The sequence below is a fragment of the Bacillus sp. RC242 genome (genome assembly GCF_044908245.1).
Taxonomy (GTDB): domain Bacteria; phylum Bacillota; class Bacilli; order Bacillales; family Bacillaceae_G; genus Bacillus_A; species Bacillus_A mycoides.
On the sequence record NZ_JBIYCZ010000012.1, the window covers coordinates 115,344 to 169,858 of the forward strand.

Annotated in this window: 67 protein-coding genes (2 of these 67 cut by a window edge); 39 read left to right on the forward strand and 28 right to left on the reverse strand. The window is 36.7% G+C overall.

Annotated features, from left to right (window positions below; all coding sequences use genetic code 11):
- The 3 genes from ABH957_RS20985 to yunB form a co-directional block, all read left to right on the forward strand.
- A protein-coding gene (locus ABH957_RS20985) for a bifunctional metallophosphatase/5'-nucleotidase (protein ID WP_137059533.1) crosses the window boundary here: on the forward strand, positions 1-678 show its final stretch. Its footprint begins 714 nt before the window's first position; only the last 678 of its 1,392 coding nucleotides appear in the window; the start codon falls outside the window, past its left edge; the stop codon is at positions 676-678.
- A 65-nt stretch (positions 679-743) separates the two neighbouring features.
- A complete protein-coding gene (locus tag ABH957_RS20990; protein ID WP_002015926.1) occupies positions 744-1,046 on the forward strand; it encodes a YunC family protein in 303 nt (100 codons plus the stop codon).
- 55 nt (positions 1,047-1,101) lie between these two features.
- The gene (gene yunB / locus ABH957_RS20995; protein WP_219301041.1) at positions 1,102-1,833 is read left to right on the forward strand and encodes a sporulation protein YunB; all 732 of its coding nucleotides are present in this window, start codon (positions 1,102-1,104) and stop codon (positions 1,831-1,833) included.
- A 56-nt stretch (positions 1,834-1,889) separates the two neighbouring features.
- Here yunB and ABH957_RS21000 read toward each other — a convergent pair whose 3' ends face one another.
- The gene (locus ABH957_RS21000) at positions 1,890-2,873 is read right to left on the reverse strand and encodes a M23 family metallopeptidase (RefSeq protein ID WP_002034579.1); all 984 of its coding nucleotides are present in this window, start codon (positions 2,871-2,873) and stop codon (positions 1,890-1,892) included.
- 189 nt (positions 2,874-3,062) lie between these two features.
- On the opposite strand from ABH957_RS21000, the gene lipA reads away from it, so the two are divergent.
- Positions 3,063-3,959: a lipoyl synthase gene (gene lipA, locus ABH957_RS21005; RefSeq protein WP_002015922.1), complete on the forward strand. Its 897-nt coding sequence runs from the start codon at positions 3,063-3,065 to the stop codon at positions 3,957-3,959.
- 20 nt (positions 3,960-3,979) lie between these two features.
- Here lipA and ABH957_RS21010 read toward each other — a convergent pair whose 3' ends face one another.
- Both ABH957_RS21010 and ABH957_RS21015 read right to left on the reverse strand, forming a co-directional pair.
- Positions 3,980-4,459 carry a YbaK/EbsC family protein gene (locus ABH957_RS21010; RefSeq protein ID WP_002034581.1) on the reverse strand — a complete coding sequence of 160 codons (480 nt, stop codon included), beginning with the start codon at positions 4,457-4,459 and terminating at the stop codon, positions 3,980-3,982.
- Between the two features lie 74 nt (positions 4,460-4,533).
- Positions 4,534-5,088 carry a histidine phosphatase family protein gene (locus tag ABH957_RS21015; RefSeq protein WP_404491681.1) on the reverse strand — a complete coding sequence of 185 codons (555 nt, stop codon included), beginning with the start codon at positions 5,086-5,088 and terminating at the stop codon, positions 4,534-4,536.
- A gap of 133 nt (positions 5,089-5,221) precedes the next feature.
- Between ABH957_RS21015 and ABH957_RS21020 the strand changes: the two genes are divergently transcribed.
- Positions 5,222-5,665 (forward strand): hypothetical protein, encoded by a 444-nt coding sequence (locus tag ABH957_RS21020; protein ID WP_061690077.1) that lies wholly within the window; start codon positions 5,222-5,224, stop codon positions 5,663-5,665.
- A gap of 23 nt (positions 5,666-5,688) precedes the next feature.
- Here ABH957_RS21020 and ABH957_RS21025 read toward each other — a convergent pair whose 3' ends face one another.
- Positions 5,689-6,504, reverse strand: a complete 816-nt coding sequence (locus tag ABH957_RS21025; protein ID WP_404491682.1) for a YhfC family intramembrane metalloprotease — start codon at positions 6,502-6,504, stop codon at positions 5,689-5,691.
- Between the two features lie 99 nt (positions 6,505-6,603).
- Here ABH957_RS21025 and ABH957_RS21030 point away from each other — a divergent pair, with 99 nt between their 5' ends.
- Complete coding sequence (locus ABH957_RS21030) at positions 6,604-7,335, forward strand: MerR family transcriptional regulator (protein WP_404441906.1); 732 nt, start codon at positions 6,604-6,606, stop codon at positions 7,333-7,335.
- A gap of 28 nt (positions 7,336-7,363) precedes the next feature.
- Here ABH957_RS21030 and ABH957_RS21035 read toward each other — a convergent pair whose 3' ends face one another.
- Positions 7,364-7,942, reverse strand: coding sequence for a YhcN/YlaJ family sporulation lipoprotein (locus tag ABH957_RS21035; protein ID WP_002015915.1), 579 nt, complete (start codon positions 7,940-7,942; stop codon positions 7,364-7,366).
- Between the two features lie 118 nt (positions 7,943-8,060).
- Between ABH957_RS21035 and ABH957_RS21040 the strand changes: the two genes are divergently transcribed.
- Positions 8,061-8,363 carry a YutD family protein gene (locus ABH957_RS21040; protein WP_002015914.1) on the forward strand — a complete coding sequence of 101 codons (303 nt, stop codon included), beginning with the start codon at positions 8,061-8,063 and terminating at the stop codon, positions 8,361-8,363.
- 10 nt (positions 8,364-8,373) lie between these two features.
- Here the strand turns inward: ABH957_RS21040 and ABH957_RS21045 are convergent, their stop codons facing one another.
- From ABH957_RS21045 to glpX, 4 genes are all read right to left on the reverse strand, one after another.
- Positions 8,374-8,895 carry a GNAT family N-acetyltransferase gene (locus tag ABH957_RS21045; protein WP_404441903.1) on the reverse strand — a complete coding sequence of 174 codons (522 nt, stop codon included), beginning with the start codon at positions 8,893-8,895 and terminating at the stop codon, positions 8,374-8,376.
- Positions 8,896-8,906: 11 nt separating this feature from the next.
- Positions 8,907-9,404 carry a S4 domain-containing protein gene (locus tag ABH957_RS21050; RefSeq protein ID WP_404454445.1) on the reverse strand — a complete coding sequence of 166 codons (498 nt, stop codon included), beginning with the start codon at positions 9,402-9,404 and terminating at the stop codon, positions 8,907-8,909.
- 373 nt (positions 9,405-9,777) lie between these two features.
- A complete protein-coding gene (locus ABH957_RS21055) occupies positions 9,778-10,044 on the reverse strand; it encodes a DUF3055 domain-containing protein (RefSeq protein ID WP_002034592.1) in 267 nt (88 codons plus the stop codon).
- A 16-nt stretch (positions 10,045-10,060) separates the two neighbouring features.
- Positions 10,061-11,032, reverse strand: a complete 972-nt coding sequence (gene glpX / locus ABH957_RS21060; RefSeq protein ID WP_002068074.1) for a class II fructose-bisphosphatase — start codon at positions 11,030-11,032, stop codon at positions 10,061-10,063.
- 147 nt (positions 11,033-11,179) lie between these two features.
- On the opposite strand from glpX, the gene ABH957_RS21065 reads away from it, so the two are divergent.
- From ABH957_RS21065 to ABH957_RS21080, 4 genes are all read left to right on the forward strand, one after another.
- Positions 11,180-11,620 carry a DUF86 domain-containing protein gene (locus ABH957_RS21065; RefSeq protein WP_002015910.1) on the forward strand — a complete coding sequence of 147 codons (441 nt, stop codon included), beginning with the start codon at positions 11,180-11,182 and terminating at the stop codon, positions 11,618-11,620.
- A 78-nt stretch (positions 11,621-11,698) separates the two neighbouring features.
- On the forward strand, positions 11,699-12,331 hold the full coding sequence (locus ABH957_RS21070) for a helix-turn-helix transcriptional regulator (protein WP_002139296.1): 633 nt from the start codon (positions 11,699-11,701) through the stop codon (positions 12,329-12,331).
- A 107-nt stretch (positions 12,332-12,438) separates the two neighbouring features.
- Positions 12,439-13,203 carry a TIGR01457 family HAD-type hydrolase gene (locus ABH957_RS21075; RefSeq protein ID WP_002034595.1) on the forward strand — a complete coding sequence of 255 codons (765 nt, stop codon included), beginning with the start codon at positions 12,439-12,441 and terminating at the stop codon, positions 13,201-13,203.
- A 114-nt stretch (positions 13,204-13,317) separates the two neighbouring features.
- Complete coding sequence (locus ABH957_RS21080) at positions 13,318-13,848, forward strand: hypothetical protein (protein ID WP_016102217.1); 531 nt, start codon at positions 13,318-13,320, stop codon at positions 13,846-13,848.
- A gap of 32 nt (positions 13,849-13,880) precedes the next feature.
- Here ABH957_RS21080 and ABH957_RS21085 read toward each other — a convergent pair whose 3' ends face one another.
- The gene (locus tag ABH957_RS21085; RefSeq protein ID WP_404454442.1) at positions 13,881-14,462 is read right to left on the reverse strand and encodes an NAD(P)H-dependent oxidoreductase; all 582 of its coding nucleotides are present in this window, start codon (positions 14,460-14,462) and stop codon (positions 13,881-13,883) included.
- 286 nt (positions 14,463-14,748) lie between these two features.
- Here ABH957_RS21085 and ABH957_RS21090 point away from each other — a divergent pair, with 286 nt between their 5' ends.
- The 3 genes from ABH957_RS21090 to ABH957_RS21100 all read left to right on the forward strand — a co-directional run bounded on the left by ABH957_RS21090 (position 14,749) and on the right by ABH957_RS21100 (position 19,095).
- Positions 14,749-15,537, forward strand: a complete 789-nt coding sequence (locus ABH957_RS21090; RefSeq protein WP_404454439.1) for an ABC transporter ATP-binding protein — start codon at positions 14,749-14,751, stop codon at positions 15,535-15,537.
- Positions 15,521-18,094 carry an FtsX-like permease family protein gene (locus tag ABH957_RS21095; RefSeq protein WP_404512151.1) on the forward strand — a complete coding sequence of 858 codons (2,574 nt, stop codon included), beginning with the start codon at positions 15,521-15,523 and terminating at the stop codon, positions 18,092-18,094. Before ABH957_RS21090 ends, ABH957_RS21095 begins: the two co-directional genes overlap by 17 nt.
- Before the next feature lie 521 nt (positions 18,095-18,615).
- Positions 18,616-19,095 carry a GNAT family N-acetyltransferase gene (locus tag ABH957_RS21100; RefSeq protein ID WP_002015903.1) on the forward strand — a complete coding sequence of 160 codons (480 nt, stop codon included), beginning with the start codon at positions 18,616-18,618 and terminating at the stop codon, positions 19,093-19,095.
- 19 nt (positions 19,096-19,114) lie between these two features.
- Here ABH957_RS21100 and ABH957_RS21105 read toward each other — a convergent pair whose 3' ends face one another.
- Positions 19,115-19,606 (reverse strand): phosphatidylglycerophosphatase A family protein, encoded by a 492-nt coding sequence (locus ABH957_RS21105; protein WP_002015902.1) that lies wholly within the window; start codon positions 19,604-19,606, stop codon positions 19,115-19,117.
- Between the two features lie 120 nt (positions 19,607-19,726).
- Here ABH957_RS21105 and yutH point away from each other — a divergent pair, with 120 nt between their 5' ends.
- Positions 19,727-20,728, forward strand: a complete 1,002-nt coding sequence (gene yutH, locus ABH957_RS21110; RefSeq protein WP_002089339.1) for a spore coat putative kinase YutH — start codon at positions 19,727-19,729, stop codon at positions 20,726-20,728.
- A 59-nt stretch (positions 20,729-20,787) separates the two neighbouring features.
- Here yutH and ABH957_RS21115 read toward each other — a convergent pair whose 3' ends face one another.
- On the reverse strand, positions 20,788-21,003 hold the full coding sequence (locus ABH957_RS21115) for a hypothetical protein (protein ID WP_001137788.1): 216 nt from the start codon (positions 21,001-21,003) through the stop codon (positions 20,788-20,790).
- 435 nt (positions 21,004-21,438) lie between these two features.
- Entirely contained in the window at positions 21,439-21,675 is a 237-nt protein-coding gene (locus tag ABH957_RS21120) for a NifU family protein (protein ID WP_000431159.1), read from the reverse strand.
- Between the two features lie 206 nt (positions 21,676-21,881).
- Here ABH957_RS21120 and ABH957_RS21125 point away from each other — a divergent pair, with 206 nt between their 5' ends.
- Both ABH957_RS21125 and ABH957_RS21130 read left to right on the forward strand, forming a co-directional pair.
- The gene (locus tag ABH957_RS21125) at positions 21,882-22,190 is read left to right on the forward strand and encodes a YuzD family protein (protein WP_000248590.1); all 309 of its coding nucleotides are present in this window, start codon (positions 21,882-21,884) and stop codon (positions 22,188-22,190) included.
- Between the two features lie 52 nt (positions 22,191-22,242).
- Entirely contained in the window at positions 22,243-23,037 is a 795-nt protein-coding gene (locus ABH957_RS21130; protein ID WP_002015900.1) for a nucleotidyltransferase domain-containing protein, read from the forward strand.
- 350 nt (positions 23,038-23,387) lie between these two features.
- Here ABH957_RS21130 and ABH957_RS21135 read toward each other — a convergent pair whose 3' ends face one another.
- The gene (locus tag ABH957_RS21135; protein WP_404454430.1) at positions 23,388-23,864 is read right to left on the reverse strand and encodes an SMI1/KNR4 family protein; all 477 of its coding nucleotides are present in this window, start codon (positions 23,862-23,864) and stop codon (positions 23,388-23,390) included.
- An 89-nt stretch (positions 23,865-23,953) separates the two neighbouring features.
- Between ABH957_RS21135 and ABH957_RS21140 the strand changes: the two genes are divergently transcribed.
- The 4 genes from ABH957_RS21140 to phnA all read left to right on the forward strand — a co-directional run bounded on the left by ABH957_RS21140 (position 23,954) and on the right by phnA (position 26,369).
- Positions 23,954-24,208 (forward strand): DUF7660 family protein, encoded by a 255-nt coding sequence (locus tag ABH957_RS21140; RefSeq protein ID WP_404454427.1) that lies wholly within the window; start codon positions 23,954-23,956, stop codon positions 24,206-24,208.
- Between the two features lie 36 nt (positions 24,209-24,244).
- A complete protein-coding gene (locus ABH957_RS21145; protein ID WP_404512153.1) occupies positions 24,245-24,619 on the forward strand; it encodes a hypothetical protein in 375 nt (124 codons plus the stop codon).
- 353 nt (positions 24,620-24,972) lie between these two features.
- Positions 24,973-25,746 carry a DUF2628 domain-containing protein gene (locus ABH957_RS21150; protein ID WP_404441881.1) on the forward strand — a complete coding sequence of 258 codons (774 nt, stop codon included), beginning with the start codon at positions 24,973-24,975 and terminating at the stop codon, positions 25,744-25,746.
- A 281-nt stretch (positions 25,747-26,027) separates the two neighbouring features.
- Positions 26,028-26,369, forward strand: a complete 342-nt coding sequence (gene phnA / locus ABH957_RS21155) for an alkylphosphonate utilization operon protein PhnA (RefSeq protein ID WP_002089332.1) — start codon at positions 26,028-26,030, stop codon at positions 26,367-26,369.
- A 50-nt stretch (positions 26,370-26,419) separates the two neighbouring features.
- Here phnA and ABH957_RS21160 read toward each other — a convergent pair whose 3' ends face one another.
- From ABH957_RS21160 to ABH957_RS21170, 3 genes are all read right to left on the reverse strand, one after another.
- Positions 26,420-27,214, reverse strand: a complete 795-nt coding sequence (locus tag ABH957_RS21160; RefSeq protein ID WP_404512155.1) for an ABC transporter permease — start codon at positions 27,212-27,214, stop codon at positions 26,420-26,422.
- The gene (locus ABH957_RS21165) at positions 27,198-27,857 is read right to left on the reverse strand and encodes an ABC transporter ATP-binding protein (RefSeq protein WP_404491685.1); all 660 of its coding nucleotides are present in this window, start codon (positions 27,855-27,857) and stop codon (positions 27,198-27,200) included. Before ABH957_RS21165 ends, ABH957_RS21160 begins: the two co-directional genes overlap by 17 nt.
- Positions 27,858-28,120: 263 nt before the next feature.
- Positions 28,121-29,191 carry an NAD(P)/FAD-dependent oxidoreductase gene (locus ABH957_RS21170; protein ID WP_002015890.1) on the reverse strand — a complete coding sequence of 357 codons (1,071 nt, stop codon included), beginning with the start codon at positions 29,189-29,191 and terminating at the stop codon, positions 28,121-28,123.
- Between the two features lie 428 nt (positions 29,192-29,619).
- On the opposite strand from ABH957_RS21170, the gene ABH957_RS21175 reads away from it, so the two are divergent.
- From ABH957_RS21175 to ABH957_RS21195, 5 genes are all read left to right on the forward strand, one after another.
- On the forward strand, positions 29,620-29,859 hold the full coding sequence (locus ABH957_RS21175; RefSeq protein WP_002015892.1) for a YuzB family protein: 240 nt from the start codon (positions 29,620-29,622) through the stop codon (positions 29,857-29,859).
- A 328-nt stretch (positions 29,860-30,187) separates the two neighbouring features.
- On the forward strand, positions 30,188-31,054 hold the full coding sequence (gene dapF, locus ABH957_RS21180; RefSeq protein WP_002015893.1) for a diaminopimelate epimerase: 867 nt from the start codon (positions 30,188-30,190) through the stop codon (positions 31,052-31,054).
- Positions 31,055-31,095: 41 nt separating this feature from the next.
- The gene (locus ABH957_RS21185) at positions 31,096-31,449 is read left to right on the forward strand and encodes a HesB/IscA family protein (protein WP_002034566.1); all 354 of its coding nucleotides are present in this window, start codon (positions 31,096-31,098) and stop codon (positions 31,447-31,449) included.
- 164 nt (positions 31,450-31,613) lie between these two features.
- Positions 31,614-31,799 (forward strand): hypothetical protein, encoded by a 186-nt coding sequence (locus tag ABH957_RS21190; RefSeq protein WP_404512165.1) that lies wholly within the window; start codon positions 31,614-31,616, stop codon positions 31,797-31,799.
- Between the two features lie 177 nt (positions 31,800-31,976).
- A complete protein-coding gene (locus ABH957_RS21195; RefSeq protein WP_078203758.1) occupies positions 31,977-32,330 on the forward strand; it encodes a YxeA family protein in 354 nt (117 codons plus the stop codon).
- A gap of 30 nt (positions 32,331-32,360) precedes the next feature.
- Here the strand turns inward: ABH957_RS21195 and ABH957_RS21200 are convergent, their stop codons facing one another.
- Positions 32,361-32,822 carry a 2-thiouracil desulfurase family protein gene (locus ABH957_RS21200; RefSeq protein WP_404441873.1) on the reverse strand — a complete coding sequence of 154 codons (462 nt, stop codon included), beginning with the start codon at positions 32,820-32,822 and terminating at the stop codon, positions 32,361-32,363.
- A 231-nt stretch (positions 32,823-33,053) separates the two neighbouring features.
- Between ABH957_RS21200 and ABH957_RS21205 the strand changes: the two genes are divergently transcribed.
- Positions 33,054-33,935, forward strand: coding sequence for a helix-turn-helix domain-containing protein (locus ABH957_RS21205; protein ID WP_404441871.1), 882 nt, complete (start codon positions 33,054-33,056; stop codon positions 33,933-33,935).
- 17 nt (positions 33,936-33,952) lie between these two features.
- Here ABH957_RS21205 and ABH957_RS21210 read toward each other — a convergent pair whose 3' ends face one another.
- From ABH957_RS21210 to ABH957_RS21220, 3 genes are all read right to left on the reverse strand, one after another.
- The gene (locus ABH957_RS21210) at positions 33,953-35,200 is read right to left on the reverse strand and encodes an MFS transporter (protein WP_098168722.1); all 1,248 of its coding nucleotides are present in this window, start codon (positions 35,198-35,200) and stop codon (positions 33,953-33,955) included.
- 174 nt (positions 35,201-35,374) lie between these two features.
- Positions 35,375-35,851, reverse strand: a complete 477-nt coding sequence (locus ABH957_RS21215; RefSeq protein WP_404454418.1) for a GyrI-like domain-containing protein — start codon at positions 35,849-35,851, stop codon at positions 35,375-35,377.
- 178 nt (positions 35,852-36,029) lie between these two features.
- On the reverse strand, positions 36,030-37,019 hold the full coding sequence (locus ABH957_RS21220; RefSeq protein ID WP_404512157.1) for an NAD(P)/FAD-dependent oxidoreductase: 990 nt from the start codon (positions 37,017-37,019) through the stop codon (positions 36,030-36,032).
- A 464-nt stretch (positions 37,020-37,483) separates the two neighbouring features.
- On the opposite strand from ABH957_RS21220, the gene ABH957_RS21225 reads away from it, so the two are divergent.
- The 5 genes from ABH957_RS21225 to pepA all read left to right on the forward strand — a co-directional run bounded on the left by ABH957_RS21225 (position 37,484) and on the right by pepA (position 42,106).
- Positions 37,484-38,692, forward strand: coding sequence for an NAD(P)/FAD-dependent oxidoreductase (locus tag ABH957_RS21225; RefSeq protein ID WP_002067919.1), 1,209 nt, complete (start codon positions 37,484-37,486; stop codon positions 38,690-38,692).
- A 119-nt stretch (positions 38,693-38,811) separates the two neighbouring features.
- Complete coding sequence (locus ABH957_RS21230) at positions 38,812-39,318, forward strand: NUDIX hydrolase (protein ID WP_002015875.1); 507 nt, start codon at positions 38,812-38,814, stop codon at positions 39,316-39,318.
- Positions 39,315-39,632, forward strand: coding sequence for a YuiB family protein (locus ABH957_RS21235; RefSeq protein ID WP_002089308.1), 318 nt, complete (start codon positions 39,315-39,317; stop codon positions 39,630-39,632). The genes ABH957_RS21230 and ABH957_RS21235 overlap by 4 nt, the downstream gene beginning before the upstream one ends.
- Positions 39,633-39,718: 86 nt before the next feature.
- Positions 39,719-40,345 (forward strand): 3D domain-containing protein, encoded by a 627-nt coding sequence (locus tag ABH957_RS21240; protein WP_219301091.1) that lies wholly within the window; start codon positions 39,719-39,721, stop codon positions 40,343-40,345.
- A 276-nt stretch (positions 40,346-40,621) separates the two neighbouring features.
- Positions 40,622-42,106 (forward strand): cytosol aminopeptidase, encoded by a 1,485-nt coding sequence (gene pepA / locus ABH957_RS21245; RefSeq protein ID WP_404491686.1) that lies wholly within the window; start codon positions 40,622-40,624, stop codon positions 42,104-42,106.
- A gap of 189 nt (positions 42,107-42,295) precedes the next feature.
- Here pepA and cdaS read toward each other — a convergent pair whose 3' ends face one another.
- Positions 42,296-42,901, reverse strand: a complete 606-nt coding sequence (gene cdaS, locus ABH957_RS21250) for a sporulation-specific diadenylate cyclase CdaS (protein WP_002067925.1) — start codon at positions 42,899-42,901, stop codon at positions 42,296-42,298.
- Positions 42,902-43,044: 143 nt separating this feature from the next.
- Here cdaS and ABH957_RS21255 point away from each other — a divergent pair, with 143 nt between their 5' ends.
- On the forward strand, positions 43,045-44,769 hold the full coding sequence (locus tag ABH957_RS21255; protein WP_404491687.1) for a phospho-sugar mutase: 1,725 nt from the start codon (positions 43,045-43,047) through the stop codon (positions 44,767-44,769).
- 152 nt (positions 44,770-44,921) lie between these two features.
- On the forward strand, positions 44,922-45,809 hold the full coding sequence (gene galU / locus ABH957_RS21260) for a UTP--glucose-1-phosphate uridylyltransferase GalU (protein WP_002015869.1): 888 nt from the start codon (positions 44,922-44,924) through the stop codon (positions 45,807-45,809).
- 45 nt (positions 45,810-45,854) lie between these two features.
- Here galU and ABH957_RS21265 read toward each other — a convergent pair whose 3' ends face one another.
- Together ABH957_RS21265 and ABH957_RS21270 are read right to left on the reverse strand one after the other, a co-directional pair.
- Positions 45,855-46,448 carry a biotin transporter BioY gene (locus ABH957_RS21265; RefSeq protein ID WP_404512159.1) on the reverse strand — a complete coding sequence of 198 codons (594 nt, stop codon included), beginning with the start codon at positions 46,446-46,448 and terminating at the stop codon, positions 45,855-45,857.
- 50 nt (positions 46,449-46,498) lie between these two features.
- Complete coding sequence (locus ABH957_RS21270; RefSeq protein WP_404512161.1) at positions 46,499-47,242, reverse strand: DUF3298 and DUF4163 domain-containing protein; 744 nt, start codon at positions 47,240-47,242, stop codon at positions 46,499-46,501.
- 96 nt (positions 47,243-47,338) lie between these two features.
- Here ABH957_RS21270 and ABH957_RS21275 point away from each other — a divergent pair, with 96 nt between their 5' ends.
- Positions 47,339-47,722, forward strand: a complete 384-nt coding sequence (locus ABH957_RS21275) for a hotdog fold thioesterase (RefSeq protein WP_404441858.1) — start codon at positions 47,339-47,341, stop codon at positions 47,720-47,722.
- A 193-nt stretch (positions 47,723-47,915) separates the two neighbouring features.
- On the opposite strand, the gene ABH957_RS21280 is transcribed toward ABH957_RS21275, so the two are convergent.
- Both ABH957_RS21280 and ABH957_RS21285 read right to left on the reverse strand, forming a co-directional pair.
- Positions 47,916-49,292: a glycine--tRNA ligase gene (locus tag ABH957_RS21280; RefSeq protein WP_113938358.1), complete on the reverse strand. Its 1,377-nt coding sequence runs from the start codon at positions 49,290-49,292 to the stop codon at positions 47,916-47,918.
- Positions 49,293-49,637: 345 nt separating this feature from the next.
- Positions 49,638-50,351: a DNA alkylation repair protein gene (locus ABH957_RS21285; RefSeq protein WP_404454398.1), complete on the reverse strand. Its 714-nt coding sequence runs from the start codon at positions 50,349-50,351 to the stop codon at positions 49,638-49,640.
- Between the two features lie 118 nt (positions 50,352-50,469).
- On the opposite strand from ABH957_RS21285, the gene ABH957_RS21290 reads away from it, so the two are divergent.
- Positions 50,470-50,937 carry a hypothetical protein gene (locus ABH957_RS21290; RefSeq protein WP_002034556.1) on the forward strand — a complete coding sequence of 156 codons (468 nt, stop codon included), beginning with the start codon at positions 50,470-50,472 and terminating at the stop codon, positions 50,935-50,937.
- Positions 50,938-51,040: 103 nt separating this feature from the next.
- On the opposite strand, the gene ABH957_RS21295 is transcribed toward ABH957_RS21290, so the two are convergent.
- Positions 51,041-52,366, reverse strand: a complete 1,326-nt coding sequence (locus ABH957_RS21295; RefSeq protein ID WP_002129696.1) for an ArsB/NhaD family transporter — start codon at positions 52,364-52,366, stop codon at positions 51,041-51,043.
- Between the two features lie 290 nt (positions 52,367-52,656).
- Here ABH957_RS21295 and kapD point away from each other — a divergent pair, with 290 nt between their 5' ends.
- Positions 52,657-53,280 (forward strand): 3'-5' exonuclease KapD, encoded by a 624-nt coding sequence (kapD, locus tag ABH957_RS21300; protein ID WP_219301097.1) that lies wholly within the window; start codon positions 52,657-52,659, stop codon positions 53,278-53,280.
- A 40-nt stretch (positions 53,281-53,320) separates the two neighbouring features.
- On the opposite strand, the gene kapB is transcribed toward kapD, so the two are convergent.
- On the reverse strand, positions 53,321-53,704 hold the full coding sequence (gene kapB / locus ABH957_RS21305; RefSeq protein WP_219301098.1) for a kinase-associated lipoprotein KapB: 384 nt from the start codon (positions 53,702-53,704) through the stop codon (positions 53,321-53,323).
- Positions 53,705-53,875: 171 nt separating this feature from the next.
- Between kapB and ABH957_RS21310 the strand changes: the two genes are divergently transcribed.
- Positions 53,876-54,052, forward strand: coding sequence for a hypothetical protein (locus ABH957_RS21310; RefSeq protein ID WP_000982764.1), 177 nt, complete (start codon positions 53,876-53,878; stop codon positions 54,050-54,052).
- A 68-nt stretch (positions 54,053-54,120) separates the two neighbouring features.
- Positions 54,121-54,515, forward strand: the 5' portion of a protein-coding gene (sodC, locus tag ABH957_RS21315; RefSeq protein WP_002143588.1) for a superoxide dismutase [Cu-Zn]. 145 nt of this gene lie beyond the right edge of the window; the window shows 395 of its 540 coding nt (coding positions 1-395); it begins with the start codon at positions 54,121-54,123; its stop codon lies off the right edge, out of view.

The following is a 54,515-nucleotide window of genomic DNA, read 5'->3' on the forward strand; positions in this document are numbered from 1 at the left end:
AAAAAAGACGGTAGAGCGATTAAGACAGAACGGTTAGGTGCTTATAGCGAGCCGTTATCCACAATTGAAATGCTAAAGGAAGAAAGTAAGCAGATAATGGCTGAGCCTGTCGTTCATTTAAAAGAATCATTGCCGGTTGATTGGTTTAAGGAGACGACGTTTTCTCATATGTTGGCAAGTGCACTTAAAGAGTGGTGTAATGCGGATGTTGGGATGGTGAATGCTGGTGTACTTCTTGAGGGATTAAATGAAGGTGTTGTGACGCGCGGAGATATTCATCGGATTTGTCCACATCCCATTAATCCATGTCTATTAAAAGTACCAGGGAAAACGTTAAGAGAAGTTATTTTGAAAGCGCGCCGCCCGAATATGGAGAATCTTGAGGTGAAAGGATTCGGATTTCGTGGAAAAGTAATGGGGAAAATGATTTACGATGGTTTGGAAGTGATTCCAGATACGATTCCAGGGAATAAAATTTTACTAGAAGATGTATTGATTAACGGCGAATCGCTGGAATTAGACCGGATATATACGGTAGGAACGATTGATATGTTTACATTCGGATACTTATACCCAGAGCTATCCACACTTTCTGACAAACAATATTATATGCCGGAATTGCTTAGAGATGTACTAACAGACATGTTGATAACTTATACATCTTCAGTCAAACTATAGGCTAGTTAACTTGTAACACTCATTTTTCTCTTGTCATAAAGATAAGAAAGAGAGGAGTGTGAACTATGGTTAATGTAGAGCCAATTATAATTGATAACTATACGTTCATTGCTGTTAGCGTAAAACTTCCAAAGACAAATTTGCTAGCTGTAATGAGCGATAAAGGATATATTATGTGCGGTGCTTTAGATGTAGGTCTTCTAAATGAGAAGTTAGGTGATCGAGGAATTATTGCTGGCCGTGCGGTTGGTGTAAGAACGATTGAACAACTTCTTGAAGCACCGCTGGAATCAGTAACGACTGGAGCAGAAGCTTTAGGTATTCCGGTAGGCACAATCGGAAAAGATGCACTATTAAAAATGAGATAAGCATATATCGTCCCTCTTTCTTGCATAGAAATAATATAAGAAGGAGGGTTTTCTTATGGGCATATTTCGTTCGAAAAATTCGCGGTTTCGAAGGGGACCGATTTCCTTTCGGTATATACTGCTTATTTCATTTATTATTTTTATCGTAATGGTAGTTCAAGGTTTATGGATTGTAAATAAAAGTATTCAGCCAACGTTAATTAAGTATGGGGAAACAGAGACTCATAAAATGGCAACAGCAGTTATGACGAAAGCGGTAAAAGACCGAATTAATGAAGGGTTTGATGTAGATTCATTAATGAAAGTGCAAACGGATAGGAACGGGAAAGTATCTACAATTGATTTAAATACAAAACAAGTAAATGAAATATTAACATCGACTACTGCATACATAGAAAAATATTTACAACAAGTAGAAAAAGGGGATACGAAAGCACTTGGTATTTTTGAAGAGAATGGGGTATCTATGTCAGTTCCTTTTGGGCGCATAACTGATAATGCGCTTCTTGGTAATATAGGACCAGATATTCCGATTAATTTTACGCCAATTGGTCATGTGAATACGGATATTAAACAATTAGTTGAGCCGCAAGGAATTAATAATACGGCGATCAAAATTATTATGGAAGTGGAAGTGACGTTACAAGTTATGATTCCGTTACGCACGAAAGAAATTAAGGTGAAGCAAAACATTCCGATTGCGACGCGCATCGTTCAAGGTGAAGTGCCTACTTATTACGGAAGTGGCGGAGTTACTGTACCAGATAAAAAGAAAACGGATAATTAGTCAGTAGTGTTCTATTGATTTATATTTATAAAAATAACCGTAGCAATTTGCTACGGTTATCGTTTTGTATTTGCTCGTTCTTTTCGTTCCCAAAGGCTTAAATGCATGTATGGATCGAAAGCCCATTCTGTATAGCCATTGTCTTTATACATGCCGAAATGTAAGTGGGGCGGGAATTTTCCAGCTGTACCAGGAGGACCGTAGCCGGTACTACCGACAAATCCGATTACTTTTCCTGGTTCGACAATTTGTCCGAGCTGTATTTCTTTAGAGAACCCGCCTAAATGAGCGTAATAGTGGTAATTATTATGAAGGTCACGAATACCAATGCGCCATCCACCAAGACGATTCCATCCTTTTGTTTCAATAACGCCATAGCAAGTTGATCGTACTGGTACGCCATATCCAGCAAAAATATCGGTTCCTTCATGAATCCTCCTGCCGCCAAAGCTTCTACCAGCACCGAAAGTACTACGATAGCTATGGTCACTGCGAATCGGGAGAGGGAAAGCATTACCTTCTAAATTAATGCGTCCATAATGTTTATAAATTCGGGCGTATTCTGTAATTAATTCAACTGTTTTTGCACGTCTATAATATTCCCAAAGCATAATGTTAATACGGTCTTCCGACGTTCCTTGTTTCTTTAAAATAGTTGCTGCTGTATGCAGAAGATCACGGTCGTTATTTGCATTTGCAAATCCATCTTTGTCACCATCTAAACCCATTCCGCCAAATAGAGAAATTGTATGGGGGAGAGTATCATTACTATTAACAGGTCCAGCCCATATTTCAGGTTTGAAATAAAGGGAAATGATGGCATCTGGTTTTTTCGGAATATCTTTTCTTACGCTCCGTATGTTTCTTTCGTATTGATCCATTGCGGCTAAGTAATACCACGGAATACCGGAAGATTGCTCAGTTTCTTTATATAGTGCCATGCGCTTTTCATATATGCTTTGCTGATTATCTTCACCGTAAGCGATGTTTTGGTGGAGAAGAAAGCAAATCGAAAGCAAAAGAGAAATTTTTCGAAGCATGAAATAGACTCCTTTCACAACATCACTCTTTTTAGTGTGGGATATACGGAGTATTTCATTATAGGGAACGATTGGAAAAAATCTTAGAATCTTCATTTGAGCAAATCGCTTTCATACGTTAGAATAGATATGTTACATTGAAAGAAGCGAACACGGTAAACTATTTCATATTGTGCGGAGTTGATAACCATGACAAAACAAACAGAGTATAAGCGCAAGCCCGAATGGTTGAAAATTAAGTTAAACACGAATGAAAACTATACAGGCTTAAAGAAAATGATGCGTTCTAAGAATCTTCATACAGTTTGTGAAGAGGCGAAATGTCCGAATATTCATGAATGCTGGGCTGTAAGGAAAACAGCAACATTTATGATCTTAGGTGCGGTTTGTACACGTGCTTGTCGTTTTTGTGCGGTTAAAACAGGCTTACCAACTGAGCTTGATTTACAAGAACCAGAACGCGTAGCAGATTCTGTAGTACAAATGGGCTTAAAGCACGTTGTTATAACAGCGGTTGCACGTGATGATTTAAAGGACGGCGGAGCAGCTGTTTTTGCTGAAACAGTACGCGCTGTACGTCGTGAGAATCCATTCACGTCTATCGAAGTATTACCATCTGATATGGGTGGGGTAGAAGAAAACTTAAAAATGTTAATGGATGCAAAACCAGATATTTTGAACCATAACATTGAAACAGTACGTCGATTATCTAACCGAGTTCGCGCTAGAGCAAAATATGACCGTTCATTAGAGTTTTTACGTCGAGCAAAAGAAATGCAGCCTGATATTCCAACTAAATCGAGCATTATGCTGGGCTTAGGTGAAACGAGAGAAGATTTAATTGAAGCAATGGATGACTTACGTGCAAACAATGTGGATATTTTAACTCTTGGACAATACCTACAACCATCTAAGAAGCATTTACCAGTTATTAAATATTACCCACCAGCAGAATTTGCAGAGCTTAAAGAAATTGCACTTAGCAAAGGATTTAGCCACTGTGAAGCTGGCCCACTTGTACGTTCTTCTTATCATGCGGACGAGCAAGTACGTTCTGCAAAAGAAAAAGTAGCAGAAGCGAAATAATGAAAAAAGAGAGCTAATCATTAGCTCTCTTTTTTCTTATACTCTAAAACTTTATTTTGACATGTGGATAAAATCTTTTTTAATTCCTCTGTGGATAATTCAATTGTAAATTCAGGTACACCAGGTGTAATTAAAATTTTATCGTAAGTATAAATTGAACTGTCCACAATAATCGTTACATCTTGTGAATAACCGAAAGGAGCTACACATCCTGGCGTGCAACCAGTCTCTTCTCTTAGCTCATTAGGAGAACAGAGAGATAAGCTCTCTCCTGTTATTTCCTTCATCTCTCCTCGGTTGAGGCGAGTGCCTTCTAACGTAAAGAATACGTAATGCTCCCCGGATTTTGATTTTAAAAATAAGCTTTTACTTGGAGTGCCTTGCAAACCAAGTCTTTCACGAACGATACGATCTGTTTCATAGTCAAGTACTGGTTCGTGTTCAAATTTTTCATAAGAAGCATTTGTTTTATGTAGTAAAGAAAGTACGTCTTCGTACATATTGAATGATACCCCTCTCTATTGTTAATACAGTCTCTTCTCGTGGCGTCAACTGAGTGTTTTGGAAAGGGATACTATTTGGACGATGCTTCCCATAATCGTTTTATGAAACTTTGTTCATCGATTGTAATTTCGTAAACATCAGGATTCGTTAAAGTTCTCCATTCACTAAAGCCGATCGTACGATCAAAGTGCTTTAAAATGAGCGTAAGTAAGTTTCCATGTGTAACGAGTAGTGTTATAGTATGGTTTAACTTTAAAACGTCTTGGATAAGCGATATAGCACGGTCCGTTGCTTGTTTTGTTGACTCTCCGCCTGAAAAGGCAATATCTATGTTTGTAAAAGTAGATTCTAGTTTTTGCATCCAATCATCCATCGGAACGTTGCTTAATATACGTTCAGCTAATCGTTCATCCTCTTCGATAGATAGGTTAGCTTTGAGCGCATAGGGCCGAATGGAATCGATAGCTCGGACAAATGGGCTCGAAATAATATGATCTATTTGTAGCTGATTTTCTAAGAGGAATGCAGCAAGGGTGTTAGCTTGATCTTTTCCGGCAAACGTTAATTCGGCATCACGTTTTTGTCCAGTTGCGGAACAATGTCGTATTACAATAATTTTCTTCATAATTCATCCCCATCTTTCAAGTTGACGCTATATACTTCGACAAATGTGGAAATAATTCCTTTTTATTGGAAACGGAATAGTGATCTAAGTATGTGGAAAAGTAATGTGGATAATGAAAATTTGAGGTGCAATTATGAAAAAAATGATATGCATTGTATTCAGTATTTGTTTTCTCGCGCAATTGTCCACAACATATGCACAATCAAATCAAAAATTAGACTATCCAAGCAATCGAAATAAATCGTTTGTGAATGAAAATCTATTTTATGAACAGTTAGATAAGAAGGTCTATAAGGAATACAAAAATGCTTCGTATAGTGTTCGAAAGAAAATTTTATGGAAAGAAGTACAAGATGCAGAATTTACCTTCCGACAAAAAACAGCTGTCGGCTGTCGTAGTAGAGTGGTGATTCAGGATTCGTTTGTTCATCCAGATCGCCAAGTTTATTTTTTTGGTTCCTTTTCTCAAGATGAAGTAGATGAGTTTCATAAGTACATCGTTATAGATGCAGAAACAAAGAGGGAGCTGCGAGGGGGGAAAAGTTATCATCACTACGAAAATCCATATAAAAAATAACCCACCAACTGGTGGGTTATTTTTTACTCTGGCACACTTACTAATTTCTCTTTCATTTTACGAATAAGAATGAAACCACCAATCGCGAAGAGAAGAGTAATTCCTTCTGCTACAAAGATGTTAATCATTTTTGTTTGGTAAAGTGCTGCGAAAAAGTCTACAAGTGCGTGGAATAGTATAGCGTATACGAGGAAGATGTATTTCTTTTGTTTTACCGCGTATACGACAAGCATTGTGAAGGCAATTTGCAGAACGAGTGCCATAATTCTTTCTAAGCTACCAAGTAAGTATAAGTAGGCAGGTTGCTGAATTAACATGTCCTGTAAACGACTGAGCTCAGGCATTTTTTCAACCATTTGAGCGAAACTTCCGTTGTTAATGGAATTAGCAAAGATTAATGCTTGTAGGGCAGAGAATCCGCCAACTAAAATGGATTCAATCCCGCCATGACCAATTCCATAAGCGAAGCCATCTTTATATTCTAGATATTTTTTTAGTAGGAAGAAGAAGGCAACGAAGCGTCCTAATTCTTCAAAAATACCAGCAGTTAGTCCGCCATAAATTGCAAAGACATACGGATTTTCTAAAAATGGAGCGATTGCTGGATTACCACGCATAAATAGGTGGAACGGTGTTTCGAGAATTTGGGTAAATCCAATAAAGATAAGAACACCAACGCCGACCAATTTCCAATTAATATTATATTTTTTACGGAAATAAACGAGTACAATAATTGGGACCAGAACCGAAACAACGAGTTGAAATATGATGCTGGCAATTACAGTATTTGAAACCATACTTTCACCGCTTTCTAATATATGTACATATCTATTATGCATGAAATATGGGAGAGATGAAACTTTTAGAGATAAATGAATTTACTTATTGACTCTAACGTTGCGTCATACTTTATCGTATGTATTAAGGGGGAGATACGCATGACAATGAGGGTAAAAGAAGTAGCTAATTTAGTTGGGATTAGTGTGCGCACACTGCATCATTACGATGAAATTGGGTTGTTAACCCCAGATGAGACGACAGAGTCTGGATATCGTCTGTATTCCAATGGAAATTTAGAAACGTTGCAGCAAATTTTGTTTTTTAAAGAGCTAGGCTTCCCTTTGAAGAAGATTAAAGAAATTATCAAGAGTCCGTCATTTGACCACAAAGAAGCACTACAGCTTCATAAGAAAATGCTTCTTGAAAAGCGAGCTAGGTTGGATAAAGTGATAGCGACGATTGATAAAACAATTAAGCATACAAAAGGAGACATTGAGATGACAAATAAAGAGAAATTTGAAGGATTTGATTTTAGTCATAACCCGTACGAAGAAGAAGCACGTGAACGATGGGGAGATGAGGCTGTAGATAAAGCGAATAAAACAGCGAAGGGTATGTCTACAGAGAAACAGGAGGAGTTTAATACTATTTACAGAAATCTAGCGACACTTCGAAATGGAGCACCGGATTCTAAAGAGGCACAAGAAGCAATCGGGGTATGGTACGATTACTTGCAAAACTTCGGTGAATATTCATTAGAGGCATTTAAGGGACTAGGTCAAATGTATGTTGCTGATGAGCGCTTTACGAAAAATATTGATAAGTTTGGCGTGGGATTAGCGCAGTTTATGTGTGATGCGATGGAGGTTTATGCAAACCGTAAGAAATAGTAAAAAGGTGGAGGTTTTCTCCACCTTTTTATTTTTTTATCATATCATTTAAAGTTTGATCCCCCGTATTGTTCAAATGAGGATTATCGCTCATTTCACGTTTTAACATATCAAGACTTTGTTCATATTCTTTATCGTTTAAGCTACCAGATTGAAGACCTTGAATTTGAGAAATCAACTTTTGGTTTGTTGATACATATGCTTTATAATAGCGAGGGACGATGGACAAAGCAGTTTTATATACTTGATCTGTTACGAGTTTCGGATCCGTTGTGTTTGCACGGTATACAACGAACACTTCGTCGTCGGTAACGAGTGTAGCGGCATTGGTGACGTCAGGAAGTTTGACTGTCATGCTCGTAATCATTTCGGCGACTTTCTCACGGTTAATGGCTCCTACTTGTTTGTTAGATACTTCATGTTTTTGTTTAGATGAATAGCCCACCCTTGTGAGCCGTGTATTTGTATTTTCCGTATGATACATGTCGTTTTTGTTGGAAACAAGAACACGACTTCCTTCTTCACGCTCCATTTCGGCTTTATTAGTTGATTGGCAGCCTGCAAATAAGGAAAGAGTGAGAAGAGAGAGTATAATTTGTTTTTTCACGATGTAGCACCTCCTTCTCCATAGCATGCACTAATTTTCAATTTTTTGTATTTGAAATTGTTGGTTGTTATGCTTTGTGATACGATAAAAAGAAGAATTCTTAGAGAGGAAGTTCATAATGGAGCAAAAGCAAGAGATTCATACTACGGTGAGCGTTAATAATGTTCAGTACGAAGTGATTAAAAACTTTCGTGACGGTTTTAGTGAAGAAGCACTTAAAGAGCGCTATGCAGAAATTTTAAATAAATATGATTATATCGTTGGAGACTGGGGTTATGAGCAACTTAGATTGCGCGGATTCTTTGATGATAGTAATCAACGTTCGACATATGATACGAAAATTAGTACTTTATCAGAGTATTTATACGAGTACTGTAACTTCGGTTGTGCACACTTTGTATTACGAAAAGTGAAGAAATGAAAAAATCCTCTTACGATTGTAAGAGGATTTTTTCATAGCAATTATACCAATTATGAGGAGGCTGTTTACTTGCAAAGTAAACAGCACCTCGACAAATATAATTATTTTTTTCATATAAGCTTAATGAAACGGGATTACCTGTAAAGCAATCTAGGCGTATTCCTTTGTAGCCCATCTGTCTTGCTTCGCTTTCCCAAAAGGATAAAAGTACTTTACTATATCCTTTGCCTTGCGCGAGCGGATGGATGACAAAAGAGTGGACGATAAGAAAGCGTCCGTCTATTTCTGACCAGTCAATTAGTTTGTATTCTGGAGACTCTGCTTCGTTTAAGACAACAGCACCGACAAGTACTTGATCTTGGAATAGACAATACAATTCGGCCTGTTCTAGATGATAGGAAATGTGTTCTCGCGTCGGATAAGAATCATCCCATTGGTAAATTTGGTTCTGTAAGAGTAATTCTTTGCATGCTGTATACATTACATCTAAGTCATTCAATAAATCAATCGTACCTTTTTTCACCTTTAACATGCGAGTCCTCCTTACAAACAAATTGAAATGTAATCACCTTCAGAAAGAGTTTTGTTTGGTTTTATTTGTTGTCCGTTCAATTGGATATGCCCATTTTTAATTTTATCCACAATGAGTGCACGGCTCCAATCTGAAATATATGTGGATAACACTTTATCAATCCGGTGGGAACCGAAAACTATGTCTAATACGATCGTTATTTCGGCTATACCACTTTCTTTGTATTGTCTAATGGAAATGGTAGTACTTGTTTCCGTTTGTTCTTGCTGAGTCATCTCGACAGTTTCGACGTGATCAGTAAATGATTTATAAATATGAAGTTTTTGATTCCACGTATGATCTTTCGGACATTTATAAATTGCAAATCGGTATATGTTCTTTCCGTTTGCGTTATGCCTGCGAATGTTCGTGTCGGTAAAAAGGGTAGTACGCCTGCAATTTTTACAATATTTTTCGATTGTTGCTAGTTCGTTTTCATATAAACTCCAAGAAAGTTGTACTTTCTGCATTTTCCTTCACCTCTTATATTAGTGGCAAAGGAACGTAATACAGCTATTTGGATGTCTTGTAGTATGAAGACATAAGAAGTAGACAAAAATAAAAAGAGGTTCCCCCAAGAGGAACCTCCGTAAACATCATACTACAGATGCGTTACGTTCCTTCGTAATGGGAATGGGCAGACTACTCCCTTGAAAAAGCACGGTGCTTTTTTGAGAGTAATGCTATCCAATTGCTGATCCATTACAAAGTAAATGTTGGCATACGCAGATAACGTCCTTTCTATCCAAATAGATTTGTTCATAAGTATAACACGTAAGATTGAAAATTCAAAATATTAATTGTAAAAAAGCACCAGCTAACATAGCTGGTGCTCCAGATAAATTATATAAGTTCAAATAAAAATGAGCGTAATTCTTCTGCATTTTCTTCAGACATCGAAAATGCATGCTCTAAGTAGCCTTGTTCGTTTAAATCGTCAGGACCGATGATAGCAAATTTGTTGCTTTGCATATCAAGGACTATCGTTTTACCGTAATGACGATCGGAGTATAAAAGCGCTAAATCATGACGCTCATTTTCCCCCAAAAAGCTAACGAAACGAGTTTTTGTAGCGACTGTATCGTCGTACAGAAAGAAACGTTCTTCCATACACATGGCTCCTTTATTAAATATCTAAGTTTAAGTGTGGTTTATGATCTAAATGGTGATGCGTTTTAATGAATCGTACCGTTCTTGTTTTGTAACGCATAACGATAGAATATGTTTCAGCTAAATCTCCGCCAAGGAATTTCACGCCGTCTAATAATTCACCAGCAGATACACCTGTTGCTGAGAAGATTGCGTCATCACCAGCTACTAAGTCATCTAACATAAGAAGTTGACGAGGATCTTCTAATCCCATTTCACGACAACGAGCTTCTTCTTCTTCGTTCATTGGAACTAAGCGAGCTTGCATTTCACCTTCAAGGCATTTTAATGCTGCTGCAGAAATAACGCCTTCTGGAGCTCCGCCTACACCTACGAATAAGTCGATACCCGTTCCAGGTAAAGCTGTAGCGATTGATGCACCAACATCTCCATCACCAAATAGTTTTACGCGTGCACCTTTTGCACGAACACGGTCAATAATATCTTGATGACGTTCACGTTCTTGGATGATAACCGTTAGGTCACGAATTTTTTTATTGTTTGCTTCTGCTACAATTTCAATTGTTTTTTCAATTGGATCATCTAAGCTAATTTTACCAGCTGCTTTTGGACCAACCGCGATTTTTTCCATGTACATATCCGGAGCATGAAGAAGGTTTCCTTTATCTGCGATTGCGATAACTGCCATTGCATTTGCAAGGCCTTTCGCAACGATGTTTGTACCTTCTAATGGGTCAACAGCGATATCTACTTCTGGACCGTTACCTGTTCCTAGTTCTTCACCAATATACAACATCGGTGCTTCATCAAGTTCTCCTTCACCGATTACAACTGTACCTGCCATGTTTACTGAATCGAACATATCACGCATAGCTGTAGTTGCTGCATCATCTGCTTCATTTTTCTTTCCGCGGCCCATCCACTGTGCGGATGCTAAGGCTGCTGCTTCTGTTACACGGACAATTTCTAGTGCGAGTTCACGTTCCAAGGTTGCATTCCTCCAATTTCAAAAATCATACAAATATAACTATAACAAATAACGAGGAAAAGGTGAATTCGAAAAATTGTCGATTTTTTCAGAAGAAAGCGTTACAATTAAAATGTAAATGCTTTAATTTCCAGGTAGGTGACATTCATGTACTTCGTAGACAGAAAAAAAATAGAACAAATGCTAGTATGTTTAGAACGAGCAACAAATACATTTCAAGAGAAAAAGACATATGAAACCGAGTTTGAATTTTACGCATTAGAGCGCATGGCGCATCTTATTATCGATTGTATATTAGATGTAGGGAATGCGATGATTGATGGATTTATTATGCGCGATCCAGGAAGTTACGAAGATATTATTGATATTTTAATGGACGAGAGAGTTATAAGTGGAGAAGAGGGAGCGCATATTAAAGAAATTATTCTTCTTCGAAAAATGCTTACGCAAGATTATATTCAAATGAATCATGATGAATTATATAAGACGATTCAAAAACATATCGCCGTGGTAGAGAAATACCCAGCGAATATTCACAGTTATTTAGAAAAGGAATTAGGACCTGTATCTGCATTTGTACCAGAATAATTGTGCTTATAAGATCCCCGGGAATTCCTTTGGGGATCTTATATTGTATAGGAGAAAGAAAAGGGAGAAGGGTGAGCTATGGGGGAAGCACGTACTACGAGAGAAGAGATTGTACAATTACTGAAGATAAAAGGAGAGCATACTGTAGCAGAATTAGCCGAAGCTTTAGAAATTACAGAGATGGCGATTCGTCGACATTTAAGTAAACTAGAAAATGATGAGCTAATCTATTCAAAGATGGTAAGACAGCATGTCGGACGACCAACATATTTGTATGGATTAAGTCAAAAGGGAGAAGATACATTCCCGAAAGAATATAAGCAATTTGCTATTGATATGCTAGAAGATTTGGCTCGAATGGGCGATGAAAAAATGTTGCGTCACGTCTTGCAAGCGAGAACGAAACGAATGGAAGAACAGTTGCAAAAGAGGATAAGTAATCAAAGCAATTTAGCGTATAAAGTTCAAGAAGTAGCTGCTATGCAAGAGAGAAACGGTTATATGGTTCAAATAAAGCGAGATGGGGAGCATTCTTTCATATTTGAAAAGCAAAACTGTCCGTTAAAGGAAATTGCAGAGAGATTCCCGCAAGTGTGTGAAGATGAAAAAGATATGTATAAGCGGTTATTTGCAGATGCAAATGTGAAGACGTTAGCAAACATGTGCGTGGGCGATTGTAATTGTTCGTACCAAATAAAAGAGAAAAAATGAACGTTATGGGACGCTTTAAGGTAAAGCGTTTTTTTCTTTTGAAAAAGGGGTTAATATAAGAGTGGTATGATAGATATGAACGTTAGCATAGAAGGAGAGACAAACAGATGTATAAAGGCTATTTAATTGACTTAGACGGTACAATGTATCGCGGTGAAGAGCAAATTGAAGAAGCAAGCGACTTCGTAAAAGCGTTAGGAGAGCGCGGTATTCCATATTTATTCGTTACAAATAACTCAACTCGTAAACCAGAACAAGTTGCAGAAAAGCTTGTTCGTTTCGATATTCCAGCGAAAGCGGAGCAAATATTCACAACGAGTATGGCTACAGCGAACTTTATTTATGAGCGCAAACAAGATGCAACTGTATATATGATTGGTGAAGAGGGATTACACGCTGCTCTTGTGGAAAAAGGATTTGAAATTGTGGATGAAAATCCTGATTTCGTCGTTGTTGGTTTAGATCGTGATATCACATATGAAAAATTAGCGAAAGCGTGCCTTGCTGTGCGTAACGGTGCAACGTTTATTTCAACAAATGGGGATATTGCAATTCCAACTGAGCGCGGATTATTACCAGGTAACGGTTCATTAACATCAGTTGTTGCAGTATCAACAGGTGTGGACCCAATCTTTATTGGTAAACCAGAATCAATCATTATGGAACAAGCGTTAAAAGTGCTTGGCATAGGAAAAGAAGAAGCTTTAATGGTTGGGGATAACTACGATACAGATATTTTAGCGGGGATAAATGCTAGTATGCATACCCTTCTTGTCCACACTGGAGTAACAACTGTGGACAAGTTAACAGAATATGAAGTACAACCGACGCAAGTTGTGCACAACTTGACGGAGTGGATTGAGAAGATGTAATGAAAGGCAGGTAACCGGAAGAGGTTGCCTGTTTTTTTATGCACAATTGCATATGTACTATAGGGATTTAAAATGTAAAATTTACATGTAATGATGTAAAGGGGGAAAATAAGAGTGTACTGGATGTCATGTATTATGTTTGTTTTTACATTATGTGTTTTGTTCTTTGTTCTATGGAAGATATATAAAATAAATGAAATGAAAAAAAGCGCGGGAAAACTTATTGCAACATATCCTCGGGTGAAACGACGTTGGATTGCCTTACTTGGACCGGTGTATTTCATCGGGCAATGTATGTATATATATGCTCAGTACGTAAGTGGCGATATTGATACAGTTGAACAGTTTCTCGTTCAGTCAGGTAGTTATGCTGTAGCAAGTTGTTTTATGATTTTAATAGCGATTAATCTTATTAAAAGTGTACAAATATATGAAAAAGGTGTAATAGACGGATTGAACTATTATTCATACGAAGAATTAAAAGGCTATAAAACATCAACATGGGAAAATCCAAAAGGAAATATATTTTTATATCGCGGGCGAGAAAAAATGAATGATAATGTGAATTTACTTATTAGACAGGAAGATATGAATGAATTAGAAAGCATTCTTCAAAGATATATTCCGAAATTGATGATGAAATAAAAACTCCGGTTGTTATAACCGGAGTTTTTTTATTAAAACGCACGATTCACTACGTCTTTAACTTCTTCAAGATATTGTTTACGCACAGCATTATCCACAGAAGGAACACTTGTATAGAATGTATGCTCAAATGTTTCAATGCCTGTAAATTCAAAAATACCAACATCAGTTGTTTTTTTCATTGCATCAAACATACCGCCTGCTGTGTATACTTCTTTCGAATTTCCCATCGTAGATAATAACAATCCTTTTTTACTGCTTAATAACTTTTCAATACCATTTTCACCGTAAGCATAAGCGAAGCCATGGCTAAATACACGGTCAACGTATCCTTTTAAAATAGCAGGAAGACCCGCCCACCAAACTGGGTAAATGAATGTAATACTATCAGCCCAAGAGATATGCTTTTGTTCTTCTTTAATATCTTCTGGTGTGTTTCCTTGGGAAAATGAGATGAAATCGGAAGCACCTAATACTGGATTGAAGTTTAATTCGTATAAATCACGAACGCGTACTTCATGACCTTTTCCTTCTAATTCACTTTTTACAATTTCTAAAATTGCATGGTTGAAGCTTTCTGTATTCGGGTGTGCATAAACGATTACATGTTTCATTGTTCTTCCTCCTACTTGTGGATATGTGAATAGTTTTTATATATTCGTGTAACTATTATGGTTACTTTTTTTAAGAGAGTCAATTTTTCTGACGTGAGAAATAAATTGAAATTTTAATCGGTGGGGGCTGTCGATCCCGCACTGATTATTTGCTCACACTAATAGGGAGCTTACTGCTGGTTAATATAAATGTTAGTATGTGACAAAAAAATACAAAATAGTAGGAATTTTGCATTTTCGAATAGAATATATAGATTGGTAAATAGAGAGAGAAGGGGATATCGGGATGAATATTATTGAAATTGAAGGGTTAGAAAAATCGTTTGATATTGGGGATAGTAAAGTAAAGATCTTAAAAGATATTAATCTTCAAATTCAAAAAGGAGATTTTGTTTGTATTATGGGGGCAAGTGGATCGGGTAAAACGACCTTACTTCAGTTGTTAGGTGGATTAGATATTCCATCGGTAGGTAGTATTCGAGTTGACGGTACAGAGATTTCAACATTAAAAGAAAAAGAGCTCGCTTTATTTAGAAGGCATAAAATTGGTTTTATTTTTCAGCAGTTTAATTTAATTCCAGTGTTTAATGCGGAGGAAAATGTAGGGTTGCCTTTATTATTAGATAATGTTTCGCAAAAGAAGGCAACGGTGACAGCAAATCGTTTATTAGAGCTCGTTGGATTGAAAGGAAAAGAAAAGCATTTACCAGCACAGTTATCAGGTGGGCAACAGCAAAGGGTTGCGATAGCAAGAGCTTTTGCAAATGAGCCGGCTATTATATTAGCTGATGAACCAACAGGGGCGTTAGATTCAGAAAACAGCAAAAATATTATTGCGGTACTTCGCAATGCATGTGATGAATTAGGACAAACAGCTGTCATTGTAACGCACGATCCATTCGTAGCGGCTCATGCTGATAAAGTCGTTTTCTTATTAGATGGTGAGGTGATTCATGAGCATGCTGAAAGTAAAGGATGGAAATTTCGAAATATCCCGCAACAAGTTACTCAAATTCAAGAGATTATGAATCGTCACTTTAAAGTAGGAGGTAAAGGTGATGCGATGGGTAATTAAGTATGCGGTAAAATCGATGAAACAAAATTGGTTGCGAAATATGTTGATTGCTCTCGGTGCAGCATTAGGTGTTATGTTAGCGACGATGTTATTGCTAGGCAATCAATCAGTAGAGCAAAGTGTGAAGGAACAAGTAGTAAGTCGGTATGGAGATTATAATTTACAATTTGGCTATATAAAAAATGATATGTATTTAAATAATGAGAGTTTAAAGGGAATAGATGGCTTAGAAAATGCTGAAAAAATATCAAAAGCACTTATACCGTATCCTTTTCCACATTATAAAGAATTATCGGGAAAGCCATCTTATTGGGGTGTTGAGCAAGATTCTCCAGAAATGCATTCTTATAAAATATTAGAAGGACGATATCCGAAAGAAGGTGCTGAAGTAGCACTGACAAAGGGGTATACAGATCGTGAAAATATACGGGTAGGAGATACGATTAAACTGCCATTCCCGCAGCATGGTGAAAAGGCTGTGAAAGTTGTCGGTATTTTAAATCCACCGTTAATGGCGTCAATGGGTCATAGTGCTTATTTTCCAATCCATTGGCTTCAAAAAGAATTAAATTTACCAAATCAATTCAATCTCGTTCAAGTGAAAGTACAAGATGTAAATGTGAAAAAAGCAATTGCTTTTGATGTACATAAAAAGATTGAAAATATAAAGGTGGACCAACGTACTTATGTAGATAAGGCATTTGAACGACTAAATGTAATGAAGCCATTAATTTTTAGTTTAGGTGGTATTGCCTTATTTGTTGTAGCCCTTTTAATAATGGGAAGTTTTTTCTTATCTGTCAGAAGTCGATTTAAGCAATGGGCATTATTACGTGCACTTGGTAGTAATCCAAATCAAATTATATTAGTCGTTTTATTAGAGGCTTTATGTATTGGGGCAATCGGATCACTAGCAGGAGTTATTCTTGGAGCAGGTACGCAAACACTCGCAGCATCATTTATTAATAAATGGGTGAATATTGAGGGTGCAGGGAAAGAATCATTCTCGATTTCAGGCGAGATTTTACTCATTACGTTTTTACTAGGAATTGTTATGTCTATTATAGGGGCTATTATACCAGCCTTCATGGTTAGAAAGATTCCACCAGTTCAAGCGCTTAGGCCAGGTCTTCCTAGTGATGAGAAAAAAGAAAAGAGATGGAGTGCTTTTAGTGGTAGCATTCTAATCATTGGTACTGTTATTGGACTAACGGGTAACGTATTAGAGCGGTATATCGGTTTTAATCCAAGTGCGATAGGTGCGCTGTTATTTGCGGTCGGTTTGTTATTTGCGATTCCGTTGTTTATTCGGATGATAGCACCAGTGATTGCAAAACCACTTCAAATGATATTACGAATTGAAACGACGATTAGTAGTCGAAATGTAATTCGTTATCGAAATAAGGCAGCTGTATCGGTTGCTATACTAGCATTTGGTTTTATGTTAGCACTTGTCGGAACGATGTATATAAACTCTATGTATGAGGGTATGAAAGATGGAGTGCAAAAACATTTACCAGCTGATTTAGTAATAAGAATTCCAATAGAGTCGCAAAGTACTGAAGCATTACCATTTAGTTGGATGGAGAAGATTAAAAAAATTGATGGTGTAGAAGAGAGCGTAGCAAATGTTACTGACTTTACAGCGAAGCTTATAAACTACGACTTTAAAAAAGCGGATCAAGAATGGTATGAAAATGTGAGGAAAGATGATTTTGAATATGATGTGATAGAAGTTGTGGGGAATGATATTGTTGCTTATCAAAAAGTAACAAAAGCGAAAGTGATTACAGGACAAGATTTAAATAAGCCATTACAAGATGGTGAGGGAGTCGTTACGAAGAGAACTGCTAAAACATTAGGGATTCAGTTGCATGATACGATTGAAGTACAAGGAAAAGGGAAAGAAAAACAAACGATTAAAGTCGTTTCGATTATTGAGCAAGGATTAAGGGGAAGAGGATTAGACATTTTCGTAAATGAACAATGGGTTCGTGATAAGTTTCACGTGCAAGGATATGAAGCAATTCAAGTTATGACAAATTCTAATCAATCATTTGAAGAGATTAAGAAGCAAGTAAAACAAATTACAAATAATAAAGAGAACGTAGAAGTTATTAATAGCCATGATTTATTAAAAGAACAGGAGCAGTTATTATCGCAAATGATGATGTTAATTCGCTTGTTAGTTGTAATTGTTTTCATTATTTCTGGTATAGGGTTAATGAATGCGATTGTCTCAAGTTTACATGAAAGACGTGCTGAAATTAGTATGATTCGTGCGGTAGGAGCTATTCCGAAGCAAATGAGACGGATTGTTTTATTAGAGGGCACTTTACTTGGAGCGATAGCTGGTTGTATTGGGGTTTTAGGTGGAATTGTATTTAGTTATATTGTGTTATCAAGCTTAGAGTTAACGGTTATTATCATTCCGTATAATCAAGTTTTAATATTGGCACTAGCTAGCATTATACTCGGAGCAGGAGCAGCAATGATTGCTTCATTACAATTAAGAAAGTTTAAATTGAGTGATACTTTAAAGGAGTTATCAGCATAAAAGATTATTATATCCCGCTCATACAAAGTACAAAGAAGACGAATAAAATGATAACAATACCGATACCAAAGTTAAATACAAGAGTACTATCCATATATGTAACCTCCTTGTTTGAAAGTAAAAAGCACTCTGGCTGGAGTGCTTTTTATTATCCGAATATGTCGCAACGAACGCCGCAACATATAGAAAGGGAATAATGCGTTTAAAGAGTTATATTAATTTATGCATTAATTTTGTAAATGAGCAGGTCCTGCTCAGGTATAGAAAAAAGACACTCTTTCGAGTGTCTTTCATGATGACAAAACGTGCCAATTGCTTGAGTTTGATAAGACGTTAATTTTCCGGTTAACAGTCTTTCTTAATCAAGAAGTGTAACAACAGCGATTCAAATAAATTTTAGCATTTTTTAAAGGGGTGTGCGTATGTAACTATGCATATTACGATTAGAGGAGAATCAAGTTTGGAAAATGAATGAGTAAATACATATAGATTAGTAGAGTATTTGATAAGGAGCGAGATGAATGGATATACATAAGTTAACAGAAGAAGAAGCGAAAGAAATAAATACGTGGAAGTATGAAAATCCCTATACGTTATATAGCTTTTCGGGAGATGCTGAAGTAATAGAAGAGTTGCTAGATGGAACGTATTACGGTTGTTGCGGAGAGAATGGAGAATTCATCGGCTATTTTTGTTTTGGAGAAAATGCACAAGTGCCAGGGGGAAGAGATGCTAATTTATATAGGGGAGAAGATGTAGTAGATATTGGGCTTGGAATGAAGCCAGAGTTAACAGGGAAAGGGATGGGAGAAATATTTTTTCAAGCGGGAATAGCATTTGCTACTGAGGAATTGAATTCGAAAATGTTTCGACTGAGTGTAGCGACATTCAATAAGAGAGCGATTAGGCTATATAAAAACATTGGATTTCAAGTAGGACCTCTTTTTTTGAGCCGTGGAAGAGAGTTCATGCTTATGGAATATGAAAGGCCGTCAGTATGAAACTGACGGCCTAGACCCCTTATTCCGAATGCTCAGCACGGTGCGCTAAACGACTTGAAGCAGCGGCAGCGATTCCGCCAACGATATCATCAAGGAATGTATGCACCTTTCCAGTTGATTTATCATTTAAGTATTCTAAAATACCTGGTTTTAATTTATCGATATATCCAAAGTTCGTGAAGCCAATTGACCCGTACACGTTAACGATTGAAAGTGCGATGACTTCATCAATTCCATATAGTCCTTCATCGCGTTTTACGATATCTTGTAACGGCTGACTTAACATTCCTTTTTCAGCAAGGACATCAAGTTCAATGCCTGTAATAAGAGCGTTTTGTACTTCTCGTTTTGATAGTACACGCTCAACGTTATAGCGACATTCTGACATCTCTAAATTTGCATGGTATTTCTTTTGAAGAAAATGAACAAGATCAGCAATATCGTCAATTGTTACACCGCGCTCTTGTAATAGTTGTAATGCTCTTTCTTGTAGTTGATTTGAGTCTTTCATGTTTATCACCTTTTTTTCTTTTTAGTATTTGTATACGTTTCGTTGCTTTATCATGTGCATAGGAATGAAAGGCGAGCACAAGCTCATATATATAAAGAAAAACCATAGGTGGCGACTGCGATGATTCAGCATATTTATGAGCATTATCACATGCATGTTAAAGAATTAATCCCCCTTGGCCCCTATAAAAGCTTTTGGATTCGCAACAAAATTTATGTACTTGTTCCAATTGGAGAAATGGAGGAAGAAGTACTTGTAGAGATGAAAAAGCTCAGTGATTATATGAACCAGCAAGGGGATATAACTGTTTCGACTTTCGTTCCGACTATACACGGCTACTATGTAAGTGAGATAGAAGAAAAAAATTACTGCTTATTAAAAGGTATGCGTATGTTAGAGCGACATGCTACATCATTAGGAAGTGAGCTTTCTATATTCCATAAACGTGGCGCATTCTTTCCAGAAGAAGTTGAGCAATTAAGCCGCATTGGTGAATGGAAAGCATTATGGGAAAAAAGGCTCGACCAATTAGAAAGGTTTTGGCAATCGCAAGTGATGAACCATCCTTCAGACGTATTCGATCAATTGTTTATTGAATCCTTCCCGTATTACTTAGGAGTTGCAGAAAATGCAATTCAATATGTTGTCGATACAGAAATGGACGATACACCACAAATAACTGACGCAGCAACAATTTGCCAAGAACGATTTACACCTTTATTATGGCAGCAAACGAAGCGTTTAAAACTTCCTTTTGATTGGGTATATGATCACCCAAGTAGAGATATAGCAGAATGTATTCGCTATATGATGATAGAAAAAAAGAAAGATTGGGAGCAAACGGTAGTTCAATTCATTACAGATTATGAACGTAATTATTCGCTCTCTTCATTTGGTTGGCGCTTATTATTCGCAAGGCTTCTGTTCCCGCTTCACTACTTTGAAACGATTGAACGATATTATCAAACAGGAAACGAAGAACAAAAAGGCATATATAGAGCCCGTTTAGAAATCATTTTACATGATGTGAAGCGCACTGAGCAATTTATGAATCATTTTTACGAGTCATTTCGTTTACCTGTTGATAAGTTAGGCATTAGGAAATTAGATTGGCTGTCTTAAAATGAAAAAAGAGACCGGGTGAGGTCTCTTTTTTATATATCACAATTGTATGTAATACATTATGCCCCTACCTGTTGATCTGCACATATATTTAAAATGAATTGATGTCTTTCGATTTTTTCATTTACTTTACTCAATAATTCTTGCTGGATTTCTTTAAATAAAAATTGATAACTTGCATTCCATGTTGGTATAACGGATGAAAGGTCTAATAAATACTCTTTTTTCTTTTCTAGTTCTTGAATTGTTAAGAAAGTGTTCCCCATTCTTGGCATGTGTCGTCCCCCTATGTTTTTTTCTGTATATGTGTGAACGATTCTATAGTATTAATTATCGCACTTTTTGAGAAGGATTTCCAATTTTGTTTTATGATGTTAAAGGGGAAGTGTTATTTGAATAAAAAAAGAGACCCATTTGGGTCTCTTTCTAGGAAGCGATTCTGAACGAGCCGCTTCCGCTTTTAGATAATGTCTAGCTCCAGCGGCTAGAACAGTCGGCCATTTCGCGCCTTCCTGTGAGGCAAAAAGCGCCTCTTCGTCAGGAGCTCCAATGACCTTCTGTTCTGAACGAGCCGCTTCCGCTTTTAGATATTATCTAGCTCCAGCGGCTAAAATGTTCGGTGGCTTCGCTTCTTCCGCCGAGGCAAAAAGCGCCTCTATGTCAGAAGCTCCATCCTCCTCACATTTTGGACGAGCCGCTTCCGCTTTTAATTAAAATACTTGTTCTACTTCAATAACGCCTGGTACTTCTTCAAGTAGTGCGCGTTCGATACCAGCTTTTAGTGTGATTGTAGAACTTGGGCAGCTTCCGCATGCACCCATAAGGCGTAATTTTACGATACCTTCTTCAATGTCTACTAATTCAACGTCTCCGCCATCGCGAAGTAAGAATGGACGTAATTTATCTAATACCTCTAGTACTTGTTCTTGCATATGTGGGTTTTCCATTTTTATCGACTCCTTTCATCAGTTTTATTATAATCAAGATAGAGGGGAAAATCTATTTTTTCTCTTCTTGTTTTATTGTCAAAATATTATATCGTGTGTACAACGTGTTTTTTCAGTATAGGGGTATGGAATAAGTTTGTAAAATGATGTGCTTATGTACTAAGACATCTGAATATACTGTTAGGGCAAGAAGTGGGGGAGAAGAAATGGTTAATGTGCAAGTGTATGGGACGAAAGTGATTTGTGCGAGTTGCGTCGGAATGCCATCTTCAACAGAAACGTTTGAGTGGTTACAAGCGGCGATTGGTCGTAAATATGAAGGACAAGAAAATAAATTTAATTTCGAGTATATTGATTTTCAAGAAGAACAAGAAGATGAAGATAAAAAAGCATTCGCAGAGCGCGTAGTGGAAGAAGATCTATTTTATCCGGTCGTTCTTGTAAATGGAGAAATTGTTGGAGAAGGAAATCCTCGTTTGAAGGATGTTTACGAAGAAATCGAGAAATATTTATAAAGCAGGAAGCCTTTGCGAATTTGCGAAGGCTTTTTTTATTGGAGGGATAGATGTGGAGAATGGAATAAAACATGCTTTACCAGAAGAAGTAAAGCAATTAATGGAGCAGTACATAGTAGAATTAAAAGAAATTTTTTCGGATGAAAAAATAGTCGGGGTATATATTTACGGATCAATCGCGCTAGGAGCATTTCATATAGAAACGAGCGATGTTGACTTTGTTACGGTAATAAGTGATTCCGTGAATGAAGCTGAAAAACAACAAATTATAGAACTGCATAAAAAAAATAGTAAAAGTACGTTAGGTAAAAGAATGGATGGTATGTATATTCCGCTTGCTGATTTAGGGAAATACAATGATGAAATGAATGAGTACGTGTATTGTGCAGATGGTAAGGCTGATATTGGTCATTGGGATATTAACGCGGTCACATGGTGGACATTGAAAAATCAAGGTATTACAGTTAGCGGGAAAGAAGTAGAAGACCTTTCCTTTCAAATAAAGTGGGACGATGTAGTAAATACAATGAAATACAACGTAGAACATTACTGGCTTGAAAAAGCGAAGCGTCCTTATTTATTTTTCATAGAAGAATGGGTAGAATCAGCTGTCGTTACGATGGGACGTATTTTATATACGTTAGATCATGAAACAATCGTTTCAAAAGATAGAGGATTACAATACTTATTAGAACGTTCAGCGAAAGAATGGGAGCCTTTATTAAAAGAGGTAGAGCGAATGCGAAATAATCCAAAGGGAAAGCGCAAGCTCTCTATTTGGAGGAGGGCTGATATGACGAAGAGGTATTTGCTGTGTTTGATTGAAGAGTGTAGGGGGAAGTGGTAGGTGAATAGTAAAAGCATCCTTCATATAAAGGATGCTTTTACTATTTTTATATAATGAAAAAGTACTTTGCAAGGAATGAGAAGTCGAAAGATAATCTAAAATATGGATAGTTTCATGTGAAACATTATGCAATAGACTGTTCTTTTTGATGTTTATCCCGCATTAACGGGCAGTAAGACTCTCACTTCAAAATTCGGCTGGAGCAAAGAAGTTAGATGGGAGATCAACTGCCCGTAAAAGCCCGATTGGTGAAGGCTAATAATCAGTGGTGGATGAACAAAACCCCCACTGATTAAAGTTTCACTTTATAATGAAATCTTGCACTATTGCGCACTCCTTTAGAGATAGGTTTACTCTTCATCTTCATCATAATTGTATGTAGTTAAATTTTGTAAGAAACTTTCAAAGTTAGGTGCTAATTCAATAATTTCCTCAAACTCATTATCGATAAATATAACTGGAGGATTTTCAGCTACGTTTCGATAGTCTAATGCAATCCACGTATGTCCGTCACCAGATAAAAGCACGATATTCTCAGGCATGTCCCATTCCTGAATTAAATAATGGCTCTCTAAAATACTAGATTCATTTTCATCAAAAGAAATGCCATATAATCCAGAAACATTAACGTGATCGTCTGCCCAAGAAGTTGGCTCTGAAGTAGGATGAGCATCTAATCGAAGAGTTCCTCCGTTTTGTTCTTTTAGAAGATTTATGTACGATTCTGGGAGATTTACGTTTAGTACTTCTTCTGCTTTTTTTATTAGTTCGTCGTTAATAGGTGCTAATTTTAAATAGTCATCTTCTGCCCAAAGTGTAGTCTTCATATTTGGTCACCTCAAATAATAGTTTTAAGAATCTTATTTCATATATTATAGTTAGTTTAAATGACGAGCAATAGAAAGGGGGAATAAATATGGATGTATTTGAATACCTTGATCATGTAAATTCTAAGGAAGACTTGTTGAAGTTTCTTGTATATCTTCAAAAGGATTTCAAAGTGAATCAAGATGAATGGGAGAATATAGAGGTAGAGACTTATTTAGAGGCATTACATGGTTGGTTAGGTGCTTATGAAGGTGTTTATATAAATCAAGGGGAGAAGCTTCCAGAAAATATTCCATGGAAGTTTATTGCCCAGACGTTGCTTGCAGCAGCTTATTATGAATAAAATTAAATTTTTAAAAGATCTAATGGAGAAGATATTATGATTAACCACAATAAAATTAAACAACTTTTAGCACATGTAGATCGCGCTGAGGATAATGAAATTGAGTTAGAGTGTGAATTTGAACCTATGACAATCGAATTATTTAATAGTGAAGAAATAGAAGAAGGACAACTTGGTTATAGCTTTGATGAGGGAGGGCAAAGCTTAGTCGGAAATGAAGAGGGAGATTGGAAAGACGGGTGGATTGTAATTGGGATAGATTCGTATCTCGGAGACCCGATCTTTGTAGATAGTAATGATGAGAATTGTCCGGTTTATACAGCTATGCATGGTGAGGGAGATTGGGAGCCAGAATGTATAGCTAAGAGTATAGAAGATGTTATTGAGAAAGTGAAGGGTAATGTGGGATAGTTGTGTAAGTGGAAATATGTTTGAAATAGTAGAGAGCTAATTTGTGAAGTCTCTTAAGTCGAGATTTTAGGCTAGGTCATATTACAATAGTAGTTTAATAGGAGAAGGGTGTGTCAAAATGATTTTGATACATCCTTTTTTACGAATATACAAGATGTTTAACATAGTGTATTAAATGTCTTATATATGAGTATTCTAATATATTTAATAGTAAAATGGAATATAGAATGGATAATTGTCGGAATGTATTCGATTTTTGTTCATTTTTATGAAATATAACTATTTTTTGTTAGATTCCTTCTTTTTATAGATATACAATAAAGTTATATAGAAATAAGAGAAGGATGATGTACGTGAAGGGCACTGTTTTACAGGAAGCGATAGCTCCTAAAGAGTTACATAAAGTTGTGAGAAATAATACTGCATATTACGACTTTAAGTGGGGGAAAGCAAAAGATCCCGAGACGGGAAATAGTTGGAACTGGATAGCCTTTTTCTTCCCATTATTGTGGTTAGCTTATCGCAAAATGTATAAATTATTTATTATTATTGCATTAGTAGGAGTTCCTACTTTAATTACCTCTGTTTTTATAGATATCCCGATGTGGATCGATTTTATTGTTTATTTCGGAACTATGCTATTTACTGGATGGCAAGGGAATCGTTTATATTACAAGCATACAGTTCGTGTTTTACATAAGGCAAAAGAGTTATCTGATGCACAACACAATTATTACTTCCAAACAAAGGGTGGCACTCATGTTGGGATTATGCTTGGATTAAATGCGTTATTATTTGTAGTATTTGGTGCAGCTGGTTATGGGTTATCGTATTTACCGACGGAACCAAATATAAAAGATGTAGTTCGTTTAAGTGATGAAGGGATTACATTGGAAGTTTTTACTGATGATCCAAAATGGACGTATGTAAAAAAAGAAGGACGTTTTGATATAGTAGAATTTACTGGTTATGATTATGAGGAAAAAAAGGATGTAAAGGTTAAGTTCGCTGTGTATTTAGATAAACAGAGATTTGAATGGAAAGAAATTTATTTAAACGATAAAAAGTTAAATGAAGAAGAAGCAGAAGAGTATCAATTTTATATTGAAGAAAATGCCTGGTATTAATATAAATAGATAATGATGTATCGCAAAAAGAAGAGTCTAATGAAGATTCTTCTTTTTATTTATGAGAAAGGATATGTAACAAGAAGAGAAAAACATTAGTAAACAAACGCCATACTAATTGAAATTTTGTAAAATACAATAAAAAATGAGAATTTGAGGTAGGCTTGTCAATAACGTGAGACTATGGCAGTATAAAGAAATGCTATACAAATTTTATTTATCGACATGTAAAAATTCGATTTGATTTTTACGTATAAATAATGAACGGAGGAAATGAATTTATGGCTACTTTACCAAATTGTCCAAAATGTAATTCAGAATATACGTATGAGGATGGCGCTCTTTTCGTATGTCCAGAATGTGCCCATGAGTGGGGTCAAGAAGCGGAAGCTGAAAGTAATGATGGTGCAAAAGTTGTAAAAGATGCGAACGGAAACGTTCTTCAAGATGGCGATGCTGTTACTGTAATTAAAGATTTAAAAGTAAAAGGAACTTCTTCAGTTGTAAAGATTGGTACGAAAGTAAAGAGTATCCGTCTAGTTGAGGGAGATCACGATATTGATTGTAAAATCGATGGTTTCGGAGCTATGAAGTTAAAATCACAGTTCGTTAAGAAAGCGTAAGATTAGCAAAGAAAAAAGACGCTCTGTAAGTAACTTGCAGAGCGTCTTTTTTATGATTGTACTTCAACTTCTTTCAACTGGCACCGCTTATTAAAGAACGTTTTATACCCAAGCTGTAAGAAGATAATAACAGAGAAAGCTGTACTTCCAGAAATGCCAAGTATAATCGTAATTTGATATTGGATAGCTGTAAATGGTGATACACCGGATAAAATTTGTCCTGTCATCATGCCTGGAAGACTTATAATTCCCATTCCGACCATGGAATTAATTGTTGGTAAAATAGCAGAATCGAAAGCGTCCCGTATGAGCGGAGCAGCTGCTTGTTTTGGAGTTGCGCCAAGCATAAGTGCACCTCCAATATGGTCTCTTTGTGATTTCATACTGTTTAAAAAGGTGTTTGCCCCGAGGCAAATACCTGTCATAGCGTTACCGATTAGCATGCCGGCAATAGGAACGATATACTGCGGAGCATACCAAGGATCGTGTCCGATAATGACAAAGATAAATAGTAGAAGAGGGCCAATTGATCCAGCGATCATGGAGAGGGCGGCTACTCGTTTTAATTCTTTTGACATAGGAAGGTTTATTCGTTTATAAATGTTGAAAATCGCAAATGTAGTAATAGAAGTAATGAGAGCTATTGTATAAAACGGATTACTATTTTCAAATATGTATGTAAGAACATATGCGACTAGTACGAGCTGAATTGTCATACGTAATGTAGCAATTGTAATTTGTTTCTCACGCGGTATTCCTTTTAATTTCACAAGCCCGATTAAAATAAGGATGAAAATATATGCAGCTGCAAGTTGCCAAATTTGTAGTTCAATAACGCCCTTCAATTGATAGCACTTCCTTTCTAGTTGCACCGTTTGTTTTACTAATTTCAATAATATCGTCTGCGATTTCTTCTGGAAGTTGTTGCGAGTGCGTGATGAAGATAACTGTTTTTTTCTTTTCTTTTGCCAGTAGAGTGAATTGTTTCATAACGCGGCGTTCTGTGTCACCATCTAGCGCCGAAGTTGGTTCATCTAATAAATAGACGGGCGGATCCATTAGTATAATACGAGCGAAAGCAAGTCTTTGTTTTTCGCCACCTGATAAAGAAGAGGAGTTATCTTCTAATTTTTTATCTAGGCTAACAGTCGTTAATGCGCCTTGCAGGGCATCGTCATTTGGAAATGGCTTTTCAGAAAATCGAAGTCCCATTAATAAATTATCTTTAATTGTTCCATCAAAAATAGGCGGAGTTTGTCCGAGCATGACAACTTCACGGCGTAATTGAATGGGAGGATAATCTAAAATAGATTTTCCGTTATATTCAATTGTGCCAGATGTGGGTGATTGTAAATCGTTTAACATGCGAAGTAATGTGCTTTTACCACTACCACTTTCACCGATAATACAAGTTGTTTTTTCTTTTTGAATCTGTAAATAAGGAATGTGTAGAATATCTTTATATGTGATGTCTTTTAATATAAACATAAATTGCTCCTTTCTGATTCTAGTTATATCGTATCAAAAAGAGAGAAAAATAGAAAAATAAAGTCTCTTTAGAAGGAACATCTTTTTTCTTTGTTTTAAAACTTTGCGCGTGGCAGGAAAAGGCACTGACTGATCCTATGCATAGCCAGTCCCTCTTGACCATTTAAAAAAATACTTTTCTGTCGGTTTTTCATAGAATGACTGAGTAGTTACAAAAAATGAATAGAAAAAGGCTGTCTACTATGTAGGCAGCCTTTAAAGTATTAACCGTTATGATATTTGTACATCCAAAGAAGACCGGATTTTAATAATCTCGGTACACGTCCCATTAAGGGTTGGTTTGCTAGTAAACCAAATCCGTGTTTTTTGCCGAGAGAACCGAGAACACCTTTTAATTTAATAACAGGCAGTTCATCAGGAAGGGGTTCATTATTCCAACGTTTTAATAATATTTGGACAATTTGTTCTCCTTGACCTTCAGCAAGTTGAGCAGATGGTGCGTGTGGAAGTGCTGCACAATCTCCTACGACATAAACGTGCTCATTATTTGGAATATTGTGATATTTCGTTAAAACAACCCGTCCGCTACCATCTTGTTCAACTGGAAGGTTTCGAACAACTTCATTTGCTTGAATACCAGCTGTCCAGACGATTGCATCACATTCAAGTGGTTCATCATGGTTGTATACAATGTTTGGTTCCACTTTTGTAATGTTAGAGTTTCGTATAATGGTAACTTTATGTTTTACAAACCATTCTTCTACGTATCTACTTAATTTCTCTGGATATGGGAATAAAATTCTATCTTTTCGATCAAATAAATAGATTTTTAAATCTGAACGGCTTTCGCGAAGTTCACTTGCCACTTCAACGCCGCTTAAGCCAGCCCCAACGACAGCTACTGTTGCATTTGGTTCTAAGCTATTTAATTGTTCATATGTCTTACGTGTTTGTTCAATTGATTGTAGGCTATGTGTATATTCCTTCGCCCCAGGAACGTTATGGTATTTATCTTCACAGCCAAGCCCGATAATTAAATCATCATATTGAATCGTTTCACCGCCATCGAGATGAACGGCCTTCGTTTCGAGGTCAATATTTGTTACTGTTCCGTATTGAATATTGAGACGTGGGTGCTCAGGAAACGGTATGCGAATATGCGTTTCTGAAATTGTACCCGCAACTAATGCATAATATTCAGTTTTAAAGCAATGATATGGTACTTTGTCGATTAATGTCACTTGTACATCATCTGGAAGTTGGTTGCTTGGAAGTAGCCGCTGCAGAATTCTCATTCCACCGTAGCCACCACCTAGTAGTACGAGGTGTTTCATGATGGATTACCCCTTTTCTGTTGAAATATCCCCTAATCATACAATTTTATATTAATAAAATATTTTGACTTTACACAATCAAATTATATCGAATTTGTGAACAAATAACAATGCATGAATGAATACTCTGTTGTACAATAAGAAGAAAAGTAAAGTAAGTGGTTTTCATTTTCTAGTTACTATTTACTATTTCATTATGAGTAGTATGTTATATAAAGAAGACCATCTATTATGAAGTGAAATAGTGAAGTAACTAAATAGTTTAGAATATATAACGAAAACAACAAGAAACAGCTTAGTTTTCTTCTTATAAATAAAGTGGAATGGTAACAAGTAGAGAGGGTTACTTATCCGTTTCGCAAATTAGGTATGCACATACCATATAAAGTAAATGGTAATTTGTTTAGAGATACAGGGGGGAGAGAGTTTTGATTAAACCATTAATCGAATTTTGTGTAGGTAACCTTGCAAGCGGTTCGCAAGCAGCTTTAGAAAAATTAGAAAAAGATCCTAATTTAGACGTAATGGAATATGGTTGTTTAGGATATTGTGGTATCTGTTTTGAAGGTCCATTTGCACTTGTAAATGGTGAAGTGGTACAAGGTGCAACAGTAGAAGAACTTGTAAATAATGTATATGATTATATGGATGAAAATCCAATGTTTTAAAGCGTTGCAAACAGGCAACGTTTTTCTTTTTTCATTTATCTCGCTATTTGCGGGCAGTAAAACTCCCACCTCAAAATTCAGCTGAAGCAAAGAAGTTAGGTTGAAGCCCTGTTGCCCGTCCCCCCACTGATTAAAGTTTCACTTTATTAGGAGTGTTTATTTCGAAAAAAAAAGCCCTTTTAGAAGGGCTTTTTTCTTACACGATTTGTGTAAGAACGGCTTATTGCCAAAACACTGTCAAATATGAGAAACGGGGGACATTCATATTGTGTTCTAAAAGCATGCATTTTATACTTGAAATAATAAATTATTTTTGGAGTGAATAAAAATGAGCCAATTTTCTTTTACAAAAATGCATGGTCTTGGAAATAGTTATATATATGTAAATATGTTTGAGGAACAAATTAGAGAAGAAGATTTAGCAATTGTAGCGGAAAAGGTTTCAAATATTAATACTGGTATTGGTGCAGATGGAATGATTTTAATTTGTCCTTCTGACGTGGCACCAGTAAAAATGCGCATGTTTAATAACGATGGCTCAGAAGGAAAGAGCTGTGGAAATGGTTTACGCTGCGTAGCGAAATATGCGTATGAGCATAAACTAGTAGAAGGTAAAGTTTTCACAATTGAAACGTTAGCGGGCATTGTTACGGCAGAAGTAACGGTAGAAGATGACAAAGTTACATTAGCGAAAATCGACATGGGAGCACCTCGTTTAACACGTGAAGAGATACCGATGCTTGGTGAAGGAGAAACACCATTTATTCGTGAAAACTTCTTATACAATAATCACCGTTATGCATTTACAGCTGTTTCGATGGGGAATCCACATGCGGTTATTTTTGTTGATGATGTAGAAAAAGCGCCTCTTACAACGTTAGGACCGGTTCTTGAGACGCATGAAATGTTCCCAGAGCGAGTGAATGTTGAATTCATCGAGATTTTGAATGATGAAGAGATGAATTTCCGCGTTTGGGAACGAGGATCTGGTGTAACACAAGCTTGCGGGACAGGAGCATGCGCAGCTGTCGTTGCGGCAATTTTAAATGGGAAAATGGAACACGGTAAAGAAATTACGGTTCACTTAGCAGGCGGCGACTTAATGATCGCATGGACAGAAGAAGGAAATGTATTAATGAAAGGACCTGCGGAAATAATTTGCCGCGGAGTGTATGAGTACAAGATAGAAGCGTAAAGATGTATAATAGAATGAGAACAGAAAGGATGGTGTATTTCATGATTGAAGTAACAGAACAAGCAGCTTTTCAAATTAAAGATATGTTAAAAGATGCTGAAGATGGAGAGAAGTACGTGCGCCTTGCTGTACATGGCGGCGGATGTAGTGGTCTTTCTTACGGCTTAGGATTTGAAGTAGAACCAAAAGAAGACGATACAGTTCTTGAGTTTTTCGGTGTTGAATTTGTTATCGATAAAGAAAGTGCTCCGATTGTAAAAGGAGTAAAAGTTGACTATAAACAATCTATGCTTGGCGGCGGATTCACAATCGACAATCCAAACGCGATCGCATCATGTGGATGCGGATCATCTTTCCGTACAGCGTCGAATGCTGGTAAGCCAGAAGATTGCTAAGTTTTTTCATCCCTTTATTCTAAGTGGAAATTGAATGGGTAGGTTGCATATAAAGACCTTCTTAGCGATGAAACCAAATCGTTAGGAAGGTCTTTTCTTTTGCGCTAAAAAGAAAAAGAGCATGACAAAGATAACGAATATATGCAAGAAGAAGGGGACGCAAGATCGACGATATTTTTGAATTCGTAAGGAGATATGTGATTAAACCTATAATTAGATTTGTAAGTTACATTGTAATAGATATCATAATAGATTGCGTAATAGAAGGTGTAATAAGCGGTATAAGGAAATTACGTGATAAGATTCGTGACAAGTGGAAAAATTGGCGTGGAAGACGTTATTGGCGTTAATAGATTGTCATGACTAGGCTAGATGAGTGTCAATGACGTTTTCAATGAAAAAACACTGATTAAAGTTTTAATTTACTATCTTACAAAAGTGTAATGTTCATGTCATGTTTTTGAATTTCTTCTTTAAAGCTTAGGCTTTAAGATAACAATATAAGAAAAACACATGAGGTGAAGGAAATGAAAAGATATATTGCACTTTTTAGTATTTTAGTTGTATTTGCAAGTCTATTAGTTGGCTGTGATTTAAACCGTATGGGTAAAGATGAGTACTACGTTCAAATTACTACTGATGGAATCGAAAAGAATGAAAAAGCTGATAGTGGTCAGCCGCACAAATCATTCGAGTATAAGCTACCTGCATTTGATAAGGATGGTAAAGAAAAAGAAATGGAATTTACCGCTGCGAAAAATCTTCGTAAAGAAGCATTTTTGCGTGTATTCCACTCAGATGAAAAAGGTGTAACTGCTTGGGAAGAAGTGAAAAAGGACGAGCTTCCTGCGAAAGTGAAAGAAAAATTAGGTGTGAAATAAGACAGATGGAAAAGGAATTGACGAACAAGGTCAATTCCTTTTTTCGTTCTCAAAATCCTCTTCTGAAATTACTTTAAATCCATGCCTTTTGAATAAAGCAGTTGTCACTCCGTAACCAGTTTGTTTATTGCCGTTAAATTCCCCTGTGTAAATAGTAGAACTACCACAAGATGGACTGCGTTCTTTTAAAATTATATATTCTGGGTTTAAAGCTTTTATTTGTTCTAATGCTTTATAAGCACCACGCACGAAAGCCTCCGTGACATCTTGTCCTTCTTTCGTCATTACTTTTGCTTTTCCATCTAAAACATCATCGCCATTACCGCCGATAATTTCAGCAGAAGGGCGTGGTGTTGGTAAACCGCCTAATACTTCGGGACAAACGAGGATGGTATCTTCCCTTTGTAATAACTCTTCTATTTTTGAAACGAGATTATCGTTACCGTCATACCGACAAGCAATACCACCTAAACAAGCACTAATTACAATCATATTTTCATCTCCAATAAAGTGAAAATTTAATCAGTGGGGGTTTTGTCCATCCCCCACTGATTATTAGTTGAACCAATCGGGCTTTTACGGGCAGTTGATCTCCCACCTAACCTCCTCGCATTCGCCGAATCTGGAGGTGGGAGTCTTACTGCCCGTTAATGCGGGATAAAAAATATTAAATATCACGCCAATTTCTCTTCCTGACTCTTACCTATAAATGAGGTGATAAAAATGGGAAGCTTATATAATTTAATGAAACCATATAGTGAATTTCGAAGTAAAGAAGAGTTTAATGTATATCAAAAACAAGTTTTTAAATGTTATCAGTTTCAACTAAATAAGACTGATTCTGCCGTCATTCATTTTTTAGGAAAATATGCGGTTAATGAGAAGAACGAAACAGTTGGTGTTGCTTGTCTGTTAATGGAGACAATTGCGACGAATATTGGAAAGAGTATTCGTACAGTACGTCGCTCGATTGCGAAGCTAGAGGAGCTTGGAATTATAAAGCGTGTTGCGACAAAAGAAAGATATAAGCGCGGGGGATATAGTGCAAACTTATATGTATTTCTTAAATCTGCAATTGACCGCATGGATGACCGTATGAAAATGTCCGCATGTGAAAGTGATGATCATACAGATGGCTGTAGTGGAAACGAGCAAAAAAATGAGGGGGAAACAATTCTTTCTAAAAACATTCCACAAATAAAAGAGAAAAGAAAAGTAACGTACGAGCTTGATGAAACGTATTGTCGTCACGATATACCTAAGCCTTTTATATATGCACTGGTGCCGATGACGAGTAATCCGAAGAAGATTAATATATTTTGGAGTAAGGTGGAACTTGCTTATAAAAAGAGCGGATTACTAGAGCAAGGTGCTTTATTAGAGGGAATATTAGCTGATGAAGAAGTGCGTGGAAATTTAATTTGGAGGGTGAAAAGTGTTGTGAGAGCGTATAAGTACGGAGAAATTCGTAAAGATGTTGGAGCACTATTGTATAGTACGATGCGAGATTTATTTTTAGAAATTGGATTAGAGTGGGGAGCGGCATTAAGGAGAAGTAAGGGAATACCGTTATTCGATCCATTTAAAAAAGAGCCATGCGTATAATACATGACTCCAAGTAGCTAATCGAACTTTCTTACAACTGGAACACGAATTGCTACAAATAGTACAAAGACGATAACAGCGATTGCACCGCTTTTCATAACCGTTACAATTGGAATGCCTATCCCAAGTGCAAGCGATGTAAATGCGTAAGAGAGTGGAATGAATCCCATCGATGAAAGCATGAGTAAGCTCATAACGCGTCCCATCATCTCTTCTTTTACTGTTGATTGAATCATCGCCATAAGTGGAACGATAGCCATCGCAATTGTAATACCGTAAAACATTCCAGCTAATAACGCTTGCCAAAGTACAGTGCTAAAGTTGATGGCTAGGAAGAATACACCAGACAGTAGCATCATGATAATACAAAATAGACCACGTCTGCGGTTAATGTTTTTTAATCCGACAATGACAGCTCCTATCGCCATCCCGCCGCCAACAGACGCTTCTAAGTAACTAAACTGAAGTGAATCACCGTGCAGAACGTTTTTGACGAAGAGCGGGAAGCCTACTTGCATTGGGCCGATTAAAAATAAATTTAAAAAGGCGCTACATATAAGGAAAGTTGAAAGAAATGGTGATTCTTTTACATATAAAATTCCCTCTTTAATAGAAGTAAACATGCCTTTATCTGTTTCATTTTTTTCGGGTACTGTAAATTGTATTTTTTGTACGAGTATCGCAGCGATAATGAGTAGCAGGATTGTAATTGAAAAGATTGTTTCATAGTTCGTAAATTTAATGAGAATACCGCCAAGTACAGGGCCCAAGATGACCGATCCTTGGTTTGTCATTTGAGTAAGTGAATTTGCTTGTGTTAAACGGCTTTTTTCTACAAGTTCAGGCAGAATAGATCCATCTGCTGACCAGAAGAAAGCGTCAGCAAGTCCGAAGAACAAAGCGAACAAAGCAAATGTATATAGTGTTACATCACCGACGATGAACCAGGTGAGAATGGTTGCGACAAGAATAGCGCGAATAATATTAGAGTAAAACATAATATTTTTTTTCGGGAATTTATCAGCTAATGCTCCGCCGATAATCATAAAGATGAGCCTTGGAACACTAAGAGCCACGAAAACAATACCGAGTGAAGCCTCAAGGTTTAATGTTTTTGCTATGTACCATGTTTGTGAAAAAGTAAAAAAGGCTAAAGCAAAACTTGAAAAGAGAGTAGCTGCCCAAAGAAAAAGGAAATTCGTATTTTTTAATAACGGTTTTCCGCTTCCTTCTAAAGCAGATTTATTTTGTTGTAGTTCCTCCATATTGCTTCCTTTCTATGTACCAAATTTAGACTGAAAAACCTATTAACAATCGTTTTATACAGTTTCTAATATTTCTATACTGCACTTTCTCATTGTAGACAATAATAATGAATTTGCACAGTGGCTATTTAACGACAAAAAAGAAGATACCAAAGGGTATCTTCTTTTTGTCATTCACGCTAAAGCGATATAAATATCCACTTGTACGTTATTTGGATCTACTGCATTTTCGTCATAAAGCTCAAAGTCTGTTGTAAAAGCACGTTTGTTTTCTTTCGACCATTGCCAAATATATTCCCAAGCTTCACAAACGACTTCAGACACAGGACCTTTTCTCGTTGTAAATACCGCATACGTAGCAGTAGGTATTGTTAAAGTTGTCATATTTTCAGGAACGTCTTTTAATGAAGAAACAGGCATGCCAATAGTAAATTGATATGTACCAGTTTCATCTGATTCGTAGTTTGAGTAGAAAGCGAATGTTTCTTTGGTTTGTTGATTTGGGATGTGATGCATGATTTGTTCTTGGAAGTATTGGTTCCAAAGTTGTGGGATTTTTCCTTCAGTAGATGCTTCTTTCTCATTTGTCGTCGTAATAGAAACGCCGATTGCTTGGAAAGCTTCTTTCTTAATGATAATAGGTTCTTTCATGATAAAATTCCCCTCCATTGAATGAAACGTACGTTCTGTTTTATTGTAACATATTTTAGGAGTATGTGGTATTTTTTTCTAAAGTACATAGCTGTGAAGAAAGAGAGGTAATTTGGATTAGGGATCTTTATAACAAAAGAACTCCTTTCATGTAAAAGGAGCTCTTTTCATTTCTATATTAAAACATACTTGAGCTATGCATTGGTTGAAGTTTTGCGTTTGGATCGAAGTAAGCTTTTGCATTGTTTACTGCTGTCGGTGCTTCACCAAAGCCGCAAGCAATGAGTTTTACTTTTCCTTCATATGTACAAATGTCACCAGCAGCGTAAATGCCAGGAATATTTGTTTCCATTTTTGAGTTCACGAGGATGCTGCTCTTTTGAATATCTAAGCCCCAATTTTTAATTGGACCAAGTGAAGAAACGAAGCCGTAGTTTACGATTACGTCATCAACATCGATGATAATTTTTTCTTCTGTTTTTACGTGCTGAAGAACAACTTGTTCAATAGTATCATCACCGATAAGTTCAACTGGAACGTAAGGTGTGCTTACTTCTGCACGGGAATTCATTAAGCTTTCTACGCTATGTTCATGTGCACGGAATTTATCGCGGCGATGAGCAATTGTAACTTTGTCCGCAATCGGTTCTAACATCATTGTCCAATCTACTGCTGAGTCACCACCGCCGAATACAACGACGCGTTTTCCAGCAAATTTATTCATATCATCAACGAAATAATGTAAGTTCTTCTTTTCATATTTTGCTGTGCCTTCTAATTCTAAGCGGCGTGGTTGGAAAGCACCATTACCAGCAGTAATAATGACAGATTTAGAGTAGTGAGTTTGTTTATTTGTAACAAGTTTAAATATACCGTCAGCTTGTTTTTCAAGCGTATCAACAGCTTCTTCTAAGCAAACAGTTGGATCGAACTTTTTCATTTGTTCTTTTAAGTTATCAACTAACTCTTGTGCGCGCACTTTTGGGAATCCAGCTACATCATAAATATATTTTTCGGGATATAGTGCGGATAATTGCCCTCCAAGTTGAGGTAAGCTTTCAATAATTTTTACACTTGCTTGTCTCATTCCGCCATAAAATGCGGTGAATAGTCCTGTTGGGCCACCACCAATAATCGTTATGTCGTAAACTTTTTGATTTTCTGTCATTTTCATTCCCCCTATAGATGATGGAATTTTAATATTGATTTCATATATTGTTCATATGTACATGAAAATCCTGCAAATGATGACACTTTCAAATAAATGATAGCATATTTCAGTTAATAATACTTCTGGAAACGACTGAATAATAAGTAAGTTTGCGCATAGATGTTTTAGAATTGTATAAAATATAGCGAAAGGAAAATACATGAAAAAAAGGCTAAAAAACCCTTGAAAACGCTATGTTATTTTAAAATATTGATAATTCTCTAGGTGCTTGAATTATGGAATGAAACCGACTAATATAGGGAAGTATTATGTTAAATTTCTATGACAAATTTCGTACGATTTTTTGACTGCGTTTTGTTATGATATAGAATGTGATAAATTCCACATTCTTGACAAATAGAGTTTTTAGTACTTGGTATTATTTTTTATTACTATTATATAAAGAAAAGGGTTGTGATTTAGTGAAGACTCCAAAAATCGTAGTTTTAGGTGCAGGTTATGGCGGGATGATTACGACTGTTCGTCTGCAAAAAACATTATCTGTAAGTGAAGCTGAAATTACGTTAGTAAACAACAACAGCTATCACTACCAAGCAACTTGGTTACATGAGAGTGCAGCTGGTACATTACAAGATGATAAAATCTGTCTAGATATTCAAGACGTTATCGATACAAATAAAGTGAACTTTGTACAAGATACAGTAGTAGAGATTAAAGCTGCTGAAAAACGTATTATCTTAAAAGATGGTGAATTAGAGTATGATTACTTAGTAATCGGTCTTGGTTTCGAATCAGAAACGTTCGGAATTAAAGGATTAAAAGAGCATGCATTCTCAATCACTAACATTAATGCAACTCGTCAAATTCGTGAGCATATGGAAGAAAAATTCGCTCAATATGCGACTGAAAAACGTGATGAGTTAGTAACAATCGTTGTTGGTGGCGCTGGATTTACTGGTATCGAGTACGTAGGTGAGCTTGCAAACCGTATTCCTGAACTTTGCAAAGAGTATGATGTTCCACGTGAAAAAGCACGTATCATCTGTGTAGAAGCTGCTCCAACAGCACTTCCTGGTTTCGATCCAGCATTAGTAGAGTACGCTGTAAAACAACTTGAGAAAAAAGGTGTAGAATTCCGCATCGGTACAGCAATTAAGGAAGCAACTGAAGAAGGTATTATCGTTGCAAACGGTGATGATGCTGAACTTCTTAAATCTGAAACTGTAGTTTGGGCTGCAGGTGTTCGTGGTAATGGTATTGTGGAAGAGTCTGGATTTGAAGCAATGCGCGGACGTATTAAAGTGGATGAGTACATGCACGCTCCAGGTCATGAAGATGTATTCATGGTTGGTGATGCAGCGTTAATCATCAACGAAGAAATTAACCGTCCATACCCACCAACAGCACAGATTGCAATTCAAGAAGGTTATAATATTGCACACAATTTAACTGTGTTAGTTCGCGGCAAAGGTGAAATGAAAAAGTTCGCATTTGATAATAAAGGATCTGTATGTTCATTAGGTCATGACGATGCAATGGGCGTTGTTATGGGCAAAAAGTTAACAGGTTGGAAAGCTTCATTCATGAAGAAAGTAATTGACAACCGTTACTTATTCTTACTAGGCGGACCTTTATTAGTTCTTAAAAAAGGTAAATTGAAGTTCTTTTAATATATAGTAGAAAAAGCAGAAACGGCTATGAGCTGTTTCTGCTTTTTTCGTATTGAAAATATAGTATAATAAACAAAAAGAAAGAATATTCTGTTCGTTTTGATGGAGGAGGTTACATCATGGGGAAGCGAGGGAAAGTGTGGTTAGCTGTCAGTGGCTTAGTAGCTACAGAAGATGGGAGATGGCTATTCGTTAAGAAAAAATACGGTGGATTGAAAGGGCAATGGTCTTTACCTGCTGGTTTTGTTAATGAAGGCGAGACTGTTGATGAAGCTGTGAAACGTGAAATATTGGAAGAGACAGGCATTGTTGCTCATGTAAAGGGGATCATTGGTATTCGCTCAGGTGTTATTCATAATGAAATTAGTGATAATATGATTATTTTTCTTCTAGAACCAGAGGGAGAAGACGTTATTGTACAGGAGAAAGAATTGTCGGAAGTAGCTTTTTTACATCCGGAAAATATTGCAGATGATCAAAATACTTCTGTACTCATCAAATATTTATTAGAAGGAAGAGCAGAGTCGCATTTTGAAATGGACAAAACATTAAATCCAGGAGAGCAATTTGGTTATACGGCTTATCATGTGTTTACGGCGTATGCGAAGGAGAGGGAGAAGAAGTGAGTATACCGGTACTACTTATTTCAATGATGTTGTTCTTTATTTTATTTTTTGGAATTGGATTTTTACTCAACATGATTTTGCGAGCTACGTGGGTAATGGTTATTGTATATCCGATTATTTGTATGCTTATTATTAATAAAGCGAGTGTATGGGACTATTTTTCAAAGCCAAAAGAAACATTTTCTTCATTTGGGACAAGTGTATCGCATTTAGGACACGCAGATGTGTTTATTCTATCTACTGGATTAGTAGGTGCTGCTTTAGCAGGAATCATAATTAAAAAACTTCGAAAAAGTGGATATCAAATGTTTTAATCTCCAATCAATTTGGAGATTATTTTTTTGCATATTCCTTCATCGTATAGGGAATGATTAACGATGAAGGAGTGTGGAATATAAAAATGTTAAAACGATATTGTATTCGCATTATGATGACTTGTTTACTTGCATTCGCATTATGCGTAACATGGCAGGCTTTCACAGGAGTTTCTTTATTAGAGATTATAAAATCATATGAAGGAACAAGTGTAAAAGAAGTACATGCAGCAGAGATTGAGAAAAAAGTTGCTCCGAGTAAAGAAGTGATAAATGCTTTAGAGCAGGCAAATGACTGGTCTAAATATCGTGTTATAGAAATGACTGCAACTGGTTATACATCAGGTATAGAGTCAACTGGAAAGAGGGCGGGGCATCCAGAGTATGGCATTACATATTCAGGTGTTAAAGCAAAAAGGGATTTATATTCCACAATCGCTGCCGATTTACGCGTATTCCCGCTTGGGACAATTCTATTCGTGCCAGGTTACGGATATGGTGTTGTGGCTGATAAGGGCGGTGCTATAAAAGGAAATCGTCTCGATTTATATTATGATACGGTGAAAGATGTTTATAGCCAATGGGGTAAGAAAAAAGTAAATGTGTATATAGTGAAAATAGGAAATGGCAAGTTTTCGGAAGAAGAGTTAACGATGTTAAATCAAGACGAAACGATGCAAGTGTTTCGTGGACAATATTTAAAACAAAGATAGTCTAGTGGCAATAACGCTAGACTTTTTTCTTGTCTTATTTCACCATAGAAGATATTGGAGATAGCATCTTTATCCTGCTATTTGCGGCCGGTAAAACTCCCACCTCAAAATTCAGCTAGGGCAAAGAAGTTAGGGGGGAGCCCTGCTGCCCGTAAACGCCCGATTGGTGCGGGCTGATTAAAGTTTCACTTTATATGAAATGACAGAATTTAGAATTGTCGCATTTTATCGAAAATAAAGTTATAATGGACGTAGAGAAATTTAGGGGGTCTGAACATGTTTCAAGTACAAAAAGAATTAGTAAGTCATGAAGCGGTAATTGTTTCCTTATTTGAAGAAGATAAAACGAGTAGCTTTGTACAAGAACTGGATAAAGCGTTTGAAGGACAATTACAAGTTTTATTAGAAGAAAAAGAACTTTCAACTAAGAAGAAAGCCATTTCAAAAGTACATAGCTTAGGAAAAACAAATGTTAAACGTTATTATTTTGTTGGTTTAGGTAAGAAAGAGTCATATACAACAGAAACGTTACGTGCGGCTCTTGGTAAGGCGTTTAAAGCGTTACAAGCAGCAAAAGTACAAGATGCAGCAATCTTACTTGATTCTTTCGTGACAGATAAATTAGATGCGATTGATGTAGCTCATATTGCGGCAGAAGTACAAGGTCTTGGTACATATGAATTACAAACGTATAAAACAGATAAAAAGGATCGTGTAGAATTAGAGAAGTTTACGGCTATTACAGCAGAAGATGCACAAGAAATTGAAGCAGCATTAACGGTAGGATACGTACATGGACGTGCAACGAATTCAGCTCGTACGCTTGTAAATATGCCGCCAAACGTATTAACAGCGACAAAGCTTGCTGAGTATGCAGTTGAATTAGCAGAAAAATACGATATGGATTATAAGGTTCTTGAGAAAGAAGAGATGGAAGAGCTTGGTATGGGTGCATTACTTGCAGTAAACCAAGGATCTACTGAACCTCCAAAAATGATCGCTCTTATTTATAAAGGAAAAGAAGAGTGGAAAGATGTAATTGGATTTGTTGGAAAAGGGATTACATATGATACAGGCGGTTATTCTTTAAAGCCACGTGAAGGCATGGTTGGTATGAAAGGTGATATGGGCGGAGCTGCAGCTGTTCTTGGCGCGATGGAGATCATCGGTGAACTTCGCCCCGAGCAAAATGTAATTGCTGTTATTCCATCAACTGACAACGTTGTAAGTGGTACAGCATTTAAGCCAGATGATGTTATTACATCTATGAGCGGAAAAACAATTGAAGTATTAAATACAGATGCAGAAGGTCGCCTAGCGTTAGCTGACGGTATTACGTATGCGAAGAAACTTGGCGCAAATTACTTAGTTGATGTTGCAACATTAACAGGCGGTGTAATTGTTGCACTTGGAAATCATACAACAGGCGCGATGACAAATAATGAAGAATTGTTTGAACAAGTGTTAGAGGCTTCTATGGAAACGGATGAGCCAATTTGGCAATTGCCGATTTTTGAACGTGATAAAGAACGTGTCAAAAACAGTAAATTTGCTGATTTAAATAACTCACCAGGCCGTGAAGGACATGCGGTTATGGCTGGGACATTCATTGGTGAATTTGCAGAAGAAACACCATGGGTACACTTAGACATCGCTGGAACATCTGAAACATCAGGAGCACATGATTTAGGACCATCTGGAGCAACAGGTGCAATGGTGCGTACACTTGCAACACTTGTTGAGCGTTTCGGAGAAGAATAATTTTTGAAGAAAAGGCTGTCTCAAATTTTTGGGATAGCCTTTTCTTATTGATATGGTATGACTATTGTAAGTTTTTGTCGGTAAGTCGATACTCCTTGTCGAAACGTCGATATATTTGGAGTTACGGTTCATATAATTTCATTTATTATTTTACCGTTCCAAAAAGTGCTATATAGTGAAAGATTCGTCCTATAAAGAAATCGTATATAACGTCCCGCCTAATGCGAATGAAGTACGCCCTGTTTCCTCAGAGACAACTAATATAAGTGCATCAATTTTCTCGGATAAGCCAATTGCGGCCCTATGACGTGTTCCTAGCTCAGGATTGATTTCCATGCTTTTTGTTAATGGGAGAATATTAGCTGCTGAGACAATATGATTATTTTTAATGAGAACGGCTCCGTCATGAAGAGGGTTCCCTGGATAAAAAATCGATTCAAGTAGTGGCGCGGTTAAGTGTGCGTTTAATGTCGTTCCAGTTTGAATGAAAGAATCAAGAGCGTCACTTCGTTCCACAATAATAAGAGCACCGTGTTTTCGAGCGCTTAAATGTTGGACAGCTGTAGTGATGAAATGTGAACTTTCCGTATAAGGTGATAAATATGCTTGAATATAATATGTAGCTGCTAACGTCTGTACATTTGTTAACATATGATGAATATCTTCCATTTTACATAAAATACATTCATCTTCTTTATCGATTGCATGCTTCATGTTTGATAATTCTTTTTCAGCAATTTCAATCATCTGCTTTGTTTTTATTTTGAGCTCTTCTGACAAGCCCCATTCTTGCATAATCCTCATTCCCTTTGGTGGAGTATTTAACCATAGTGTATACAAATATTTATAGTAAAATCCTGCTAGATTTTAAAAAATATTGAGATTCAGGTTGTTTTTTTCATATAATGAAGGTACGACAGGCGAGAGGAGATGGAAGTATGAATTGGAAACAAGAATTTAGTCGCTGGCTTTCATATGCAGAATTAGACGCAGAATTAAAAGAACAGCTAGAAAACATGAAGCAAGATGAGAAGAAAATCGAGGATAGCTTTTATAAAAATCTAGAGTTCGGCACAGGTGGTATGCGTGGTGAACTTGGTGCTGGTACGAACCGTTTAAATGTATATACAGTTCGTAAAGCAACAAAAGGATTAGCTATGTTTATTGAAAACTTAGGTGAAGAAGCGAAAAAACGCGGTGTTGTTGTCGCATATGATTCTCGTCATAAATCACCTGAATTCGCAATGGAAGTAGCTGCTACTCTTGGTGCACACGGTATTACAACATATGTATTTGAAAGCTTACGTCCAACACCAGTGCTTTCTTTCGCAGTTCGTCATTTACATACAGCAAGTGGAATCGTTCTTACGGCAAGCCATAATCCGCCTGAATATAATGGTTATAAAGTATATGGTGACGATGGTGGACAATTGCCTCCAAAAGAAGCTGATGAGTTAATTAGCTACGTAAATGCAGTAGAGAATGAATTAACAGTTGAAGTTGCTGATGTTGAGCAATTAAAAGCTGACGGTTTATTACATATAATTGGACAAGAAGTAGATGATGCTTATGCAGCAGAATTGAACAATGTCATTATTAATAAAGAGATGGTGAAAGAAGTAGGAAAAGATTTAAAAATCGTCTTTACACCATTGCATGGAACATCAAATATTTCGGTACGCCGTGGTTTAGAAGAAGTTGGATTTACAGATGTAACAGTTGTAAAAGAGCAAGAGTTACCAGATCCAAATTTCTCTACAGTAAAATCACCAAACCCAGAAGAGCATGCAGCGTTTGAGTATGCAATTCGCGACGGTGAAAAAGTAGGCGCAGACGTGTTAATCGCAACAGATCCTGATGCAGACCGTCTAGGTGTAGCAGTTCGCAATCACGATGGTGAGTTCCAAGTATTAACTGGTAACCAAACAGGTGCATTAATGCTTGATTACTTATTATCACAAAAGAAGGAAAACGGAACGCTTCCAGAAAACGGTGTTGTTTTAAAAACAATCGTAACGTCTGAAATTGGCCGTACAATCGCAAAAGCATACGGTTTAGATACAGTTGATACGTTAACTGGATTTAAATTTATCGGCGAAAAAATTAAACAGTATGAAGAAAGCGGACAATATGAATTCCAATTCGGTTATGAGGAAAGCTACGGTTATTTAATCCGTTCATTCTGCCGTGATAAAGATGCGGTGCAATCCGTCCTATTTGCATGTGAAGTAGCTGCATACTACAAATCACAAGGTAAAACGTTATACGATGGTCTGCTAGAAGTATTTAAGAAGTATGGGTTCTTCCGTGAGGACCTTGTATCGTTAACGTTAAAAGGAAAAGATGGTGCCGAACAGATTCAAAAGATGATGGCAACATTCCGTGAGAATCCTCCGAAAGAAGTAGCTGGTTTAACAGTCGTTGCAGTTGAGGATTATAAAGAAAGCATCGTTACAACGTTACAAGATGGAAATAAGGAAGAGATTCACTTACCGAAATCAAATGTGTTAAAATATCAATTAGAAGATGGTTCTTGGTTCTGCTTACGTCCATCTGGAACAGAGCCGAAAATTAAATTCTACTTTGGTGTACAAGATGATTCCTTACAAAATAGTGAACAAAAGTTACTTACTATTAAAGAAGATATTATGAATCGTTTATAATAGAATAGAATGCTACTGATAGGAAAAGAGGAGAACGGAGAACGGCCTCCTCTTTTCATGTAGTTTTGTTTGATGTAGAGGATTATTACGAGCGAGTGTTATAAATTTGCACTTTACTAAGAGAATTAGAATGAAAAGCGAGGGTATTTGTCATGAAAAAAGTGAGAAAAGCAATTATCCCGGCAGCGGGATTAGGAACACGCTTTTTACCAGCAACGAAAGCAATGCCAAAAGAAATGCTTCCAATTGTAGATAAACCAACAATTCAATACATCGTAGAAGAAGCAGTAAAATCAGGCATCGAAGATATTATTATCGTTACTGGTAAAGGAAAGCGCTCTATCGAAGATCATTTTGATAACGCATTTGAATTAGAGCAAAACTTATTAGAGAAGAAAAAGTATGAGTTACTTGAAAAAGTACAAGCTTCTTCTAAAATGGTAGATATCCATTACATTCGACAAAAAGAACCAAAAGGATTAGGACATGCTGTTTGGTGCGCACGTAAATTCATTGGTGATGAGCCGTTTGCAGTATTATTAGGCGATGATATCGTTCAAGCTGAAAAACCATGTTTACGTCAATTAATGGACGAGTATGACAAAACACTTTCTTCTGTTATTGGTGTACAAACTGTTCCTGAAGCAGAAACACATCGCTACGGAATTATTGATCCGTTAGAGCAAGAGGGACGTCGTTATCAAGTTCGTAAATTCGTTGAAAAACCAGCGCAAGGTACTGCGCCTTCAAACTTAGCGATTATGGGACGTTACATTTTAACTCCTGAAATCTTTATGTTCTTGGAACAGCAACAAGTTGGAGCGGGTGGCGAAATTCAGTTAACGGATGCAATTCAAAGCTTAAATGAAATTCAACGTGTATTTGCATATGATTTTGAAGGAAAGCGTTATGACGTTGGTGAAAAATTAGGATTCGTTCAAACGACAATTGAAATGGCATTGCAGCACCCAGAATTACGTGATGATATGCTAGTAATGATGAAGAAAGTTTTAGACGAGCAAATGAAGCAAGAGTCTTAATATAATAAACAAGGAGCTGTTCCTATAGGAACAGCTCCTTGTTTATTATGAAATCGTCGAATGAGAATGCTGATAAGCGGAACGACGTACAGCATAGTATATGCGAGGTGCGATAATAGCGCCGATAATTGTAAACGCAATATTCTTTACTGCGAACCACATCATAATCATCCAGGCAGCTTTATAACTCATATTACCACCCATGAAAATATTGACTGCCCCGTACATATAAGTAGTACCGATAATATACGTTAAAATGATTCCGACGAAAGAAGAAATTGCAAAGGTGCTGAATGTTGGTCGTTCTTTTTGTTCTACTAGTTTTCCTGATACGTAAGCAACGATAATAAATGCGATAATAAAACCACCAGTAGGATCTAAAAGTGCTCCAAATCCAGCTTTGAAGTTAGCGAAGATTGGCGCACCTGCTACTCCAACAAGCATGTAAACAGTCATTGATAATGCCCCAAGTCTACTCCCGAGAAGAAGACCTGCTAAAATTGCGAAAAACGGTTGCATAGATAATGGAATGCCCGCTATTTGTAAGAATGGTGCCCACGATACAATATTTGCACCAATAGCCATAAGAGCGACGAACATGGCAGCTAATGCTAAATCTAAAACATGAAGCTTCTTCATAATGTTAACCTCCAGTTGTGTTTAGGTTAACATTATCGTAGCGAAAATATTTACTTGTTGTCAATCAAAATATTTTGATAAGAAGGCTTTAAATAGTCTCTAAGCAATGTGTATGGAATACGAAACTGCGGAATTCCGCTTGAATAAGGAGCAATTTCATATAAAGGGAAATAAATCACAAGATTATCGGGTTCTAAAAAGTAGTGAAACTTTTTAGTGCCCGTTACTTTTTCGACTGCATCAGGAAAATAAATGCTTTCATTTTGTTTAATTTGTCTTACAATCTCTGTGCGAATTATTTCTTTATATGTATCCTCTTGTTGAAATAAATCGTCTAAGTGTAATAATTTTTTTTCGTTTAAATCAAATGTATTTGCCTTCCACGTATACAGTCCGTGCGCTCCGCCTGTATATTGATAGTAATTCACATATAGACTTAGGAAAGGTGGTTTGTTTAAAGCTACTTTATAGTCAACATTTGCAACGTATGGATGAAAAGGTGTGCTAGATCCTTCTGTTTCTTCATAATATTTCTTCGCTTCTTTTTCTAATTTACTTTTAAATTTAGTAGTAGAGTTTTTGTAATAGGAATTCAGCTTATTTTGAAATTTCGAATCAGAAAAGTTGTGAAAGGAAGGCCTATTAATTTGATATTCTATATAAGGTTTCTTACCTTTTTGCGTTACAGTCTTAACATTGATTGTCAGGTTGGATGCTTTGGCTGCTATTGCACAATTTGGTACAATAGTCAGCAAGGAGAACATAAGCAATAGTATGCAAAATTTCTGTTTCATTTAGGTGAAACCTCCTTATATAAGTGTTATAGGTAGTTTGAAATTAAACAGGTAAAATTATACATTTGATCTAAAGGGAGAGAGGTTGAAAACGATATGTCAAAAACTTTAATGGATTCGCTTGGAATTGAGTTGTTAGAAATGACAGAGGATAAAGTAGTTGCTACAATGCCTGTTGATGAACGTACGCATCAGCCGTTTGGATTTTTACATGGCGGTGCATCTGTTGCATTAGCAGAAACTGTGGCAAGTGTTGGTTCATACAATTTAATTGATCAAGAAAAATGTATTTGTTTCGGATTAGAAATTAATGCAAATCATATTCGCTCAAAGAAAGATGGAATTGTAACAGCAATTGGAACACCGATACATAGAGGACAATCGACAATGGTTTGGGATATTCGCATCATTGATGAAAATGATGATTTACTATGCATATCAAGATGTACAGTAGCAATTAAAGAAAAACGTGAAAAATAGAAAAGAGGCAGCTCTGATGAGCTGCCTCTTTTTTTATCCCGCATTAACGGGCAGTAAAACTCCCACCTCAAAATTCAGGTGGAGCAAAGAAGTTAGGTGGGAGATCAACTGCCCGTAAAAGCCCGATTGGTGAAGGCTAATAATCAGTGGGGGGATGAACAAAACCTCCACTGATTAAAGTTTCACTTTATAATTAGAACTGGATTTTCTTCTCTAAGAAACCTTTTAGTTCGCTAATTGGCATACGAACTTGTTCCATTGTGTCACGGTCACGTACTGTAACAGCTTTGTCTTCAACAGAGTCGAAGTCGTATGTGATACAGAATGGAGTACCGATTTCGTCTTGACGACGGTAACGTTTACCGATAGAACCAGTTTCATCAAAGTCTACCATGAAGTCTTGAGCTAGTTCTGCGAATACTTCAGTAGCACCTTCAGATAGCTTTTTAGATAATGGTAAGATAGCTGCTTTATATGGTGCTAAAGCAGGGTGGAAACGAAGAACTGTACGAGAATCGTTTTCTAATTGCTCTTCTTCATATGCATCACATAAGAATGCTAATGTTACACGGTCTGCACCTAGAGATGGCTCGATGCAGTAAGGTACGTAACGCTCATTCGTTTGTGGATCGATATAGTTAAAGTCTTCGTTAGAGTGTTCCATATGACGTTTTAAATCGAAATCTGTACGAGATGCAACGCCCCATAGTTCGCCCCAACCGAATGGGAATCTGAATTCAATATCAGTTGTCGCGTTACTATAGTGAGATAATTCGTCTTCACCGTGGTCACGAAGACGCATGCTTTCTTCAGTCATACCAAGTGAAAGTAACCAGTTTTTACAAGTTTCACGCCAGAATGCGAACCACTCTAAATCTTCACCAGGCTTACAGAAGAATTCAAGTTCCATTTGTTCGAATTCACGTGTACGGAATGTGAAGTTACCAGGTGTGATTTCGTTACGGAAACTTTTACCGATTTGGCCGATACCAAATGGAAGTTTCTTACGCATAGAGCGTTGTACGTTTTTAAAGTTTACGAAAATACCTTGTGCAGTTTCAGGACGAAGGAAGATTTCGTTTGTGCTAGACTCTGTAACACCTTGGAATGTTTTGAACATTAAGTTGAACTGACGGATTTCCGTGAATTCTTGGCTACCGCAATCTGGGCATTTTACTTCATGTTCTTTCATTAAGTCAGCCATTTGGTCGAAAGTAAGACCGTCAACGACCATTTCGATGCCTTTTGCGTCTAATGCATCTTCAATTAATTTGTCAGCACGGTGACGAGCTTTACATTTTTTACAGTCGATCATTGGATCATTAAAGTTACCAACGTGACCAGAAGCGATCCAAGTTTTTGGGTTCATTAAAATAGCAGCATCTAAACCAACGTTGTGTGGAGATTCTTGAATGAATTTTTTCCACCAAGCTTTTTTGACGTTATTTTTTAATTCGATTCCAAGTGGACCGTAATCCCATGTGTTTGCAAGACCACCGTAAATTTCAGAACCAGGGAAAACGAAACCGCGATGTTTCGCTAAGTTTACAACTTGTTCCATTGAATACATAATAAAATCCTCCTTTTGAAAGTTAACGTATTTGCGATGACGTGATGGGTACTTTGGAAACGAGCAATATATGCTTTAAAAAACATAAAAAAACGCTCGTCCCAAGGCTTAATCGCCTAGGGACGAGCGTTTGCCCGCGGTTCCACCCTAGTTGATACACAAAATGTGCATCCACTTTATCACGTATTGCTCGAGACTGCCGTTTCCTCGCAGCTTCAGGCTTTCACTATCCCTGAATCGCTTTTTATGCAAGTACTTATAAGTCCGTCATCGCTACTTATATTAATAATAATGAACATATTTTAACACGTTCTTTTTTAAATCTCAATAGAGGAACGTGCCCATCTAGGATAGAGTCTCGCCTATTTTTTCGTTATTTATTCCGTAATTTTGCTTAATGTGCTTAATTGCTTCGCGTTTACTTAATGGAGCGAGTTCGTTGTTTTGAACGTATTCCCATACTACATCTGGTTTTGTTTTTGCATATTCGCGAAGGACCCAGCCAATTGCTTTTTGAATGAAAAATTCTTTTGAGGAATGTAGTTGACCGATAATCCAGAAAAGGAGTTCTTCATCCATTTTTTGTTTATATTTCAGCTGGAATAAAATAGCGGCACGTTGTAACCATATGTTTTCTGATGCAATCCATTTTGGAATATATACAGAAATTAATTCTGGATGTTTTAAAAAGATAGCACCTAAAAATGTAGGGACGATGCTATCAACAGAATCCCACCAAGATTTTGTGACAATAAGTTCTTCTAAAAATGGGATATGAGTTTCGTTTATATGCTTTTTATATTTTTGCATAATATCAAGTGCAGCTGCCTGAAATTCACGTTCTGGTAAATCCCAAAGCTCACGTACGATAATTTGGAAGTCTTTTTTATCTGGGAGAGTATGTATTTGAATAACGTCTTTCAATAATTGTCGTCTTTCAGGTGTTTGAATACCGAGAAACGGGAAGTGATTTTTCATATAACGTGCCATCGGTTCTGCTTTTGCTGGGTTTTGATTTGCTGTAAAATGCTCTTGTAATGCCTTTACAAATGGATGCATAGGTATGTGCTCCTCTCTCATTATCTTTCTCTTCTTATTATACAAAGAGTTTGGTTAAATTTTAAAACATAACTTGCACTGTAATGCAATATGTTGAGAAGAGAGAGGAGAGGATAAGATGGAAGATCAAGGCGTACTAGCAGGTTTCTTTGCTCTTAGTTTTGCGTTTATGCTTGTTATAATAATTTGGGCAATTATTTCGTATTTGTTAACGGCTTTTGCACTTTATACGATGGCGAAAAATGATGGTGCAACTGATGGTGTTCTTGCTTTTATTCCGTTTATAAATAGTAAGATATGGGGTGATTTAGCGAAAGATAAATTACCAGATTTCTTGAAAGAAGAAGCAGGGTGGAAAGTATTTGGCATATATGTTGGATGCTTCATCTTTAATTTCGTACCAATTCTATATATATTAGCAACAGCTGTATCACTTGTACTGTCTATTTATCTTATCTATGCTATTTTGGATAGATACGGAACGAATTCCATACTATTTACGATCATTCATACAATCACGTTTTCGGTTTTCTTGCCGATTCATTTGTTCATTATTCGGAATGAGCCGGTGAGGTATAACGAGTAGGCGTATCAAAGTTGCCCTGCGGTCGATATATTTGATTCTATAATAATTCGGATATGCTGAAAAAAGAACGAAAGCGCCCTGCTGAGCAGGGCGCTTTTTTCTACTACATAAGATAGCGTAAGTAAATGTAAATGTGAGAAATGATTAATGAAACGATCATAATTGGGAAGCCGACTTTAAGGAATTCCATGTAGCTGAATTTATGTCCTTCACGACTTGCGATTCCGGCTACGATTACGTTAGCAGAAGCCCCGATTAATGTTCCGTTTCCACCTAAGCAAGCACCTAATGCTAATGCCCACCATAGTACGTCAATTTGTGCGTCAGAAGGTGATAAACCTAGCCCAACTGCCATATCGTTAATAAGTGGAATCATTGTTGCAACGAATGGAATGTTATCGATTGTTGCAGAGGCGATACCAGATACCCATAAAATAAGGATAGATGCGTGAGAAATATCTCCGCCTGTTATTCCAATTACTTTTTGAGCTAACATTTTGATAAGCCCGATATCGATAAGTCCTCCAACGAGTACGAATAGTCCCGCGAAGAAGAAGATTGTTACCCACTCTACACTTGCGAATACCTCTTCAATTTCATGTTCTTTCACACCGATTAACATAAGTACAGTAGCGCCAGTTAAGGCGATGATAGCTGCATCAATATGGAAAATAGAATGAGTCATGAAGCCTACAATAGTAAGGCCAAGTACTGTTAAAGATTTCTTCATTAATACTGGGTCTTTAATGTATTGTTTTTCATCTAAGCTCATTAACTTTTTAATTTGTACAGGATCAGCAATTAATTGCTTACGGTACATGAAGTAAAGCATTGTTGCCGTAACAGCAATAATGATGATTACGATAGGTGCTAAGTTGAATAAGAAAGCATTGAAATCTAAATGCTTATTTGCAGAACCAATCATAATATTTGGTGGATCACCAATTAATGTTGCTGTTCCTCCGATATTTGAAAAAATAATTTCAGAAAGTAAATATGGGACAGGATTTACTTGCAAGATGCGCGTAATAGATAAAGTAACTGGAACAACAAGAAGTACTGTTGTAACGTTATCTAAAAATGCGGAGCCAAGCGCGGTAAGTAAGGAAAGTGAAATTAAAATTTTAATTGGATTTCCTTGTGCTCCTTTTGCGGCTTTAATGGCAACGTATTGGAAGACACCTGACTTACTTGTAATGTTTACCAGTATCATCATACCGATGAGTAATGTAATTGTTCCCCATTCAATATGTTTCGTAAAGGCATTGTGTAAGTCAACGACCCCTGCAATTACCATGAATGCTGCACCAAGAAGTGCGATGACAGCACGGTTAATTTTTTCAGAAATAATAATGGCATATGTAATTAAAAAGACTGCGATAGCGAAATAATACTGCCAGTTTGCGAGTTCTTGCGTTGTTTCGTGCAAAACTCTCATCTCCTTTCATTCACTTTTCTTAGTGTGTCAAAAAATTAACTAGATGAAACACACATAACGTCATTATAAAGTAGAAAAATGGCGGATGTAAATGAAAGGGTTTATTTTGTCATATTTTCTGCATAGGTCATTTTTTCTTATTTTTAAAAATATTTGTGGGCATCTGACATATATATAAGATACATCCAATCTGAATATTTAAAATCGAATCAGCATTCGAGCTTGTTCGTGTAGGAGTGTCAAATAGAAAGGAATGACAAATATGATAAGGAAGGGATCGTATGGATGAACAACGATTTTTGTTTTTAGACTTTGAGTTTACGATGCCCCAGCATAGAAAAAAGCCAAAAGGTTTTTTCCCAGAAATTATTGAGGTCGGACTCGTTTCAGTTGTTGGTTGTAAGGTGGAAGATACGTATTCATCGCATATTAGACCGAAAACATTTCCGTCTTTAACGGATCGATGTAAAAAATTTTTAGGAATTAAACAGGAAGTAGTGGACAAAGGAATTTCTTTTCATGAACTTGTTGAGAAACTTGCAGAATATGAAAAGAGTGGTAGACCGACAATTGTAACGTGGGGAAATATGGATATGAAAGTCTTAAAGCATAACTGTGAAATGGCGGGAGTAGAATTTCCATTCTTTGGACAGTGTCGTGATTTATCGCTTGAGTATAAGAAGTTTTTTGGAGAGAGAAATCAAACAGGGCTGTGGAAGGCAATTGAGGCGTATGGAAAAGCAGGAACAGGAAAGCATCATTGTGCGCTTGATGATGCGATGACGACATATAATATTTTTAAGTTAGTAGAAAAAGATAAAGAGTATTTAGTCAAACCAGCACCTCCGACATTAGGGGAACTTGTTGATTTTTCGAAAGTGTTAAAGAAAGTGAGTACACAGTAACGACCAAATTGCAAAATATGTAATTTGGTCGTTTTGTTTTTTAAAGTTTGTAATCTCGCTTCAATTGCTGAAGTGTTTCTAGACTACGCCCCGCAAAAGGTGAATCATCTTCAGAAAATGAATTCATTTGAGTTTCTAATGCTAATTTTAGTGACTCTGTATAATCCGGAATTTCCCCTTCATATTTCTTCACCATTTGCTCTGGAATGTTCGTCTGTTCACGAAAAGCTAAAGCGCGTCTTTCATGGAAGAATGGTACGTCAGCCTGTTTTACATTATGTAAATCACCTTGCACCGGATGTTTTAAAACAGCTAATACTTTTACGACGTAACTGCCAGGACGGCTATTTGTAATTTCGCCGATGTATTTTCCAGTTTTATAAATACCAGTAACAATTTCACCAATTTCAAATGTTTCTCTCATATTTTTCACCTCAAGTTTATAGTAAGGAAAGTATAAGAAGGAGTCAAAGAAATTAGTTGATTTTTGAATGTCCTTGAGAATATGACAGGCTTCAACTATAATTTAAAATAATATAACAGAAAATTCTGATGTTGATTTTTTTCATAAATTCCCTGATAAGGAGTGTTCTATATGATGCCTTTATATTTTCCTGAAGATAAAACGGAGTATATTATTCCAGGTATTGTTTGCGTTCTATTTATCATCGGTGCGGTTGCTACGTGGCGTATGTTTATTCGTGTATCAAAACGAGAAGCAGAGCGATTACAGAAAGTAGAAGAAAAGCTTTTAGCTGAAAAGAAACGGTAATTCATTTTTGTATGTTTCCCTCTATGCTCGGACAATCTAAGGGCAGAAAGCATTTTGGAGGGAATTGAATGAAAAGACGGCTTTTTTTCAGTTGTTGTTTATTATTTCTAATGGCGGGTTGTGACCAAGGGAAGCCGAAAGAAATTGATGTGAAATTACATAATGCTTCAGGTGATGAAGTTGGGACTGCAAAAGTAGTTCAGCAAACAAGTGGAGTGAAAATTACGATTAAAGCGGAAGGCTTTACACCAGGACCACACGGGATACATGTGCATGAAATCGGAGAATGTAAAGCGCCACGTTTCGAATCATCTGGGAATCATTTTAATCCGGATAATAAAAAACATGGGCTCTTGAATCCGAAGGGTGCAGAAAATGGTGATTTACCGAACGTAGTTGCAGACGGTTCGGGAAAGATTAAAGCAGAAATCGATGCTCCGCATATAACGCTTGAAGAAGGAAA

Excerpts from the sequence above, each read along its gene's own strand:
- ABH957_RS21015 (WP_404491681.1), bottom strand. The coding sequence starts at position 5,088 with ATGAAGAAAATTATTGTAATACGACATTGTTCCGCAACTGGACAAAAA.
- ABH957_RS21140 (WP_404454427.1), top strand. The coding sequence starts at position 23,954 with ATGGATGTATTTGAATACCTTGATCATGTAAATTCTAAGGAAGACTTG.
- lipA (WP_002015922.1), top strand. The coding sequence starts at position 3,063 with ATGACAAAACAAACAGAGTATAAGCGCAAGCCCGAATGGTTGAAAATT.
- ABH957_RS21285 (WP_404454398.1), bottom strand. The coding sequence starts at position 50,351 with ATGCATCCATTTGTAAAGGCATTACAAGAGCATTTTACAGCAAATCAA.
- ABH957_RS21075 (WP_002034595.1), top strand. The coding sequence starts at position 12,439 with ATGTATAAAGGCTATTTAATTGACTTAGACGGTACAATGTATCGCGGT.
- pepA (WP_404491686.1), top strand. The coding sequence starts at position 40,622 with ATGTTTCAAGTACAAAAAGAATTAGTAAGTCATGAAGCGGTAATTGTT.
- ABH957_RS21020 (WP_061690077.1), top strand. The coding sequence starts at position 5,222 with ATGAAAAAAATGATATGCATTGTATTCAGTATTTGTTTTCTCGCGCAA.
- ABH957_RS21100 (WP_002015903.1), top strand. The coding sequence starts at position 18,616 with ATGGATATACATAAGTTAACAGAAGAAGAAGCGAAAGAAATAAATACG.
- ABH957_RS20990 (WP_002015926.1), top strand. The coding sequence starts at position 744 with ATGGTTAATGTAGAGCCAATTATAATTGATAACTATACGTTCATTGCT.
- ABH957_RS21185 (WP_002034566.1), top strand. The coding sequence starts at position 31,096 with ATGATTGAAGTAACAGAACAAGCAGCTTTTCAAATTAAAGATATGTTA.
- ABH957_RS21310 (WP_000982764.1), top strand. The coding sequence starts at position 53,876 with ATGATGCCTTTATATTTTCCTGAAGATAAAACGGAGTATATTATTCCA.
- kapD (WP_219301097.1), top strand. The coding sequence starts at position 52,657 with ATGGATGAACAACGATTTTTGTTTTTAGACTTTGAGTTTACGATGCCC.
- ABH957_RS21045 (WP_404441903.1), bottom strand. The coding sequence starts at position 8,895 with ATGTTAAAGGTGAAAAAAGGTACGATTGATTTATTGAATGACTTAGAT.
- ABH957_RS21070 (WP_002139296.1), top strand. The coding sequence starts at position 11,699 with ATGGGGGAAGCACGTACTACGAGAGAAGAGATTGTACAATTACTGAAG.
- ABH957_RS21090 (WP_404454439.1), top strand. The coding sequence starts at position 14,749 with ATGAATATTATTGAAATTGAAGGGTTAGAAAAATCGTTTGATATTGGG.
- ABH957_RS21210 (WP_098168722.1), bottom strand. The coding sequence starts at position 35,200 with ATGGAGGAACTACAACAAAATAAATCTGCTTTAGAAGGAAGCGGAAAA.
- ABH957_RS21265 (WP_404512159.1), bottom strand. The coding sequence starts at position 46,448 with ATGAAGAAGCTTCATGTTTTAGATTTAGCATTAGCTGCCATGTTCGTC.
- ABH957_RS21220 (WP_404512157.1), bottom strand. The coding sequence starts at position 37,019 with ATGACAGAAAATCAAAAAGTTTACGACATAACGATTATTGGTGGTGGC.
- yunB (WP_219301041.1), top strand. The coding sequence starts at position 1,102 with ATGGGCATATTTCGTTCGAAAAATTCGCGGTTTCGAAGGGGACCGATT.
- ABH957_RS21085 (WP_404454442.1), bottom strand. The coding sequence starts at position 14,462 with ATGAAACATGTAATCGTTTATGCACACCCGAATACAGAAAGCTTCAAC.
- ABH957_RS21125 (WP_000248590.1), top strand. The coding sequence starts at position 21,882 with ATGGTTAATGTGCAAGTGTATGGGACGAAAGTGATTTGTGCGAGTTGC.
- ABH957_RS21170 (WP_002015890.1), bottom strand. The coding sequence starts at position 29,191 with ATGAAACACCTCGTACTACTAGGTGGTGGCTACGGTGGAATGAGAATT.
- ABH957_RS21065 (WP_002015910.1), top strand. The coding sequence starts at position 11,180 with ATGTACTTCGTAGACAGAAAAAAAATAGAACAAATGCTAGTATGTTTA.
- ABH957_RS21200 (WP_404441873.1), bottom strand. The coding sequence starts at position 32,822 with ATGATTGTAATTAGTGCTTGTTTAGGTGGTATTGCTTGTCGGTATGAC.
- ABH957_RS21030 (WP_404441906.1), top strand. The coding sequence starts at position 6,604 with ATGACAATGAGGGTAAAAGAAGTAGCTAATTTAGTTGGGATTAGTGTG.
- ABH957_RS21205 (WP_404441871.1), top strand. The coding sequence starts at position 33,054 with ATGGGAAGCTTATATAATTTAATGAAACCATATAGTGAATTTCGAAGT.
- ABH957_RS21165 (WP_404491685.1), bottom strand. The coding sequence starts at position 27,857 with ATGTTTATATTAAAAGACATCACATATAAAGATATTCTACACATTCCT.
- ABH957_RS21095 (WP_404512151.1), top strand. The coding sequence starts at position 15,521 with ATGCGATGGGTAATTAAGTATGCGGTAAAATCGATGAAACAAAATTGG.
- phnA (WP_002089332.1), top strand. The coding sequence starts at position 26,028 with ATGGCTACTTTACCAAATTGTCCAAAATGTAATTCAGAATATACGTAT.
- ABH957_RS21115 (WP_001137788.1), bottom strand. The coding sequence starts at position 21,003 with ATGCCAAGAATGGGGAACACTTTCTTAACAATTCAAGAACTAGAAAAG.
- ABH957_RS21145 (WP_404512153.1), top strand. The coding sequence starts at position 24,245 with ATGATTAACCACAATAAAATTAAACAACTTTTAGCACATGTAGATCGC.
- ABH957_RS21270 (WP_404512161.1), bottom strand. The coding sequence starts at position 47,242 with ATGAAACAGAAATTTTGCATACTATTGCTTATGTTCTCCTTGCTGACT.
- ABH957_RS21000 (WP_002034579.1), bottom strand. The coding sequence starts at position 2,873 with ATGCTTCGAAAAATTTCTCTTTTGCTTTCGATTTGCTTTCTTCTCCAC.
- ABH957_RS21050 (WP_404454445.1), bottom strand. The coding sequence starts at position 9,404 with ATGCAGAAAGTACAACTTTCTTGGAGTTTATATGAAAACGAACTAGCA.
- ABH957_RS21055 (WP_002034592.1), bottom strand. The coding sequence starts at position 10,044 with ATGGAAGAACGTTTCTTTCTGTACGACGATACAGTCGCTACAAAAACT.
- ABH957_RS21290 (WP_002034556.1), top strand. The coding sequence starts at position 50,470 with ATGGAAGATCAAGGCGTACTAGCAGGTTTCTTTGCTCTTAGTTTTGCG.
- cdaS (WP_002067925.1), bottom strand. The coding sequence starts at position 42,901 with ATGCAAGAATGGGGCTTGTCAGAAGAGCTCAAAATAAAAACAAAGCAG.
- ABH957_RS21025 (WP_404491682.1), bottom strand. The coding sequence starts at position 6,504 with ATGCATAATAGATATGTACATATATTAGAAAGCGGTGAAAGTATGGTT.
- ABH957_RS21120 (WP_000431159.1), bottom strand. The coding sequence starts at position 21,675 with ATGGAAAACCCACATATGCAAGAACAAGTACTAGAGGTATTAGATAAA.
- galU (WP_002015869.1), top strand. The coding sequence starts at position 44,922 with ATGAAAAAAGTGAGAAAAGCAATTATCCCGGCAGCGGGATTAGGAACA.
- ABH957_RS21105 (WP_002015902.1), bottom strand. The coding sequence starts at position 19,606 with ATGAAAGACTCAAATCAACTACAAGAAAGAGCATTACAACTATTACAA.
- ABH957_RS21010 (WP_002034581.1), bottom strand. The coding sequence starts at position 4,459 with ATGTACGAAGACGTACTTTCTTTACTACATAAAACAAATGCTTCTTAT.
- ABH957_RS21230 (WP_002015875.1), top strand. The coding sequence starts at position 38,812 with ATGGGGAAGCGAGGGAAAGTGTGGTTAGCTGTCAGTGGCTTAGTAGCT.
- ABH957_RS21280 (WP_113938358.1), bottom strand. The coding sequence starts at position 49,292 with ATGTATTCAATGGAACAAGTTGTAAACTTAGCGAAACATCGCGGTTTC.
- yutH (WP_002089339.1), top strand. The coding sequence starts at position 19,727 with ATGATTCAGCATATTTATGAGCATTATCACATGCATGTTAAAGAATTA.
- dapF (WP_002015893.1), top strand. The coding sequence starts at position 30,188 with ATGAGCCAATTTTCTTTTACAAAAATGCATGGTCTTGGAAATAGTTAT.
- ABH957_RS21215 (WP_404454418.1), bottom strand. The coding sequence starts at position 35,851 with ATGAAAGAACCTATTATCATTAAGAAAGAAGCTTTCCAAGCAATCGGC.
- kapB (WP_219301098.1), bottom strand. The coding sequence starts at position 53,704 with ATGAGAGAAACATTTGAAATTGGTGAAATTGTTACTGGTATTTATAAA.
- ABH957_RS21195 (WP_078203758.1), top strand. The coding sequence starts at position 31,977 with ATGAAAAGATATATTGCACTTTTTAGTATTTTAGTTGTATTTGCAAGT.
- ABH957_RS21240 (WP_219301091.1), top strand. The coding sequence starts at position 39,719 with ATGTTAAAACGATATTGTATTCGCATTATGATGACTTGTTTACTTGCA.
- ABH957_RS21135 (WP_404454430.1), bottom strand. The coding sequence starts at position 23,864 with ATGAAGACTACACTTTGGGCAGAAGATGACTATTTAAAATTAGCACCT.
- ABH957_RS21040 (WP_002015914.1), top strand. The coding sequence starts at position 8,061 with ATGGAGCAAAAGCAAGAGATTCATACTACGGTGAGCGTTAATAATGTT.
- ABH957_RS21275 (WP_404441858.1), top strand. The coding sequence starts at position 47,339 with ATGTCAAAAACTTTAATGGATTCGCTTGGAATTGAGTTGTTAGAAATG.
- ABH957_RS21255 (WP_404491687.1), top strand. The coding sequence starts at position 43,045 with ATGAATTGGAAACAAGAATTTAGTCGCTGGCTTTCATATGCAGAATTA.